This window comes from Streptomyces sp. I05A-00742, assembly GCF_013055795.1.
In the GTDB taxonomy this organism is placed as follows: domain Bacteria; phylum Actinomycetota; class Actinomycetes; order Streptomycetales; family Streptomycetaceae; genus Streptomyces.
Genome location: NZ_JABETO010000010.1, coordinates 1 through 56,219 on the forward strand (window position 1 = coordinate 1; position 56,219 = coordinate 56,219).

53 protein-coding genes, 1 tRNA gene and 1 pseudogene (1 of these 55 running past the window's edge) are annotated in these 56,219 nt (G+C 73.0%); 35 read left to right on the forward strand and 20 right to left on the reverse strand.

All coding sequences use genetic code 11. From position 1 onward, the window contains the following. The 3 genes from HN013_RS12185 to HN013_RS12195 all read left to right on the forward strand — a co-directional run. A partial coding sequence (locus tag HN013_RS12185) for a beta-N-acetylglucosaminidase domain-containing protein (protein WP_171166112.1) occupies nt 1-2,910 on the forward strand: 2,910 nt, incomplete at its 5' end. Nucleotides 2,911-3,017: 107 nt separating this feature from the next. Beyond that, complete coding sequence (locus tag HN013_RS12190; protein WP_171166113.1) at nt 3,018-3,233, forward strand: hypothetical protein; 216 nt, start codon at nt 3,018-3,020, stop codon at nt 3,231-3,233. Between the two features lie 12 nt (nt 3,234-3,245). Next, nucleotides 3,246-3,668: a PIN domain-containing protein gene (locus tag HN013_RS12195; RefSeq protein ID WP_171166114.1), complete on the forward strand. Its 423-nt coding sequence runs from the start codon at nt 3,246-3,248 to the stop codon at nt 3,666-3,668. A gap of 21 nt (nt 3,669-3,689) precedes the next feature. On the opposite strand, the gene HN013_RS12200 is transcribed toward HN013_RS12195, so the two are convergent. Continuing rightward, nucleotides 3,690-3,899 (reverse strand): hypothetical protein, encoded by a 210-nt coding sequence (locus tag HN013_RS12200; protein WP_171166115.1) that lies wholly within the window; start codon nt 3,897-3,899, stop codon nt 3,690-3,692. A gap of 118 nt (nt 3,900-4,017) precedes the next feature. Between HN013_RS12200 and HN013_RS12205 the strand changes: the two genes are divergently transcribed. Next, nucleotides 4,018-4,878, forward strand: coding sequence for a serine hydrolase domain-containing protein (locus HN013_RS12205; protein ID WP_171166116.1), 861 nt, complete (start codon nt 4,018-4,020; stop codon nt 4,876-4,878). A gap of 441 nt (nt 4,879-5,319) precedes the next feature. Here HN013_RS12205 and HN013_RS33650 read toward each other — a convergent pair whose 3' ends face one another. Beyond that, nucleotides 5,320-5,454 (reverse strand): hypothetical protein, encoded by a 135-nt coding sequence (locus tag HN013_RS33650; RefSeq protein WP_283247551.1) that lies wholly within the window; start codon nt 5,452-5,454, stop codon nt 5,320-5,322. Between the two features lie 196 nt (nt 5,455-5,650). Here HN013_RS33650 and HN013_RS12210 point away from each other — a divergent pair, with 196 nt between their 5' ends. From HN013_RS12210 to HN013_RS12225, 4 genes are all read left to right on the forward strand, one after another. Continuing rightward, nucleotides 5,651-6,457, forward strand: a complete 807-nt coding sequence (locus HN013_RS12210; protein ID WP_171166117.1) for a helix-turn-helix transcriptional regulator — start codon at nt 5,651-5,653, stop codon at nt 6,455-6,457. After that, a complete protein-coding gene (locus HN013_RS12215; RefSeq protein WP_171166118.1) occupies nt 6,454-6,642 on the forward strand; it encodes a DUF397 domain-containing protein in 189 nt (62 codons plus the stop codon). The genes HN013_RS12210 and HN013_RS12215 overlap by 4 nt, the downstream gene beginning before the upstream one ends. A 232-nt stretch (nt 6,643-6,874) precedes the next feature. Further along, nucleotides 6,875-7,888 (forward strand): hypothetical protein, encoded by a 1,014-nt coding sequence (locus tag HN013_RS12220; RefSeq protein ID WP_249374971.1) that lies wholly within the window; start codon nt 6,875-6,877, stop codon nt 7,886-7,888. Between the two features lie 105 nt (nt 7,889-7,993). Beyond that, nucleotides 7,994-8,473 carry a hypothetical protein gene (locus tag HN013_RS12225; protein ID WP_171166119.1) on the forward strand — a complete coding sequence of 160 codons (480 nt, stop codon included), beginning with the start codon at nt 7,994-7,996 and terminating at the stop codon, nt 8,471-8,473. Between the two features lie 195 nt (nt 8,474-8,668). Here the strand turns inward: HN013_RS12225 and HN013_RS12230 are convergent, their stop codons facing one another. After that, a complete protein-coding gene (locus HN013_RS12230) occupies nt 8,669-9,205 on the reverse strand; it encodes an HNH endonuclease (protein ID WP_004950088.1) in 537 nt (178 codons plus the stop codon). Between the two features lie 258 nt (nt 9,206-9,463). On the opposite strand from HN013_RS12230, the gene HN013_RS12235 reads away from it, so the two are divergent. Further along, complete coding sequence (locus tag HN013_RS12235; RefSeq protein WP_171166120.1) at nt 9,464-10,546, forward strand: mechanosensitive ion channel family protein; 1,083 nt, start codon at nt 9,464-9,466, stop codon at nt 10,544-10,546. A 108-nt stretch (nt 10,547-10,654) separates the two neighbouring features. On the opposite strand, the gene HN013_RS12240 is transcribed toward HN013_RS12235, so the two are convergent. The 3 genes from HN013_RS12240 to HN013_RS12250 are packed head-to-tail and all read right to left on the reverse strand — an operon-like array spanning nt 10,655 to nt 12,903. Beyond that, nucleotides 10,655-11,440 (reverse strand): glucose 1-dehydrogenase, encoded by a 786-nt coding sequence (locus HN013_RS12240; protein ID WP_171166121.1) that lies wholly within the window; start codon nt 11,438-11,440, stop codon nt 10,655-10,657. Nucleotides 11,441-11,464: 24 nt separating this feature from the next. Further along, nucleotides 11,465-12,343: a helix-turn-helix transcriptional regulator gene (locus HN013_RS12245; protein WP_171166122.1), complete on the reverse strand. Its 879-nt coding sequence runs from the start codon at nt 12,341-12,343 to the stop codon at nt 11,465-11,467. A gap of 50 nt (nt 12,344-12,393) precedes the next feature. Further along, complete coding sequence (locus HN013_RS12250) at nt 12,394-12,903, reverse strand: FBP domain-containing protein (protein WP_171166123.1); 510 nt, start codon at nt 12,901-12,903, stop codon at nt 12,394-12,396. Nucleotides 12,904-13,008: 105 nt separating this feature from the next. Between HN013_RS12250 and HN013_RS12255 the strand changes: the two genes are divergently transcribed. From HN013_RS12255 to HN013_RS12300, 10 genes are all read left to right on the forward strand, one after another. Further along, the gene (locus HN013_RS12255; RefSeq protein WP_171166124.1) at nt 13,009-14,307 is read left to right on the forward strand and encodes a 6-phospho-beta-glucosidase; all 1,299 of its coding nucleotides are present in this window, start codon (nt 13,009-13,011) and stop codon (nt 14,305-14,307) included. Continuing rightward, nucleotides 14,298-15,311, forward strand: coding sequence for an N-acetylglucosamine kinase (locus HN013_RS12260; protein ID WP_398979365.1), 1,014 nt, complete (start codon nt 14,298-14,300; stop codon nt 15,309-15,311). Before HN013_RS12255 ends, HN013_RS12260 begins: the two co-directional genes overlap by 10 nt. 367 nt (nt 15,312-15,678) lie before the next feature. Then, entirely contained in the window at nt 15,679-17,055 is a 1,377-nt protein-coding gene (locus tag HN013_RS12265) for a hypothetical protein (protein WP_312018584.1), read from the forward strand. Nucleotides 17,056-17,072: 17 nt separating this feature from the next. After that, nucleotides 17,073-18,044: a glutamate ABC transporter substrate-binding protein gene (locus HN013_RS12270; protein ID WP_249374972.1), complete on the forward strand. Its 972-nt coding sequence runs from the start codon at nt 17,073-17,075 to the stop codon at nt 18,042-18,044. Nucleotides 18,045-18,246: 202 nt separating this feature from the next. Then, entirely contained in the window at nt 18,247-19,575 is a 1,329-nt protein-coding gene (locus tag HN013_RS12275) for a hypothetical protein (RefSeq protein ID WP_171166125.1), read from the forward strand. Then, nucleotides 19,572-22,079, forward strand: a complete 2,508-nt coding sequence (locus tag HN013_RS12280; RefSeq protein ID WP_171166126.1) for a serine/threonine-protein kinase — start codon at nt 19,572-19,574, stop codon at nt 22,077-22,079. The genes HN013_RS12275 and HN013_RS12280 overlap by 4 nt, the downstream gene beginning before the upstream one ends. Before the next feature lie 3 nt (nt 22,080-22,082). Further along, nucleotides 22,083-23,267 carry a protein phosphatase 2C domain-containing protein gene (locus HN013_RS12285; protein WP_171166127.1) on the forward strand — a complete coding sequence of 395 codons (1,185 nt, stop codon included), beginning with the start codon at nt 22,083-22,085 and terminating at the stop codon, nt 23,265-23,267. Nucleotides 23,268-23,380: 113 nt separating this feature from the next. Then, nucleotides 23,381-24,706 (forward strand): VWA domain-containing protein, encoded by a 1,326-nt coding sequence (locus tag HN013_RS12290; RefSeq protein WP_171166128.1) that lies wholly within the window; start codon nt 23,381-23,383, stop codon nt 24,704-24,706. A 70-nt stretch (nt 24,707-24,776) separates the two neighbouring features. After that, the gene (locus HN013_RS12295; protein WP_171166129.1) at nt 24,777-25,691 is read left to right on the forward strand and encodes an FHA domain-containing protein; all 915 of its coding nucleotides are present in this window, start codon (nt 24,777-24,779) and stop codon (nt 25,689-25,691) included. A 75-nt stretch (nt 25,692-25,766) separates the two neighbouring features. Then, entirely contained in the window at nt 25,767-26,171 is a 405-nt protein-coding gene (locus HN013_RS12300) for a globin (RefSeq protein WP_171166130.1), read from the forward strand. Nucleotides 26,172-26,350: 179 nt separating this feature from the next. Here HN013_RS12300 and HN013_RS12305 read toward each other — a convergent pair whose 3' ends face one another. From HN013_RS12305 to HN013_RS12335, 7 genes are all read right to left on the reverse strand, one after another. Next, nucleotides 26,351-27,100 carry a hypothetical protein gene (locus tag HN013_RS12305; RefSeq protein WP_171166131.1) on the reverse strand — a complete coding sequence of 250 codons (750 nt, stop codon included), beginning with the start codon at nt 27,098-27,100 and terminating at the stop codon, nt 26,351-26,353. Further along, complete coding sequence (locus tag HN013_RS12310; protein WP_171166132.1) at nt 27,097-27,561, reverse strand: thioesterase family protein; 465 nt, start codon at nt 27,559-27,561, stop codon at nt 27,097-27,099. The genes HN013_RS12305 and HN013_RS12310 overlap by 4 nt, the downstream gene beginning before the upstream one ends. Before the next feature lie 2 nt (nt 27,562-27,563). Then, the gene (ettA, locus tag HN013_RS12315) at nt 27,564-29,228 is read right to left on the reverse strand and encodes an energy-dependent translational throttle protein EttA (protein WP_171166133.1); all 1,665 of its coding nucleotides are present in this window, start codon (nt 29,226-29,228) and stop codon (nt 27,564-27,566) included. Nucleotides 29,229-29,371: 143 nt separating this feature from the next. After that, nucleotides 29,372-30,874, reverse strand: coding sequence for a Cys-Gln thioester bond-forming surface protein (locus HN013_RS12320; protein WP_171166134.1), 1,503 nt, complete (start codon nt 30,872-30,874; stop codon nt 29,372-29,374). A 238-nt stretch (nt 30,875-31,112) separates the two neighbouring features. Then, nucleotides 31,113-31,748 (reverse strand): single-stranded DNA-binding protein, encoded by a 636-nt coding sequence (locus HN013_RS12325; RefSeq protein ID WP_171166135.1) that lies wholly within the window; start codon nt 31,746-31,748, stop codon nt 31,113-31,115. A gap of 246 nt (nt 31,749-31,994) precedes the next feature. Next, nucleotides 31,995-33,962: a GTPase gene (locus HN013_RS12330; RefSeq protein ID WP_171166136.1), complete on the reverse strand. Its 1,968-nt coding sequence runs from the start codon at nt 33,960-33,962 to the stop codon at nt 31,995-31,997. Next, entirely contained in the window at nt 33,959-35,581 is a 1,623-nt protein-coding gene (locus HN013_RS12335; protein ID WP_171166273.1) for a dynamin family protein, read from the reverse strand. The genes HN013_RS12330 and HN013_RS12335 overlap by 4 nt, the downstream gene beginning before the upstream one ends. A 305-nt stretch (nt 35,582-35,886) precedes the next feature. On the opposite strand from HN013_RS12335, the gene HN013_RS12340 reads away from it, so the two are divergent. Then, nucleotides 35,887-35,959: transfer RNA gene (locus HN013_RS12340), tRNA-Arg, on the forward strand. A 225-nt stretch (nt 35,960-36,184) separates the two neighbouring features. Here the strand turns inward: HN013_RS12340 and HN013_RS12345 are convergent. Then, a complete protein-coding gene (locus HN013_RS12345) occupies nt 36,185-36,661 on the reverse strand; it encodes a DUF5994 family protein (protein WP_171166137.1) in 477 nt (158 codons plus the stop codon). A gap of 260 nt (nt 36,662-36,921) precedes the next feature. On the opposite strand from HN013_RS12345, the gene HN013_RS12350 reads away from it, so the two are divergent. Genes HN013_RS12350 through HN013_RS12360 form a run of 3 tightly spaced genes read left to right on the forward strand, consistent with a single transcriptional unit; the run spans nt 36,922 to nt 38,079 of the window. Continuing rightward, complete coding sequence (locus HN013_RS12350; RefSeq protein ID WP_171166138.1) at nt 36,922-37,488, forward strand: DUF5994 family protein; 567 nt, start codon at nt 36,922-36,924, stop codon at nt 37,486-37,488. A gap of 2 nt (nt 37,489-37,490) precedes the next feature. Then, nucleotides 37,491-37,769 carry a hypothetical protein gene (locus HN013_RS12355; RefSeq protein ID WP_171166139.1) on the forward strand — a complete coding sequence of 93 codons (279 nt, stop codon included), beginning with the start codon at nt 37,491-37,493 and terminating at the stop codon, nt 37,767-37,769. Between the two features lie 28 nt (nt 37,770-37,797). Beyond that, nucleotides 37,798-38,079, forward strand: a complete 282-nt coding sequence (locus tag HN013_RS12360) for a hypothetical protein (RefSeq protein WP_171166140.1) — start codon at nt 37,798-37,800, stop codon at nt 38,077-38,079. A gap of 18 nt (nt 38,080-38,097) precedes the next feature. On the opposite strand, the gene HN013_RS12365 is transcribed toward HN013_RS12360, so the two are convergent. Together HN013_RS12365 and rfbB are read right to left on the reverse strand one after the other, a co-directional pair. Further along, nucleotides 38,098-39,009 (reverse strand): NADP-dependent oxidoreductase, encoded by a 912-nt coding sequence (locus HN013_RS12365; protein WP_171166141.1) that lies wholly within the window; start codon nt 39,007-39,009, stop codon nt 38,098-38,100. Between the two features lie 129 nt (nt 39,010-39,138). Then, nucleotides 39,139-40,200, reverse strand: coding sequence for a dTDP-glucose 4,6-dehydratase (rfbB, locus tag HN013_RS12370; RefSeq protein WP_171166142.1), 1,062 nt, complete (start codon nt 40,198-40,200; stop codon nt 39,139-39,141). Between the two features lie 563 nt (nt 40,201-40,763). On the opposite strand from rfbB, the gene HN013_RS12375 reads away from it, so the two are divergent. Further along, on the forward strand, nt 40,764-43,661 hold the full coding sequence (locus tag HN013_RS12375; protein ID WP_212764263.1) for a DEAD/DEAH box helicase: 2,898 nt from the start codon (nt 40,764-40,766) through the stop codon (nt 43,659-43,661). After that, nucleotides 43,658-44,446, forward strand: coding sequence for a hypothetical protein (locus HN013_RS12380; protein ID WP_171166143.1), 789 nt, complete (start codon nt 43,658-43,660; stop codon nt 44,444-44,446). Before HN013_RS12375 ends, HN013_RS12380 begins: the two co-directional genes overlap by 4 nt. Before the next feature lie 15 nt (nt 44,447-44,461). On the opposite strand, the gene HN013_RS12385 is transcribed toward HN013_RS12380, so the two are convergent. After that, nucleotides 44,462-46,252: a protein kinase domain-containing protein gene (locus HN013_RS12385; protein ID WP_171166144.1), complete on the reverse strand. Its 1,791-nt coding sequence runs from the start codon at nt 46,250-46,252 to the stop codon at nt 44,462-44,464. 274 nt (nt 46,253-46,526) lie between these two features. Here HN013_RS12385 and HN013_RS12390 point away from each other — a divergent pair, with 274 nt between their 5' ends. Both HN013_RS12390 and HN013_RS12395 read left to right on the forward strand, forming a co-directional pair. Then, nucleotides 46,527-47,387 carry a metallophosphoesterase gene (locus HN013_RS12390; RefSeq protein ID WP_312018585.1) on the forward strand — a complete coding sequence of 287 codons (861 nt, stop codon included), beginning with the start codon at nt 46,527-46,529 and terminating at the stop codon, nt 47,385-47,387. Beyond that, on the forward strand, nt 47,384-48,127 hold the full coding sequence (locus tag HN013_RS12395) for a 4'-phosphopantetheinyl transferase superfamily protein (RefSeq protein ID WP_171166145.1): 744 nt from the start codon (nt 47,384-47,386) through the stop codon (nt 48,125-48,127). Before HN013_RS12390 ends, HN013_RS12395 begins: the two co-directional genes overlap by 4 nt. 135 nt (nt 48,128-48,262) lie before the next feature. On the opposite strand, the gene HN013_RS12400 is transcribed toward HN013_RS12395, so the two are convergent. Continuing rightward, complete coding sequence (locus tag HN013_RS12400) at nt 48,263-48,502, reverse strand: chaplin (RefSeq protein ID WP_171166146.1); 240 nt, start codon at nt 48,500-48,502, stop codon at nt 48,263-48,265. Between the two features lie 278 nt (nt 48,503-48,780). On the opposite strand from HN013_RS12400, the gene HN013_RS12405 reads away from it, so the two are divergent. The 4 genes and pseudogenes from HN013_RS12405 to crcB all read left to right on the forward strand — a co-directional run bounded on the left by HN013_RS12405 (nt 48,781) and on the right by crcB (nt 51,035). Continuing rightward, complete coding sequence (locus HN013_RS12405; protein ID WP_171166147.1) at nt 48,781-50,040, forward strand: styrene monooxygenase/indole monooxygenase family protein; 1,260 nt, start codon at nt 48,781-48,783, stop codon at nt 50,038-50,040. Between the two features lie 46 nt (nt 50,041-50,086). Continuing rightward, entirely contained in the window at nt 50,087-50,524 is a 438-nt protein-coding gene (locus tag HN013_RS12410; protein WP_171166148.1) for a CrcB family protein, read from the forward strand. Then, nucleotides 50,521-50,640 (forward strand): annotated as a pseudogene (locus HN013_RS32940) (DUF190 domain-containing protein); the annotation flags it as partial. The gene HN013_RS12410 and the pseudogene HN013_RS32940, both read left to right, overlap by 4 nt. A 41-nt stretch (nt 50,641-50,681) precedes the next feature. Then, on the forward strand, nt 50,682-51,035 hold the full coding sequence (crcB, locus tag HN013_RS12420; RefSeq protein ID WP_171166149.1) for a fluoride efflux transporter CrcB: 354 nt from the start codon (nt 50,682-50,684) through the stop codon (nt 51,033-51,035). A gap of 42 nt (nt 51,036-51,077) precedes the next feature. On the opposite strand, the gene HN013_RS12425 is transcribed toward crcB, so the two are convergent. Then, entirely contained in the window at nt 51,078-51,968 is an 891-nt protein-coding gene (locus tag HN013_RS12425) for a LysR substrate-binding domain-containing protein (RefSeq protein WP_171166276.1), read from the reverse strand. A gap of 87 nt (nt 51,969-52,055) precedes the next feature. Between HN013_RS12425 and HN013_RS12430 the strand changes: the two genes are divergently transcribed. From HN013_RS12430 to HN013_RS12445, 4 genes are all read left to right on the forward strand, one after another. Then, the gene (locus tag HN013_RS12430) at nt 52,056-52,763 is read left to right on the forward strand and encodes a succinate dehydrogenase cytochrome b subunit (RefSeq protein WP_171166150.1); all 708 of its coding nucleotides are present in this window, start codon (nt 52,056-52,058) and stop codon (nt 52,761-52,763) included. A 1-nt stretch (nt 52,764) separates the two neighbouring features. Then, nucleotides 52,765-54,711 (forward strand): fumarate reductase/succinate dehydrogenase flavoprotein subunit, encoded by a 1,947-nt coding sequence (locus HN013_RS12435; RefSeq protein ID WP_171166151.1) that lies wholly within the window; start codon nt 52,765-52,767, stop codon nt 54,709-54,711. After that, complete coding sequence (locus HN013_RS12440) at nt 54,708-55,463, forward strand: succinate dehydrogenase/fumarate reductase iron-sulfur subunit (protein ID WP_171166152.1); 756 nt, start codon at nt 54,708-54,710, stop codon at nt 55,461-55,463. Before HN013_RS12435 ends, HN013_RS12440 begins: the two co-directional genes overlap by 4 nt. Nucleotides 55,464-55,531: 68 nt before the next feature. After that, nucleotides 55,532-56,134 (forward strand): DUF1707 domain-containing protein, encoded by a 603-nt coding sequence (locus tag HN013_RS12445; protein ID WP_171166153.1) that lies wholly within the window; start codon nt 55,532-55,534, stop codon nt 56,132-56,134. A 57-nt stretch (nt 56,135-56,191) separates the two neighbouring features. On the opposite strand, the gene HN013_RS12450 is transcribed toward HN013_RS12445, so the two are convergent. Beyond that, nucleotides 56,192-56,219: the end of a VOC family protein gene (locus tag HN013_RS12450; RefSeq protein ID WP_171166154.1), read on the reverse strand. 359 nt of this gene lie beyond the right edge of the window; only the last 28 of its 387 coding nucleotides appear in the window; its start codon lies beyond the right edge, outside the window; its stop codon occupies nt 56,192-56,194.

Sequence of the window (56,219 nt, forward strand, 5' to 3'; positions counted from 1 at the left end):
GACGGCCCCGCCGCCCCGGCGGCGGGCAGCCCGGGCACCGCCGAGCCGGACAGCGCCGGCGCGCTGCCCCGGGTCTGGCCGCGTCCCCAGGCGGCCCGCGCCCAGGGTGCGCCGGTCCCGGTGGGCACCGAGGTCACCCTGATGGCCGAACCGGGCACTGATCCTTACGCCCTGTCGGCGCTGCGGGAGGTCCTGCGCGCGGCCGGCGCCCGTACGGTCGTGGACGCCCAGCCCGGCGGCACCCCGCCGCCGCGCGGACTGATCGTGTACGCGGGCGGGCGGCCGGCCGAGGAGGCGCTGCGCGCGCTCGGCGCCCCGGCCGCCGGTGACCTGTCCGCGGGCGGCTACCGCCTGGCGTCCGGGCAGCGGGACGGCCGGCCCACGGTGGCGCTGGCGGGCGTCGGCGAGGACGGCCTGTTCCACGCGGCGCAGACGCTCCGTCAGCTGGTGGTGCGGCAGGACGGCGGCCGGGCCTTCGCCGGTGCCGTGATCCGCGACTGGCCGGTGACGGCCGTGCGCGGGGTCACCGAGGGGTTCTACGGACAGCCCTGGTCGATGCCGCAACGCCTCTCCCAGCTGGATTTCATGGGCCGGACGAAGCTGAACCGGTACCTGTACGCCCCGGGCGACGACCCGTACCGCCAGGCCAAGTGGCGCGACCCGTACCCCGCGGGGCAGCGCGACGAGTTCCGCACGCTGGCCGACCGCGCCCGCCGCAACCATGTGACGCTGGGCTGGGCGGTCGCGCCCGGGCAGGCGATGTGCTTCTCCTCCGCCGAGGACCTGCGGGCGCTGAAGCGCAAGGTGGACGCCATGTGGGCGCTGGGCGTCCGGGCGTTCCAGCTCCAGTTCCAGGACGTCAGCTACAGCGAGTGGCACTGCGGGGCCGACGAGGACGCCTTCGGCTCGGGGCCGCGGGCCGCGGCGGAGGCGCAGGCGAAGGTGGCGGGCGCGCTCGCCGAGCACCTGGCCGCGAAGGGCGACGGGGCGGCTCCCCTGTCGCTGCTGCCCACCGAGTACTACCAGGACGGCGGGACGGCCTTCCGGCGGGAGCTCGCCGACCGGCTCGACCCGCGCGTCGAGGTGGCCTGGACGGGCGTGGGCGTGGTGCCGCGGACCATCACCGGCGCCGAACTCGCCTCCGCGCGCTCGGCGTTGGGTCACCGGCTGGTCACCATGGACAACTATCCGGTGAACGACTTCGCGCAGGACCGTATCTTCCTCGGCCCGTACACCGGCCGCGAACCGGCCGTCGCCGTCGGCTCCGCCGCCCTGCTCGCCAACGCCTCCGCACAGGCCACCGCCTCCCGCATCCCCCTGTTCACCACCGCCGACTACGCCTGGAACCCGCGGGACTACCGCCCGGACGAGTCCTGGAGGGCCGCCGTCGACGACCTCGCGGGCGACGATCCGCGGGCCCGCGAGGCGCTGCGGGCGCTGGCCGGCAACGACGCCTCGTCCGTCCTCGGCGGCGAGGAATCGGCGTACCTGCGCCCCCTGATGGACGACTTCTGGACGGCGCTCTCCGGCACGGACGCCGATCGGCTGAAGGCGGCGGCGGGCAAGCTGCGCTCCGCCTTCCGCACCATGGCGGACGCCCCCGGCCGGCTGACGGACACCCTGGGCATGGAGGTCCGGCCCTGGGTCGAGCAGCTGGCCCGGCACGGCGAGGCGGGCGCGCGCGCCGTCGACATGCTCACGGCCCAGGCGCGCGGCGACGGCGCGGGCGCCTGGCGCGCGGAGCTCGACGTACTGCGGCTGCGCGACCGGATCTCCTCCGAACGGGTGACCGTGGGCGCCGGCGTCCTGACGCCTTTCCTCCAGCAGGCCGTCGCCCGCGCCAACGGCTGGCTCGGCGTCGACCGTCCGCTGCGCACGGCCGGGGACGCGACCGACGGCGCCCCGGCGACGTCCGTCCCCGCCCCGGCGGACGGCCCGCTGACCGTCAGGCTGCGCGAACCCCACCCCATGACCGCCGTCACCGTGCTCACCGCCGCCACTCCCGGCGCGCGCGGCACGGTCGAGGCCCACACCCCCGACAAGGGCTGGCAGCCCCTCGGCGCCCTGTCCGACAGCGGCTGGACCCAGCTGCCCGGCAAGGGCGTACGCGCCGACGCCCTGCGCCTGGTCTGGACGGGCTCCACCCGGCCCGCCACCGTCCACGAGATCACCCCCTGGTTCGCCGACACCCCCTCCTCCCACTTCGAGCTCGCCCACACCGAGGCCACGGCCGAGGCGGGCGGGGCCCCGGCGGTCGTCGAGGCCCGAGTGATCAACCAAAGCCCGGGCACGGTCAACGAGAAGCTCACCGTCCGCGCCCCCGAGGGCGTCACCGTCAAGGCCCCCGCACAGGTCACGACCGTCCGCGGCGGGGTGTCCACCACCCGCATCGAACTCTCCGTCCCCGCCGGCGCCGCCTCCCGCGTCTTCACCGTCCCCATCCGCCTCGGCGACCAGGAGCGCACGGTGACCGTCCACGCCCACCCGGCCTCCGGCGGCCCCGACCTCGCCCGCACCGGCACGGCCACCTCCTCCGGCGACGAGGCCTCCGACTTCCCGCCCTTCGCCGCCCTCGACGGCAACCCCCGGACCCGCTGGTCCTCCCGCCCCGCCGACGACGCCTGGTGGCAACTCCAACTCCCCCGCCCCACCCGCCTCGGCCGCCTCGTCCTCCACTGGCAGGCCGAACTCCACGCCACCCGCTACCGCGTCCAGACCTCCCCCGACGGCCGCACCTGGCGCGACGCGGCAACCGTCACGGACGGCAAGGGCGGCGTCGAGACCGTCCGCTTCGACGCCCCGGGCACGCGCTTCGTGCGCGTCCAGGGAGTGAAGCGGGCGACGGAGTCGGCGGGGTACTCGCTGGTGGACGTGGAGGCGTACGCGGTGCGGGAGGGGAAGAAGGGGTAGCCTCCCCACCGCTCGGCGCGCGCCGTGTCCGGCGTCGGCCGCGCATCGCAACGGTCGGTTGGTGGTTTGCAGCAGCCGAGCAGCGGGGCGCACCGTACGCTGGACTCATGACGACTCGGGACGAGCTGCACAGCCTGGTCGACCGGATCGGCGCGGACGAGCTCGGAACGGTCGCTGCCATACTGCGCGCGTACGCCAGGGGCGAGGACCGTCCGACCGCCGACCAACCACCGTATCCGCGCTCTGTGGGCATCCTCTCCGGGGCGCCCTCGGACCTCTCGGCCCGTGTGGACGATTACCTCTCCGACGGCTTCGGTCACTGACAGAATCGACACGTGATCGTCGTGGACACGGGCCCACTGGTGGCCCTCGCCAGCCCTGGGGACGCCGCGCACGGACGGTGCCGGGCCTGGCTCGACTCCCTGCCGACCCGGCGCGACCTGCTGATCCCGGCGACCGTGATCGCCGAGACCTGCTATTTGATCGAACGCTTCGGCGGCCCGCGGGCCGAGGCAGTGTTCCTGGACGATCTGGCGCTCGGCGCATACGGCACGGTCACCGGGCTGATGCCCGAGGACCTGGCCCGCATGGCCGAGCTCGTTCGCACCTACGCCGACCTCCCGCTGGGCGGCACGGACGCTTCTGTCGTGGCGGTCGCCGAGCGCGTCAAGACGCCGAAGATCGCCACGTTGGACCACCGGCACTTCACCGTCGTCCGCCCCGCGCACACCACGGCACTTCATCTGTATCCCCGCTGACGAAGCCCTGGGTGGCCGTCCTCAACCCACCCGAACGCTGCTCCGCTTCGCCTCTTCCCTGCTCGGCCGGCGGTAGCCGCAGTTGCAGAGCCAGTCGTCGTAGCGCGAGATGGTGCCGTCGTGCCCCATGTGGATCTCGCGCACCATGGTGCGGTCCATGCAGCGGGTGCAGCGCACTCCCTCGCACATCGTCCTGGGGAACCTCTCCTGCTGCCCGGCTTTCTGGTTCATGTCCGCGATGATGCGCCCAAGTTGGACCGATGGCACCGTCATGTGCGACATGCTCCCCCTAAGTGCGTACGCCCGAACTGCCTTGTCGGCAGGGACCATCGGTGATCATGATGGGTGGATGTCGACTTCCTCCGTACCCACCTGCGTCCTGTCCGGAACGGACGAGGGCGTTCCGTCCACCACTCCCGGACACGACCCCGACGCCTTCGTCGAGATCGGGTCACTCACCAAGGTCCTGACCGGCACGCTGATGACGCGGCTCGCTGCGGACGGCGTCCTCGACATGGACGACCCGGTGGAGAAGTGGCTCGGGGCGACCGGCGGGAACGGCGAGGGCACGGGCATCACCCTCCGGCACCTCGCGGAACACACGTCCGGCCTGCCCCGGCTGCCACCCGGCCTCACCTCCCGCACCGATCCGTACCGCGCGTTCACCGACGAGGCGCTGCGCGCCCTCCTCCCCCGGCTCGGCGACCTGGTCACCACCGCGCCGGGCGAGCAGGAGACGTACTCCAACTTCGGCTACGCGGTGCTCGGCGCCGCCCTCGTGGCGGCGGACGGACGCCCGTACGCCGACGCCCTCCGGGAACGGGTCCTCATACCGCTCGGCGTCGCGGACGACGTCACACCCCATCCCCCGGCGGGCCGCCGGAAGCTCATCCCGAAGGGGCTGTTCGGGCGCCCCTCCAAGCCCTGGACCATGGACGGCGCCATCCTCCCGGCCGGCGGCCTCTGGGCCACCCCACGCGCGGCGGCCCGCGTCCTCACCGGCCTCGTCCTCGACCGCACCCTCGGCGAACCGGCCCCGAGCTGGCAGCGCGCGGGCGAGCTGACCTGGCACAACGGCGCGACCCGGAAGGCGTCGGTGTTCGCCGGGGCGTTCCCGGACGGGCGGTGGGTGCTGGTGCACCGGCTGGGCGGGTCGCCGGAGGAGACGGACCGGATGGCGGTCGATCTGCTGCGGAGGACGGGGCGGTGAAGCGGGTCCCCACCCTTCCCCGGCGCCTGGATGGCGCCTCGGAGGGGCGGGGAGTCCGCCTTGAAATGGCCCGCCATCGGTTGCGTTTCACGGTAGAGGGTTGGCTCGGTGCGGAGGCTCGGTACGGAGAGATACACCCGGACAGGGGGAGCCGGGCACCGAGTCTCGAACAGCCTGGCGGTCCGTCGGCGGGGGTGATCGCTCAGGAGCGTGGCTTCCGGGCCGAGGTTGGCCTTGGGGCGGGCGCCGGGCGGCGGGGGCCGCTATCGTGGAGGTGCCTCGGCTGGCCGGGGCGGACTGAAGGTTTGATCGTCGGGGCCTAATGGGTTTAGGCCCCGCGGGTCAGACGCACGAGAAAAGCCCGCCACGGGGGACCAGCTCCCCGTGACGGGCAGGCTGACGGATTGATCGTCGGGGCCTACTGGGTATAGGCCCCGCCGATCAGCCCTTGCCGATCACGATCAGGATCAGCGTGGTCACGGCGACGATCAGTTCCACCCACGGTGTCACCGCCTTCGCCCCACGCTTCACCCGATCCCAGCCGATCGAGCTCCTCAGCCTTCGATGGTGTGCCATATGTGGCGCCCTTTCCTGGGTCGGCTCACGACTGGCACGTCATCGTGGATGAGCCTAGTGCCAACGGGTCGGCTTTCCGGATGAGTTGGACCTCTGGCCGCACATTCACCCTTCCGTGGCGAGTGCGAACATTCGCGCCCCACACGCCTCACTCCGGGCGTAGCCTCCGCCTGCACCGAGACAGCAGGAGGCGAAGATGGACGGGAACTCCCTGCCACCCGTGGGGTGGCGGTACTGCGGCAACCAGATCAAGCGGTGGCGCTTTCGGGCCGGGGTGAGCCGGGAGGAGCTGGCCAGTCGGGCCGGCTACAGCGTGGAGACCATCAAGGCGATGGAGCAAGGGCGGCGGAAGCCGACGCCGCGCGTACTGAGGGTCGCGGACGAACTGTGCGGCGCGCAGGGCTTGCTGCTGGCCGGGGAGGATTACCTGCAACCCGAGAAATACCCGGAGCGCAGTCAGGACTACATGCGGTGCGAAGCCGACGCCATCGCCATCAGCGCGTACCAGTGCCAGGTGATTCCCGGCCTCCTTCAGACCGAAGAGACCATGCGCGCCCTCTTCACCTCTTTCTGGCCTCCTGTTGACGACGAGACCGTCGAAACCAGAGTCGCCGCACGACTTGAGCGCCAGGCCCTGCTGGAGAATCAGGCCACCATCTTCAGCTACGTGATCGACGAGTGCGTACTCCGCCGCCCGATGAGCGACCCAGCCGCACACAAAAGGCAGTTGCTCCACTTGCTTGAGGCGGCAGAACGGCGCAATGTCACTGTCCAAGCACTACCGACCGGTGGCGCACACATCGGTCTGATGGGGCCGTTCATCGTGCTGGAGACAGCCGAGCACGAACTGCTCGCCTACACCGAAGGGCAGGGGACCAGCTCGTTGTACACCGATCCCGCAACGGTCAGCATCATGCGTCAGCGATGGGCCCTCCTCGCCGCCCAGGCGCTCAGCCCGGAGAAGTCCGCAGAGTTCATCAGAAGGATCGCAGAGGAGCTATGAACGAGCTGCACTGGTTCAAGTCCAGCCACAGCGACTCCGAAGGCGCCGAATGCCTGGAGATCGCCCACCACCCGCACACCACCCACGTCCGGGACTCGAAGCTCGGCTCCGGCCCGCAGGGTTCCCAACTCACCTTCCCCGCCCCCACCTGGGCGAACTTCATAGCCCACATACCCGAGGCTTGAGACCTGAGCTTCGGGACTCGGAACCCGAGCCCTCTTTCCAAGGAATGGTTGGTGTGGGTTCAATCCCACCCTCCCTCCCAACTCCCGCCCGCACACGTGCGCATGACGTTCCGCGACGAAGTCGCCACACAGCGCCGCGACCGTGTACCGTGCGGACAAAGAAAACGGCCCCCGCCGGTGCCGCAAACACCGAGCGAGGGCCTGACCATCAAGATCGCTTAGGACCGATCCCATGGCTGTCGCCAATCCTAGCGCCGACGCGCGCCCGTACACGCCACCCACGCCGCCCACCGCACCGCAGCCGCCCATGGCCAAGCCCGGCTACGGCAAGCGCCCGGCACCCGACCAAGCCCCGCGCACCGCACGGGACTTCACGCACCTCCCCGCCCGCGAGGCGTACATCGCGGGGCATGTCGACCGCCTGCCCGAGGGCGCGGCGATGGACCACAAGACGCTCGCCAAGGAGCTGCCGTTCGGGCAGCAGGCCGTCCGGACGGCGTTGCGCGTCCTCTCCGAGGCGGGTCACCTGCGGATCTGCCGGGAACTGGTCAGCGCGGAGCGGACGCAGTGGGTCACGCGGACGTACTTCTCCCGAACGGCGCGGGACGACGTCTGGTGGGCGGCGTTCCTGAAGGGCGACGCGCCGCCGACACAGACGCAGCCGCCGACAGAGACAGAGCCGCCGACACAGCCGGAGCCGCGAACTCAGCCGGAGCCGCGAACGCAGCAGGAAGCGGCACCTGCGGCACCCCCCGCCCGCCACCGCTCCCCCGCCTACGGCGTCCTCGCGTCGATCGGCCGCGCCGACCCCCGGATGGGGCTGTCGGCCCGCGAGTGCGCGGCGCTCGAACCGCTGGCGACGGAGTGGCTGGCCCGTGGGACGAGCCCGGCGGCGCTCACGCACGCGCTGGTCAGCGGGCTGCCGGAGTTCGTCGTCGTGCCGGGCGCGTTCGCCCGCAGGCGGCTGACGGACCGGATGCCGCCCGAGCAGGTCTCCTGCGGTCCGGCGGAGGACACCCCGCCCCGCCGGATCATGGAATGCACGGGCTGCCACGTCCCCGGCCCGCCGGAGGCCCTGCCGGGCGGCCTGTGCCGCACCTGCCACGGGGACACCCCGACCCCCACCGACCCCTCCCCCGAGTACGAGGCAGAGGTACGGCGGCGCGTCAACGAACTGCGAACCACCCTCCGCAACCGCCCGAGAACACCCGCACGCCCACCGAAGCCGCGCAAGGGCCGCCGGTGACGCTCGACCGGCCGTAGCGGAAGCGTCAGACTGGCAGAAACGACGGAAAGAAAACCACGCCTCATGAGCGCACAACCGGTCCATTACGGAGCGCCTCGTCCTCAGGTGCCGCGCACCATCCAAGGCATCGCCGAGGCGCTGGGCGCGGAGAAGCGGATGGAGTTCTACCGCTTGGTGCTCGCCGCCGAGGCAGGTCCGGACCTCGACCACGTGATTGCCACATATTGGGGCCACGCCATGCTGGACAGTGACCCGGAGCGCGAGCACATCGTCGCCGCCACGGAGGCCGGTACCTTGCCCGTCGTCAGCAGATCATCCGTCGCCGCAGGGCCGCGGGCGGAGAGACGCCTGGTGAGTGATCACGAAGAAGCGGATATCTGGCCGGTCGAGCCGTCGGCCGCGGCAGGCGAGACACTTGCGGACCTCCGTCTGCCGGCAGACCTGTTCGGAAAGATCGTCGCCCTGACCGTGGCCATCGCGGAAGACCCTTGGCTTGAGGGCAGCACGCCGGCCCCCCAGGGAAAGCACTGGCGAACCGCCCCATCCCCAACGGTGGGGGCATCGTCGAGTATTGGATCAACGTAGACGCCCATACCGTCGTCCTCACTCGGATCTTCCCGTTCTGACACCCGACCGAGCGCCGAGGTCGGCGGAAGAGTGCGATGTGCCCGCTCAGCCGACAGGGGGTGCCGCCACCCCGGCAGTCGGCCGTCTCCCGGCCCCGCCCCCGCCCCGACGAGAGACCGGGACCGGGCCGGGTATGAAGAAGGCCCGGTCCTCTCAGGCGGAAATGCCGTCGATCCGGGCCATCGCGTCCTCCGCGCCGTATGCCTCCAGGTAAGGCAGCCAGCGCGGGTCCCTATGCCCCGTGCCGATGATCCGCCAGGCGAGCCCGGACGGTGGAGCCGGTTGGTGCCGCAGCCGCCAGCCCAGCTCGGAGACGTGCCGGTCGGCCTTGACGTGGTTGCAGCGGCGGCAGGCGGCCACCACGTTCTCCCAGGCGTGCTGGCCGCCGCGGCTGCGCGGGACGACGTGGTCGACGCTGGTTGCGACGCCACCGCAATAGGCGCAGCGCCCGCCGTCGCGGGCGAAGAGGGCCCGGCGGGTGAGCGGGACGGGGCCCCGAAAGGGGACCCGCACGAAGCGTTTGAGCCTCACGACGCTGGGAGCGGGGATGGTGCAGCTGGCGCTGTGCAGGTAGGCGCCCGTGTCCTCAAGGCTGATGGCCTTCTCATTGAGGACGAGTATGAGCGCGCGGCGGAGCGGTACGACGCCGAGCGGCTCGTACGACGCATTGAGGACCAGGACATGCGGCACGGGTGCCTCCTTGTACGCCGGCGGCGCGTGGCTCGCGCCGGGACGATCTCATGCAAGTGTCCCCTGGCCCCTGGCCGAAGCGCCACCATCGGCGGGTAACGGGTCACAGGTGTTTTGGAACACACCTCGGTCAACCCCGCACAGGACCTGTCCCTTCTCGAACACAACAACGGAGGACCCGCCCTGCCCCGTTAGTGTGGTGGGTCTGTCCCTGCCGATGCTCGGCGCGGGGCATGTCCATTACGAAGGGTTCCCGCTGTGTCCTGGTCCGCTGCCTTCGCCGCCGCAGACTCGACGCCCCGTCCCTCGTCCCTCGACGAGGCACAGAAGACCGCCAACGACGCCGCAGGCTGGCTCGAGGAGAACTGGTCCGTCTGGGTCAGCAACGGCCTGCGCATCATTCTGATCGTCGCGATCGCGATCGTCCTGCGCACCTTGGTCCGCCGGGCGATCACCAAGCTCATAGCGCGGATGAACCGTACGGCCCAGGCCGTGGACAACGCCCTGGGCGGCATTCTCGTCAACGCCGAGCGCCGCCGCCAGCGCTCGGAGGCCATCGGATCGGTGCTGCGCAGTGTCGCCTCGTTCCTGATCATGGGCACGGCCGCGCTGACGGTGCTGTCCGTCCTGAAGATCAATCTGGCCCCGCTGCTCGCGAGCGCCGGTGTGGCGGGCGTGGCCATCGGTTTCGGCGCCCGCAACCTGGTCACGGACTTTCTCTCCGGTGTCTTCATGATCCTTGAGGACCAGTACGGCGTGGGGGACGAGATCGACGCCGGTGTCGCGACGGGCACGGTCGTCGAGGTCGGCCTGCGCGTGACCAAGCTCCGCGGGGCGAACGGCGCCATCTGGTACGTGCGCAACGGCGAGGTCAAGCGGATCGGGAACCTGAGCCAGGGCTGGGCCATGGCCGAGGTGGACGTCACGCTCCGCTACGACGAGGACCTGGACCGGGCCCGCGAGGTGATAGCGGCCGTGGGCGAGGAGATGTCGAAGAGCGCGCCCTGGGACGAGAAGCTGTGGGAGCCGGTCGAGGTCATGGGCCTGGACTCGGTCTCGCTGGACTCCGTCGTGGTCCGCGTCCAGGGGAAGGCGGCGCCGGGCGAGGCGGCCTCCGTCGAGCGCGAGCTGCGCTGGCGGATCAAGCGGGCGCTGGACGCGGCGGGCATCCGCATGGGTCCCCCGCCCGCCGCGGCCGAGGAGTCCCCGGAGCCCGCCGACCCCACGGCGGCCGTCGCCCCGCCGTCCGTCCTCGGCAACCCGACGTCGGCGCAGTCGCAGGCCACGACGCCGATAACGCCGCCGGTCCCGGTGCCGCCGGGGGCGACGCTCGGGAAGTGAGACGGGAATCGGTGGACCGGGGCGCTTTCCGCGTATGACGCGCCGGGTACGAGCGCCCCGATCCACCGAAATCCGGCCACCAGGGACCCGCCCGCCCCGCGCCTGCGGTCAGGCGGCCGGCGGGACCGCCGCCACCAGTCCCCCGTCGATGATCAGATCCTGCCCGTTGACGTAGGACGACTCGTCCGAGGCGAGGAAGGCGACCGCGTCGGCGACATCCTCGGCAGTGCCGACACGGCCCCCGACGATCTGGGCGACCACGGCCGCCTCCTCGTCGGGAGAGATCACGTCGTGGTACATCGCCGTGGCGATGTAACCGGGGCTCACCGAGTTCACCCGGATGCCCCGCGGACCGAGCTCCGCGGCGAGCGTCCGGGTCAGGCTGCCCACCGCCGCCTTCGTCGCCGCGTACAGGGAGGCGGTGGGCATGCCGCGGTGCTGCGTCCAGGAGGCGTTGATCACGACGGCGGCGCCGTCGGCCAGCAGCGGCAGGGTCCGCTGGAGCGTGAAGTACACGCCCTTGAGGTTGATCCCGACGACGCGGTCGAACTCAGCCTCGGTGATCTCGCCGAAGGGCCGCATCGAGGCGACGCCGGCGTTGGCGAAGACCACGTCGAGCCGTCCGTACCGCTCCCGGACCGCGGTGGCGAGGGCGTCCGCGTCGGCGACGCTCGACACGTCGCCGCGCACCGCGTGGACCCGGTCGCCGCCGTCCAGTTCCGCGACCGCGGCGTCCAGGCGGGCCCGGTCACGGCCGGTGATGATCACCTGGGCGCCCTCGGCCAGCAGCCGGCGGGCGGTGGCCAGGCCCATGCCGCGCCCGCCGCCGGTGATGAGCGCGATCTTGTTCTCGAAGCGTGTGGAGCTGTCGGTCCGTGTGGAGCTGTTCGTCATGGACCTCAGCCTGCGCTCCGGTGATCATCGCGAACAGTGCTCACTCAACCCGGGTCCGGCAACACCACCCTGGGAGCCCACCAGCCGTTCGAGACGGGCGGCCGTCCCGGTCCCGGGCCGGGGGTTCTGGAGCTCCACGTGGTGGCCGGGCAGGTCCGGGACGGACAGGGTCGTCGTGTCGAAGACCAGGTCACCCGCCTCCGGGTGCCGCACCGCCTTCACCGTCTGGACCACCCCGGCCACGTCGTGCCGTCCCCACAGCTCGGCGAACTCGGGGGCGGCGCCGCGGAGCTCGTCGGCGATCCGGTCGAACCCGGGGTCGCCCGGATGCCGGGCCGCGGCGGCGCGGAACGCGGCGACCACGCCGGGGGCGACGGCGGCCCAGTGCGTGTGCAGATTCCGGTAGCGGGAGTTGGTGAAGAAGGAGACCAGGCAGTTGCGGTCGGTGTCGTCGTAGCCGAACACCGCCCGCGCCGCGTCGTTGACGGCGACGAAGTTCCCGTACCGGTCCAGCAGGACGGCGGGCCGCGGTGCCCAGGCGTCGATCAGCCGCCGGAGTTCGGGGGTGGCCGCGGAGGGGGACGGGCCGGTCGGCGGCGGCGGGTTGAGCCCGGTCAGCAGGTACAGGTGCTCGCGCTCGGGCCCGTCCAGGCGCAGGGCCCGGCCGATCGCGTCGAGGACCTCGGCGGAGACGTTGATGGGCCGCCCCTGCTCCAGCCACGTGTACCAGGAGACGCCCACACCGGCCAGCAGGGCCACCTCCTCGCGCCGCAGCCCCGGCGTGCGGCGGCGCGGCGCCGGGGGCAGCCCCACGTCCTCGGGGGTGAGCCGCGCCCTGCGGGTGCGCAGGAAGTCGCGGAGCCGCTCGCGGCGACCGGGGGCGGAGGGGGTGTCGCTGGCCATACGGCCACGGTAACGGGAGGGCCCGTCCGTAATGCCCCGCCCTCTTATTACTACGCGCCCGGCGCGCCCACCTTCCGCAGGAACTCGTCCACGTTCCCCAGCATCCGCGCCACCTGCTCGTCCTGGCTCAGCGACTCCTTGTACCGGGGACCGCTGAACTCGGGCACCTTCTTCCCGCGCACGTACAGCGGGCACGCCAGGTCGGCGCACATGTAGGCGCCGACGGTGTTGCCGTCGCGTCCGGAGGCGCCCACCTTGCGGGCGGCGAGCAGCGAGACGCCCGAGCCGGGGTGGCCGGTCAGGCAGAACGAGCAGATGGTCGTCCTGGCGAGACTGCGCGGGCCGCCCTGGGGCACCCGCAGCGTGATCCCCTGCGGCTTGCCGCCCCGGACGACGACCAGGTAGCCGCGGTCGGGGGCGCCGGGGTCGCGCCAGCCCAGGAAGTCGAGATCGGCCCAGGGGAGTTCGGCGAGTCCTCTGGGCAGGCTGATCCTGCGGGCTTCGCCTTTCGAGCAATTGAGGAAAGAGGCTCGTATCTCGTTCTCGCCGAGTGGTTCCATGAGGCGGAAAGTTAACAGTGCGCCCGATGTGGCGTCATGCGAATTTCGTGCACCCTCCCAGCACCTTCCAGCACCCTCCCAGCGACGCGAAGAGGTCTGATTCCCGTGAAACTCGCAGTGGTCGGCGGAGGCTCGACCTACACCCCCGAACTCGTCGACGGCTTCGCCCGGTTGCGGTCGACCCTGCCCGTCACCGAGCTGGTACTGATCGATCCGGCGGTGGACCGGCTCGAACCGGTCGGCGGACTGGCCCGGCGGATCTTCGCCCGGCAGGGACATCCCGGCCGGGTCACCTGGACCACGGACCTGGACGAGGGCGTGGACGGCGCCGCCGCCGTCCTGCTGCAACTGCGCGTGGGCGGCCAGGCGGCCCGCGAGCAGGACGAGACGTGGCCGCTGGAGTGCGGCTGTGTCGGCCAGGAGACCACGGGCGCGGGCGGCCTGGCCAAGGCGCTGCGCACGGTCCCGGTCGTGCTGGACATCGCCGAACGGGTCCGGCGGCGCAGCCCGGACGCCTGGATCGTGGACTTCACCAATCCGGTCGGGATCGTCACCCGGGCCCTGCTCACGGCGGGCCACCGCGCGGTGGGCCTGTGCAACGTGGCCATCGGTTTCCAGCGCAAGTTCGCGGCGCTGCTCGGCGTCACGCCCCAGGAGGTCACCCTGGGTCACGTGGGCCTCAACCACCTCACCTGGGAACGGGAGGTGCGCGTCGGCGGCAGCGGTGGCAGCGGCGGCAGCGGCGGCAGCGGCGGCAGCGGCGGCATCGACGTGCTGCCGAAGCTGCTCGCCGAGCACGGTGACGCGATCGCGGCCGACCTGCGCCTCCCGCGCGGCCTGCTGGACCGGCTCGGGGTCGTCCCCTCCTACTACCTGCGCTACTTCTACCGGCACGACGAAGTCGTGGCCGAGCTGCGCACCAAGCCGTCGCGGGCCGCGGAAGTGGCCGCGATGGAACGTGAGTTGCTGGCCATGTACCGCGATCCCGCGCTCGACGAGAAGCCGGTCCTGCTGGCGAGGCGCGGGGGCGCCTACTACTCGGAGGCCGCCGTCGCGCTGACGTCGGCCCTGCTGGGGGACACCGGCGAGGTGCAGGTCGTCAACACGCTGAACAACGGCACCCTGCCGTTCCTGCCGGACGACGCGGTCGTCGAGGTCCCGGCGGCGGTGGACGCCCGTGGCGCCCACCCGCTGCCCGTCCGGCCGCTGGAGCCGCTCTTCTCCGGTCTGGTGGCGGGGGTCACGGCGTACGAGCACCTGGCCCTTCGGGCAGCCCTGGAGGGCGGCCGGGAACGGGTCTTCCAGGCGCTGCTGGCCCACCCGCTGATCGCCCAGGACGTCCCCGCGGAACGGCTGACGGACACGCTGATCGCCCACAACCGCGACCACCTGGAGTGGGCGTGAGCGGCGGGGAGCCGGTGGGGGTCCCCGGGCCGCCCCGTACGGCGCTGGCGATCGACGCCGGCAACAGCAAGACGGACGTCGCGCTGGTGGACGCCTCCGGCCGGGTCCTCGGGACCTCGCGCGGCGGCGGTTTCCGGCCACAGGCCGAGGGGGGCGCGGCCGCGGCGGTGGCCGGACTGGCGCGGCTGGTGTCCGAGGCAGCGGCGGGCGCGCTGCCCGTGGACCACGTCCACGCCTGCCTGGCCAACGCGGACCTGCCGGTGGAGGAGGAGCGGCTGACCGCGGAGATCGAGAAGTGCGGGTGGGGGCGCACCGTCACCGTCGTCAACGACACCTTCGCCCTGCTGCGGGCCGGGCTGCCCGACGGCTCCCCGCCGGAGGGCGTGGCCGTGGTGTGCGGGACGGGCATCAACTGCTGCGGCATGACGCCCGACGGCCGGACCGCCCGGTTCCATTCCTTCGGCCGCATTTCGGGCGACTGGGGCGGCGGCGCGCACCTCGCCGGCGAGGCGCTGTGGTGGGCCGCCCGCGCCTCCGACGGCCGCGGCGAACCCAGCGCACTGGCCCGGGCCCTGCCCGCCCACTTCGGCCTGTCCGGCATGCCCCAACTGATCGAGGCCCTGCACCTGGGCGACCTCGCCCCGGCCCGGCGGCACGAGCTGGTCCCCCTCCTCTTCGACGTCGCCGCTGCCGGGGACGCCGTGGCCCGGGCGATCGTCGCCCGGCAGGCCGAGGAGGTCGTCACGATGGCCCGCACCGCGCTGGCCCGGCTCGACCTGCTCGGCGTACGCGTTCCGGTGGTCCTGGGCGGCAGCGTGCTCGCTGCCCGGCACGCCGTTCTCCACGAGGACGTCCTGAAGGGGCTGGCCCGCTGCGCCCCGCTCGCGGAACCGGTGGTGGTCACTGCCCCGCCCGTGCTCGGGGCGGCCCTGCTGGCCCTGGACCGGCTGGGGGTGGGTCCGGCCGCGGCGGGGTGCGCGGGGTTGCGGAGGAGGTGGGCTTAGCCCCTGGCCCGCCCTTTCACCGTTTCTTGCGGGGGCAAGCCCCCGCACCCCCAGACGCGCGCTGCGCGCGCTGTCCTCAAACGCCGGACGGGCTGTCTCAGCCCGTCCGGCGTTTGAGGACGCGCGCCGCAGGCGCGCTCACCGGGGGCGCGGGGGCACACCCCCAGGGAACCGCCCGGCCCCCCAGCCGCGTGAACATCTGCGCAAGCCGGCCGCCCGCGGCGCCTGCCACAGATCCCGATCCGAACAAGATCACAACGGACCCCGGTGTCTTTGTCAGCCCCTGCGGCCATACTGCTGGTCAGGTGCTCGTCCCGCCCGGCGCCGGGCGACGACGGACGCCACCGGCGACCAAGGGGGGGGTCTCGTGTCACAACCGCGACAGAAAGCCGGGCCACCGGGCCCGCGCGCGGGGGGCTCGTGGCGGGAGTGGCTCGCCAGGGGACGGGCGGCCGCGACGAGAACGGAGCCGGGGCGGCTGCGGGTGCTGGGCGCGGTGCTGGCCGCGGCACTGGTCGTCTTCGGCGCGGTGACGGCGTGGCAGGTCACGGACCGGGCCCGGGCGGCGGACGCCGTCGTGGAGCGGAGCGAGCCGCTGAGCGCCGCCGCGGCGGACATCTACGGTTCGCTGGCGGACGCGGACACCACGGCCGCCACCGGTTTCCTGGCCGGCGGCCAGGAGACGCACGCGGTCCGGCAGCGGTACGAGAAGGACATCACGACGGCGTCGAAACTGCTGGTCGAGGCGGCGGCGAACGCCGGCGGCTCCCCTGCCGAGGGCGAGCAGATCGCCACGCTGAACAAGCAACTGCCCGTCTACACCGGCCTGGTCGAGCAGGCGCGGGCCAACAACCGCCAGGGGCTCCCGCTGGGCGGCGCCTACCTGCGCTACGCCAGCGACCGGATGCACAACGACCTGCTGCCGGCCGCGCGCAGGCTGTACGAGGCGGAGACGGACCGGCTGGACGCGGACTACGCGGACGCCGAGGCCCGGCCGTGGGTGGCGATCGCCGTGGGCATCCTGGCCCTCGGCGCGCTGGGCTGGGCCCAGCGGCGCACCTACCTGCGGACCAACCGTGTGTTCAACCACGGCCTGCTGGCCGCGACCGCGGCCACCGGCGTGGTGCTGGTGTGGCTGGCGGTGGGCCACGGCCTGGCCAGGGCGGAGCTGAGGGACTCGTACGACGACGGCGCCCGGTCCCTCCAGGTGCTCAACATGGCCCGGATCAGCTCCCTCCAGGCCCGCGGCGCCGAGAACCTGACGCTCGTGGCGCGCGGCGCCGTCCTCAAGGACGGCAAGGACGCCTACGAGGAGAGCTACGGGAAGAACATGCGGGACCTGGCCGAGAACCCCGAGGGTGAACGGCAGACGATGAGCCTGCTGACCAGGGCGCGGGGCCTGGCCGAGGACGAGGCCGGCTCGGCCCCGCTGCGGCAGGCGATCCTCGCGGTGGAGGAGTGGAAGCGGCGGCACGCCGACGCCCGGGCCACGGACGTCGCCGGCTACTACGACCGGGCGCTGCCGAAGGTGATCGGCGAACGGAACAGCACGGGCGAGTCGTTCGACCACGTGGACACCGCGCTGCGGAAGGCGCTGGCCCACGAGAAGGACGACTTCCGGCAGGCCGCCGACGACGGGCGCGGCGCCCTGACCGGGCTGGCGGCGGGGGCCGCCGTGCTCGCCGTGCTGGGCGCGGCCGCCGTGGTGGTCGGCATCGGCCGCAGACTGTCGGAGTACCGGTGAGCGGGGGAGGCGGGGGCATGCGGGGACGGACAACCGGGAGGGTGCTCCGGTTCATGACGGTGGGCGTGGTGTGCGCCCTGGCCGCGGTGGCGGCGCTGCTCGTCCCCCGGGGCACCGGGACGAGCAGGGACGACGGGCACCGAGTGGCGGCAGTGCGCCCGGCCGCCGCACAGGCCGCCGACTGCACCGACCCGGAGGCGAGCCTGCGCCCCTCCACCGCCGAAGGCCCTGCCGTGCGCCGGATCAAGGAGCGCGGCCGGCTGATCGCCGGTGTCGACCAGAACAGCTACCGCTGGGGCTTCCGCACGGCGGAGGGCAAGCTCGACGGCTTCGACATCGCCCTCGTCCGGGCCATCGCCAAGGCCATCCTGGGCGATCCCGACAAGGTGACGTTCCTGGCCATCCCCACCAATCAGCGCATTCCCGCCCTGAAGTCGGGCAAGGTGGATATCGTCGCCCGTACGATGAGCATCAGCTGTGACAGGATCAAGGAAGTCGCCTTCTCCACGGCCTACTTCCAGGCCGGCCTGCAACTGCTGGTGCCCAAGGGGTCGCCGGTCACCGGCTTCGACAACGGCACCCTGGGCGGCCGGAAGGTCTGCGCGGCCGACGGTTCCACGGCCGAGTCCCAGCTGACGGAGCTGGCGAAGCGGACCCCGGTGACCGTGACGACCGTTCCCAACCAACTCGACTGCCTGGTGCGGCTCCAGCTCGGCCAGGTCGACGCGATCCTCACCGACAACGCGCTGGGGGCCGGCCAGGCCGCGCAGGACCCGTCCGTGGTACTCGTCGGCAAACCGTTCACCACCGAGTACTACGGCGTGGCGATGAATCTGGGCGCGGACGACCTGGTACGCCGGGTCAACGCGGTGCTGGACGACTACCGCAGCGGCGGTGCGTCGAGCCCCTGGATGAAGGCCTACCGCGACTGGCTGGCCCGCGGCGACCTCGGCATCACGGCGCCCCCGGAGCCCAAGTACCGGGACTGACGGGCAGAGGCGCGGGCGACGGACAGCGAAGCGGGAAACGGGGGAAGGACACCGGAACGACAGGGAAAGGACACACGGGAGACTCGCGAAGGACACGCGGGGGAAGGGCGATAACGGGGAAGCCGCACCTGCGGGGCAACTGACAGACTCTCGGCACAGCACCGGTACGGAGCGGCGCGGGCCGCGGACAGAGAGGGGACCGATGGCGGTCGCGGGGCCCACCGGGCCGGTCTTGAGCCGCGAGGAGGCCGACCGCGTGCTCGCGCGGCTCGGCGCGGAGCACGAGGCCGTCGAATCATCCCTGCTCGCCCTCCAGGACCACGCCGGCCGGCGCCTGCTGGAGGGCGCCGAGCTGTCCGGTGTCACCAGATCCCGCTGGGCGGTCGCCGAGCAGCTGATCAACCGGCTGTGGGCGTACTTCGACGCCTACACCGACGCCCTCACCAGAGCCCGCGAGCTGCGCTCCCGCCGCCGCTGGCCCACCCAGGGCGAGCTGACCGAGCTGACCGACCTGCTGCGCGGCGCCCGCGTCACCCTGCCGGGCGGCGACCCGGCCACCGGGATCGCCACCCTGGGAGCGGCCGTCAAGCTCAGCGAGCAGCTGACCCTCCAGGAGCTCGTCGACCGGATGAACGGCTGGTACGCGCAGGCCCTGGACGTGGTCGTCGTCGCCGACGCCGTCTGGTCCGCGCTCCCCGCCCGCATCGACCTGCTGGCCGCCGAGCTGCGGCGCACCCGCTCCCTGGCCCACTCGGTAGGCGTCCGCCCCGGCGAGCACCCCTCCGGCGACGACCTGGAGGACATCACCCGGGAGCTGTCCGCCCTGCGGTCCGAGGTGATATCCGACCCGCTGGCCTTCTGGACCGGCGCCTCGCCGAGCTCCGCGCCGGGCGGCGGCCGCGCCGACACCACGCGCTACGACCGCGCCGCCCGCGCCCTGGAGGACGTCCGGCGCGAGATCGAGGCCGTCCTGACCGTGCGGCAGGACGCCGAGCAGCGGCTGATGCGGGTGCGCGACGTCCTCTCCCGCGCGGACCGCACCCTGGAGGAGGCCCGGCAGGCGCGCGTGGAGGTGCTGTCCAAGATCGCCGCCTCCGAGGTGCCGGCCGTCTCCGGCCCGCCGACCGCCCTCTACGAGCAGCTGTCCGCCGCCGCCGACCACCGCAGACGCGCCCGCTGGCACCGGCTCTCGCCGCTCCTGGAGAGCCTGGAACAGCGCGCCGAGGAGGAGCTGCTGCGGGCCCGCGCCTCGCTCACCGCGGTCACGGCGCCGCTGGCCGTCCGGGCCGAACTGCGCGGCCGGCTGGACGCGTACAAGGCGAAGGCCGCCCGGCTCGGCCTGGCGGAGGACCCGTTCCTCGGGGAGCGGTACGACGCCGCCCGCCGCATGCTGTGGAGCGCCCCCTGCGACCTGGTGGCCGCCGAACAGGCCGTCCTGCGCTACCAGCAGGCGGTGGCCGGGGCCCTGGCCCCGCCGTCGGGCAACGGAAGCGGGGACAGGAGCGTCCATGACCACAGGGGGGAAAGATGAGCGGGGACAACGGCACCAACTCCTGCCAGCGGCCGGGCTGCGACGGCGGCTACGAAGACGTGGGCGGCGGTGAGATGTACTGCGACACCTGCGGCCTCGCGCCGGTCGTCTCGCCCGCCGGCACGATCTCCTCGCCGCCCACCGGCATGGCCGCCGGCGCCGCGCCGCACAGTTCGCGCTCGTCGACGGGGTCCGCCCGGTCGTCGCGCTCGGCGCGCTCCGCGTCGTCCCGCCGGTCCGTCTCCGGCCGGCTCTCGCGCTCGACGCTCGGCGGACAGGGCACGCCCTCCCGCTCGGTGTCGGTACGCAGCTCGCGGTCGAACGCCTCCGCGTCCGCCCGCAACAAGCTCGGGGCCGGCCTGGTCAGCATGCCGGGCGTGCCGCGCCCCGACCCGCAGGCGGCGGTGCTGGACAACCCCGAGGTCCCCGAGCGCAAGCGGTTCTGCAGCAAGGGCGACTGCGGGGAGCCGGTGGGCCGTTCGCGCGGCGACCGCCCCGGGCGCACCGAGGGGTTCTGCACCAAGTGCGGCCACCCCTACTCGTTCGTCCCCAAGCTCCGGGCCGGTGACGTGGTGCACGGGCAGTACGAGGTGGCGGGTTGTCTGGCCCACGGCGGCCTCGGCTGGATCTACCTGGCGATGGACCGCGCGGTCTCCGACCGCTGGGTGGTCCTCAAGGGCCTGCTCGACACCGGTGACGAGGACGCGCTCGCGGTCGCCCTGGCCGAGCGGCGCTTCCTGGCCGAGATCGAGCACGCCAACATCGTCCGCATCTACAACTTCGTCGAACACCTCGACCAGCGGACCGGCAGCCTCGACGGCTACATCGTGATGGAGTACGTCGGCGGCAAGTCCCTCAAGGACATCGCCAACGAGCGGCGGCTGCCGGACGGCCGGCGCGACCCGCTGCCCGTGGAGCAGGCCTGCGCCTACGGCATCGAGGCCCTGGAGGCGCTGGGCCACCTGCACAGCCGCAACCTGCTGTACTGCGACTTCAAGGTGGACAACGCGATACAGCAGCAGGACCAGCTCAAGCTGATCGACATGGGCGCGGTCCGGCGGATGGACGACGACGAGAGCGCCATCTACGGCACCGTCGGCTACCAGGCCCCCGAGGTCGCGGAAGTCGGCCCGTCCGTCGCCTCCGACCTGTACACGGTGGCGCGCACGCTCGCCGTCCTCACCTTCGACTTCCAGGGCTACACCACCGTCTTCGCCGACAGCCTGCCCGACCCGGACAACATCGACGTCTTCAGCCGCTACGAGTCGTTCTACCGGGTGCTGGTACGGGCCACCGACCCCGACCCGGCACGCCGGTTCTCCTCCGCCGAGGAGATGGCCGAGCAGCTCACGGGCGTGCTGCGGGAGGTGGTGGCGCTCCAGACGGGCAAGCCCCGGCCCGCGCTGTCCACGCTGTTCGGGCCCGAACAACGGGTGGTGGACACCGTCCTGTTCGAGACGGAGACGGACGACCCGTCGGCGCTCGGCGCCCGCGCGTCCCGCGGAGCCCTGTCCCGGGCGCCCCGGAAGGCGCTGCCCGTCGCCACCGCGCCGCAGTCCGGTCCGCTGCCGGTCGCCGCGCTCGACGTACGGGCCGCCGCGTTCGCGCTGCCCGTCCCGATGGCCGACCCGTCCGACCCCAACGCCGGTTTCCTGGCCGGCCTGCTCTCCTCGCAGCCCGCCGAGATGTACACGGCGCTCCAGGCCGCTCCCGTCAACTCGCTGGAGCTGCGGCTGCGCCGCTTCCGCACCCAGCTGGAGCTCGGCGAACTCGTCCACGCCGCCAAGGCGATGGCCTCCCTGGAGGCCGAGTACCCCGACGACTGGCGGATCGTCTGGTACCGCGGGCTGCACGCGCTCGTCACCGGCGACAAGGAGACCGCCGCGCTCTCCTTCGACGCCGTCTACGACGCGTTCCCGGGCGAGCCGGCCCCCAAGCTGGCCCTCGGCGTCTGCGCGGAGGTGCTGGGCCAGCTCGACAACGCCGCCGAGTACTACCGCCTGGTCTGGAGCACCGACCCCAGCTATGTCAGCGCCGGCTTCGGGCTGGCCCGGGTCCGGCTCGCGGCCGGGGACCGGCCGGGAGCGGTCGGGACGCTGGAGTCCGTGCCGGAGTCCTCCATCCACTTCACGGCGGCCCGGGTCGCGGCGGTCCGCGCCCGGCTGCGGCGGCGCTCGCCCCATGAGCATCTGCTGGACGATCTGACGGCCGCCGCCGGGCAGGTGGAGCGGCTCTCGGAGGCCGGCCTGGACCCGGTGCGCCGTGAACGGCTGTCCACGGAAGTGCTGGGCACCGCCCTGGACTGGGTGCTGTCCGGCAGCGCGGGCGCCCCGGTGGCGTCCGGCCGGAGCGTCACCCTGCTCGGCGGCGGAACGGACGAGCGGAGCCTGCGCTTCGGGCTGGAACGCTCGTACCGTGTGCTCGCGCGCCTCGCCCAGCGCGGCGAGGAACGGATCGAACTGGTGGAGCGGGCCAACCGTTTCCGCCCCAGGACCTGGGTGTGATCGATGTCGCAACTGCCGCAATCCGCACAGCTGACGGCCTGTCCCGTCTGCCATGAGCCGCTGGACCCCGCAGACAACTTCTGCGGCGGGTGCGGGGCGGACCTCTCGGCGGCCCCTGCGGCGGCCGGTCCTGCCGGTCCGGGCGGCACGGCCGGGGAGTCCCGGCAGCGGGCCGCCCGCTACCGGGATCCGGACGACTACCGGCTGGCCCCGCCCGGGACGCCGGCCGTCCCGGTGCAGGGCGGCCACGACGCGACCGGCGCGGCAGGCCGCCGGCGCCCCTGCGGGGCCTGCGGGTCCGGCATGATCGACGACGACGGGTACTGCGAGCACTGCGGGCATGCACAGCCGCGCGAACGGGATCACATGGAGCACGAGACGACAGGCGTCGCGGCGGTCAGCGACCGCGGCCTGCGCCACCACCGCAACGAGGACGCCTACGCGGTGTCCACCACGGCCCTCCCGGACGGCAGCCCCGCCGTGCTCGCCGTCGTCTGCGACGGCGTGTCGTCCGCGGCCCGGTCCGACGAGGCGTCGGCCGCCGCCAGCAGCGGCGCCCTGGCCTCCCTGGAGGCCGCCGTCACAACGGGCACGTCCCCGAGGGAGGCCACCCACCGGGCGATCCTCGACGCCGCCGAGGCCGTCAACGCCCTGGCCGCCGCGGGCCACCGGCGGCCCCGCGAGCACCACCAGGAGAACGCCCCGGCCTGCACCATCGTCAGCGCGGTCATCACCGGCGAGCTGCTGACCGTCGGCTGGGTCGGCGACAGCCGCGCCTACTGGGTCCCCGACGACCGGTCCACCCAGCCCGCCCGGCTCACCGAGGACGACTCCTGGGCCGCCCAGATGGTGGCCGCCGGGCTGCTCTCCGAGGCCGAGGCGTACGCGGACGAGCGGGCCCACGCCATCACCGGCTGGCTCGGCGCGGACGCCTACGAGGTGGAGCCGCACACCGCGGCCTTCCACCCGGACCGGCCCGGTGTCGTCGTCGTCTGCACCGACGGCCTGTGGAACTACGCCGAGACCGCCGAGCAGATGGCGGCCGTCATCCCCTCCGACGCCCGCGAGCGCCCCCTGGAGACCGCGCGCCGTCTCGTCGGCTACGCCCTTGACGGCGGGGGCCACGACAACGTAACCGTTGCGGTACTGCCGTTCCCCGCCCGGCCGTCGGAGGGGGGAACGGCCTGACGCCCGAGCGTCACGGGGGGGGGATCCGCGCGCAGGTGCCGGGGGAGGCGCCGCGCGTGCCCGTCCGTCCGTCGGTCGCCATGTGACCAGGTGAGTACGAAGGAGCGGATCGGATGTCGAACTTGTCCAAGCCGGACGTGCCGCGGTTCGCGGTCGACGTGTACCAGAACGAGTTCCTGCCCGAGGGCGGGCGCGAGGTCAACGCGATCGTCACCGTCACGTCCACCGGGGGCGGCACGGGCGGCGGCGTGTCCGGCGCTTCCGCGCCCGACACGGCAGTCGTGATCATGGTGGACTGTTCCGGCTCGATGGACTACCCGCCGACCAAGATGCGCAATGCCCGCGAGGCCACTGCGGCGGCGATCGACGTCCTGCGCGACGGCGTCTCCTTCGCCGTGGTGGCCGGCACCCACCAGGCCAAGGAGGTCTACCCCGGCGTCGGCCGGCTCGCGGTCGCCGATGCCACCACCCGCGCCCAGGCGAAGGAGGCGCTGCGCAAGCTGAGCCCCGGCGGCGGCACCGCCATCGGCACCTGGCTGCGCCTCGCCGACCGGCTGCTGGCCTCCTCCGACGCCTCCATACGCCACGGCATCCTGCTCACCGACGGCCGCAACGAGCACGAGGAGCCGGACGCCCTGCGGGCCTCCCTGGACGCCTGTGCCGGACGGTTCACCTGTGACGCACGGGGCGTGGGGACTGACTGGGAGGTCAAGGAGGTCACCGGCATAGCCTCGGCCCTGCTGGGGAGCGCCGACATCGTCGCCGATCCGGCGGGGCTCGCCTCGGACTTCACCGGGATGATGGAGAACGTGATGGGCAAGGAGCTCGCCGACGTCTCCCTCCGGCTGTGGACCCCGCAGGGCGCCGAGGTGCAGTTCGTCAAGCAGGTCGCCCCGGTGGTGCGGGAGCTGACGGACCGCAGGACCGAGGCCGGTCCCCGCGCCGGTGACTACCCCACCGGCTCCTGGGGCGACGAGTCCCGCGACTACCACGTATGCGTCCGGGTGCCCGACGCCGGCGTCGGCCGGGAGATGCTGGCCGCCCGCGCCTCGCTCGTCCGGCCCTCCCGCGACGGCTCGGCGCCGGAGACGCTCGCCCAGGGCCTGGTCCGGGCCCTGTGGACGGACGACCTCGCCGCCTCCACCACCATCAACCCGCAGGTCGCCCACTACACCGGCCAGGCCGAACTGGCCCAGGTCATCCAACAGGGCCTGGAGCTCCGCAAGTCGGGGGACCTGGACGGCGCCACGGCGAAGCTCGGCCGGGCCGTCCAGCTCGCCAACCGCTCGGGCAACGAGGACACCGCGAAGCTGCTGGCCAAGGTGGTGGACGTGGTGGACGCGGTCAACGGTACTGTGCGGCTGAAGGCCAAGGTCTCGGCCGAGGCGGAGAAGACGCTGGAAACACGCTCGACCAAGACGGTCCGGGTGAAGAAGTAGCACGCCGGCCGGACGAGCACCGCAAGGTCATGGGAACACCGGAAACGGCGCAAGAGGGGGAACGACCGACATGCCGACCTGCCCGAACGGTCACCAGTCGGTGGCCGACGACTGGTGCGAGGTGTGCGGCCACCGGATGTCCGGGGTCTCCGCGCCCACGGGTTCCGTTCCCCCGCCTCCACCGCCGCCGCCGGCCTATCCCGGTGCCACCGCCGAGGCCACCATGCAGGCGGAGCTGTGCCCGCAGTGCCGCACGCCCCGCGAGGCGCAGGCGCCCTTCTGCGAGGAGTGCGCGTACAACTTCCTGACGCGGGCCGCCTCCCCGTACGTGGCACCGCCGCAGCCCCAGGGGTTCCAGTCCGCCCCTCCCCCGCCGCCGCAGCCCGCCCCGCCGCACACCTTCGACTACCACGGCTCCCGCCCGTCCCGGATCAACCGCCCGGCGGAACCGCTCGTACCGCAACAGCACACCTCACCGGGGCTCGACGGCGACGGCGACTGGATGCTGCCCCCGCCCGCCGCCCCCGACAACCCCTACGCCTACGACCAGGGACCGCAGTCCGCCGCACCGGCGCCCCCCACCGGCTGGGTCGCGGTCATAGCGCCCGACCGCGACTATTTCCGGTCGATGATGAACCGCAGCGGCCCCGAGGCCGCCGGCCTCAACCTGCCCGCCTACTCACCCGAGCAGCAGTGCCGGCTCACCGGCCCCCAGGTCACCATCGGCCGCCGCCGCCACAGCACCGGCGAGTCCCCCGACATCGACCTCTCCCGCCCGCCGGAGGACCCCGGCGTCTCCCACCAGCACGCCGTACTGGTCGAGCAGCCCGACGGCAGCTGGGCCGTGGTCGACCAGGACTCCACCAACGGCACGACGATCAACGGTTCCGAGGACCCGATCCAGCCCTACGTCCCCGTCCCCCTCCACGACGGCGACCGGGTCCACGTCGGCGCCTGGACGACGATCACCGTCCGGCGGGGGTGAGCGGCGGGCCGGCGGCGGCCGGAAGGGAGTCCTACGCCGGGAGTCCTCGGCCGGTGCGTCTGCGACCATGGAAGGGTGAATGAGATTCGGCGCGGCACGCTTCCGGAGCAGTCCTTCTACGAGCAGGTCGGCGGCGAGGAGACCTTCCGGCGCCTGTCCCACCGCTTCTACGAGGGCGTGGCCGAGGACCCGCTGCTGCGCCCGATGTACCCCGAGGACGACCTCGGCCCCGCCGAGGACCGCATGGCCCTCTTCCTCATGCAGTACTGGGGCGGCCCCCGCACCTACAGCGAAAACCGCGGCCACCCCAGGCTCCGCATGCGCCACGCCCCCTTCACCGTCGACCGCGCCGCCCACGACGCGTGGCTGCGGCACATGCGGGACGCGGTGGACTCGCTGGGGCTGTCGCGGGAGCATGAGGAGGAGCTGTGGCGGTATCTGACGTATGCGGCGGCGTCGATGATCAACACGGCCGACTGAGCCCGTAGGGCACACCCAGCCCGTCCGGCGCTTGAGGACGCGCGCCGCAGGCGCGCTCGGGGGTGCGGGGGGCTTTCAGCCCGTCCGGCGTTTGAGGACAAGCGGCGAAGCCGCTTTCACGGGGTCCGGGGCAGAGCCCCGGGAAACGGTGAAAGGGCGGGTCCGGGGCACCCTCCACGTCACGCAGGCGTGACCGTGAGCCCCGAAACGCCCCCCGTCCGCACAGCAACGGACCCATACGGCGTCCGCAACCGCAACCACCCGCCAACGGCGAAGAGCGCCAAAGCCTCGGGAGCCCGGAAGCCCTCCGCGGCCACAGCGGCAGGCACCCGCACAACCCGCAAAAACCCAAGCGCCTGAGCCGCATGCACCGCCCGAAGCGGCAACCCCGTCCCCCCGAGCGTCCGCGACCAGATCTCCCGCCCGATACGATCCCGCTCGGCCCGATTCCGCCTCTGCTCGGGCAGCGCCTCATCACGCGCCCGGAACTCCCCGACCGCCGCCACCACGGCGCGGCGCACCTCGTCCACCGACGGCAACCCGGCAACCCGCTGCCACCCACCGCGCGGCGGGAGCACCCCGGCCCAGGGCGGCCCGGTGACAGCCTCGGGGACGGCGACATCGAGCCCGCCACCCCCGACAACGGCACCCGCGTCGAGCGCATCGGCAAGCTGCCCCGCCGACACCGTCACATCGAGGGCACCCTCATCCGCCAGCCGCGCCGTACGGATAACGAGCACCTCGAACGAGGGCGGACGCCCGAAGACACCGAGCACTCCCCCGGCCGCCTGGAGCCGGACCGCCGCCGCCCGGTCGTAATGGATCAGCCGGGCCAGGAAGGCGGCCAGGTCGGCCGCCTCCCGGGCATCGGCGAACCGCAGCCACCGCCCGTGCGGAGGCTGCGAGGAGGGGGCCGGGGAGGCCGTCATACGGCGACGGCCCCCTCGACGGCCTCCCCCTCGACGGCCTCGACGGCCTCGACGGCGTCGTCCCGGAACGCCGCCAGCAGCTCCCGCTCGGCGTCGGTGATGCGCCGAGGCCGGCCCGTCTCCCGGTCTATCGGTACGACGACCGTCGACGCCCGTGCGTAGACCCGCTCCTCGTCCTTGACCTCGTACGCCATGGTCAGCGAGGCACGGGAGATATGGGTCACCCAGCTCTCGATGACCACCGGCTCGGGCCGGTGGACGAGCGGCCGCAGGTAGTCGATCTCGTGGCGGGCCACGACGGACCCGTCCGAGAAGGAGTGGTCCCCCTTCCCGAACTCCGAACCGAAGAGGAAGTCGATCCGGGCCTCCTCCAGGTAGCGCAGGAAGACCGCGTTGTTGACATGGCCGAAGGCGTCCATGTCGGACCAGCGCAGCGGGCAGGAGTAGGTACGGCGCGCCACGGTCAGCCCCGGGTCAGCTTCTTGTAGGAAGCGCGGTGCGGACGCGCCGCGTCCGGGCCGAGCCGCTCGATCTTGTTCTTCTCGTACGACTCGAAGTTGCCCTCGAACCAGAACCACTTGGAGTCGCCCTCGTACGCCAGGATGTGCGTGGCGACGCGGTCGAGGAACCAGCGGTCGTGGGAGACGACCACGGCCGCGCCGGGGAAGTCCAGCAGCGCGTTCTCCAGCGAGGACAGGGTCTCGACGTCGAGGTCGTTGGTCGGCTCGTCGAGGAGCAGCAGGTTGCCGCCCTGCTTGAGGGTCAGCGCCAGGTTGAGGCGGTTGCGCTCACCACCGGAGAGCACACCGGCCGGCTTCTGCTGGTCCGGGCCCTTGAAGCCGAAGGCCGAGACGTAGGCGCGCGACGGCATCTCGACCTGGCCGACGTTGATGTAGTCCAGCTCGTCGGAGACGACGGCCCACAGCGTCTTCTTGGGGTCGATGTTGGCGCGGCTCTGGTCGACGTAGGAGATCTTGACGGTCTCGCCGACCTTGATGGAGCCGGAGTCCGGCTTCTCCAGGCCCTGGATCATCTTGAACAGGGTCGTCTTGCCGGCGCCGTTCGGGCCGATGACGCCGACGATGCCGTTGCGCGGCAGCGTGAAGGACAGGTCGTCGATGAGGACCTTGTCGCCGAACGCCTTGGAGAGGTTCTCGACCTCGACGACGACGGAGCCCAGGCGCGGGCCCGGCGGGATCTGGATCTCCTCGAAGTCCAGCTTCCGCATCTTGTCGGCCTCGGCGGCCATCTCCTCGTAGCGGGCCAGACGCGCCTTGGACTTGGCCTGCCGGCCCTTGGCGTTGGAGCGGACCCACTCCAGCTCTTCCTTGAGCCGCTTCTGCCGCTTGGCGTCCTTCTGGCCCTCGACCTTCAGACGGGCGGCCTTGTTCTCCAGGTAGGTGGAGTAGTTGCCCTCGTAGGGGTGGGCGCGGCCGCGGTCGAGCTCCAGGATCCACTCGGCGACGTTGTCGAGGAAGTACCGGTCGTGGGTGATCGCCACGACGGTGCCCGCGTACTTGGCGAGGTGCTGCTCCAGCCAGTTGACGGACTCGGCGTCGAGGTGGTTGGTGGGCTCGTCGAGGAGCAGCAGGTCGGGGGCCTCCAGCAGCAGCTTGCAGAGGGCCACGCGGCGCTTCTCACCACCGGAGAGGTTGACGACCGGCCAGTCGCCGGGGGGGCAGCCCAGGGCGTCCATGGCCTGCTCCAGCTGGGCGTCCAGGTCCCAGGCGTTGGCGTGGTCCAGCTCCTCCTGGAGCTTGCCCATCTCCTCCAGCAGGGCGTCCGAGTAGTCGGTCGCCATCAGCTCGGCGATCTCGTTGAACCGGTCGAGCTTGCCCTTGGTCTCGGCGACGCCGTCCTGCACGTTCTCCAGGACCGTCTTGGACTCGTCGAGCTCGGGCTCCTGCATCAGGATGCCGACGCTGTAGCCGGGCGACAGGAAGGCGTCACCGTTGGAGGGCTGCTCCAGACCGGCCATGATCTTGAGGACGGTGGACTTACCGGCGCCGTTCGGGCCGACCACACCGATCTTCGCACCGGGCAGGAAGCTCAGCGTCACGTCATCGAGGATGACCTTGTCGCCGTGCGCCTTGCGCGTCTTGCGCATGGTGTAGATGTACTCAGCCAAGAGAAACCGTCCGGCAGATCGTGAAGGGCCAATGTGCGGCTCCGCCGCGTGAGGGCAGACACACCCATCTTGCCGTACCGGCGGCCCCTGACGAAAACGCGAATGACGCGCGAACGGCCGGGTCGGCGCACGGCACCGGGCGGTCACTGGTCGCCGGGGCTCGCCGTCCTCCTCCGTCGCAGCAGCAACACCGTGGCGCCTCCGACCACGACCAGGGCGCCCGCGACGCCCAGGGCCGTCGGCGTGGCGTCGCCGCTGCCCGTCTCCGCCAGGTCATGGCGGGCGGCCGCTCCCGCGACCGCTCCCGTGGATCCACCGCCGCCGTCCGACCGCGCCGTGCCCCCGGAGCCGCCCGTGGAACCCTTGCCCGCCGGGCCCGAGGGGGACGGTGACGCGCCCACGACCGTCGTACTGCGCGTGTCCAGTCCCCCGACGGCGGCGGAATCACCGGTCCGGCAGTCCAGGACCCCGGACAGGGTCCTGGCGAACCCGTCCGGCCCCGTGACGTCGATCCGGTACGCCCGGTCCTCGGCCACCTTGACCAGGACCGTCTCCGAGCCGCCCGGCCGGACCGTGTGCGGCTCGCCCGCTATCCGGAAGGCGTACGGCTTGTCGCCCTTGTTGCCGAGGGTGACGTCGATACCCCCCTTGGCACAGTTCTTCCTGGCGGACACCGCCGGCGCGGCCCCCTTCTCCACCCACGCGGCGGCGACGCCCGCCGTGGCGGTGCTCCGGCTGGAGCCGGCCAGGATCATCGTCTGCGTGCGGACGCGGTCGCCGGTGAACGCGCGGCCGACCGGCACCTGGGTGTTGGCCGTCGCCGTGAGCCCCGCGGCCCCGGCCGGTGTCCCGGCGGGGACGTCGAAGAAGAGCTGCCCGCCGTTGGCCGTGGTGGTGACGGGCTTGCCCGCCTTGTCGACGATCCGTATGTTCCGGGCGGCGGCCTCGCCGGAGGGCGTGACGGTGACGCTGTCCGCGTTGGTGCGGACGGTGACGGGTCCCATCCTCCCGCCGGACCGGCCCGAGACCGCGAGCTGGTCGAGCGCGAGGGAGGCCTTGGGCTCCCCCAGGTCCTCGGCGTTCTTGTAGAGGTAGTCGGCGAGTTTCTCCGCCGCGGGGTTGTCGGCCTCGACGGCCGCGCCGTCCGAGTAGCGCCAGATGGCGACCTGGGTGCCGGCCGCGGCCAGACCGGGGTCGAGAGTGCCGGACCCGGACTTCTCGGCGAGCGCGGCGAGGTCGTCGACCTGCGGGTAGGAGTTCTGGAGGATCCACCGGATCTTTCCCGCGTTCCGGTTGTGCTGGAGCGAGGACTCGCTCCAGCCCACCTCCTTGTACTTCGCCCCGTTGACGGTGGCGGTGTCGGCGTCGACGCAGTAGGTCTGCACCGTCCCGCCGCCGTCGACCTTCATCTCGAACAGCCCGGCCGTGACGGGGGTGGACGTCCGCCCCTTCTTGACGTGCGCCCCGGACTTGGCGGGCATCTCGCCGCCGAGCACCGCGCTGACACCGCCCGCGTGCTGCGGCACCTCGTCCGGCGCGGTGGTTCCCGTGTCGGCCGCGGCGGCCGTCGCACCGGCCACGGCCAGGGCCCACGCGAGAACGGCCGCGGCGGAGCGTACGGCGCCCCGCCTCCTTGCAGAGCTCATGGATTTCCTTTCGGGCGCGCGCGAGCCGTCGCGGGGCATCACGCGCGGGGCATCACGCGACACGCCGGGCAATTCAGCAGGCACCAGACCCCGTTGGTACGTGTGGGGGATCTTATGGAGCGGGCGCGACACGAAGGTCACGCAGGCCTTTCGGGCGACCGATCCGAATCGGAATCGTTATCGGAAGCAGGCGTTCAGTCCGGGTTTATCGACAAATCACCCGGACAAATCCCGCGCTTCACGCACCGGTTGCCACCGACGAGCCATCAACGGTACCCATGGCGCTCCCCCCGGAAACCCCGACAGACTCCCCCCGGGTGCTGCCCTCGGCGACCCGTGCGACACCAGCGACCTCTGCGGCCCCGACCTCCGCGGCCCCGACTCCCGCGGTCCCGACCAGACCCCCCGGAACCGCACCTCCCACGACCGCGCTCATCCGCGCCGCCTCCACGTCGGCGACCGCCCTCCCCGCCGCGCCCGCCATGCGGACCGGCTCCACCGGCAGCGGCCGGACCGGCGACACCCTGCGGAACGCCGAGGTGCCCCGCGCGAGATCGTGCCCGATCGACACCGCGTCGATGTCCGCGGACGTCCACCGTTTCCCGTCCCGCTCCTGGGTGGTGATTCTCAATTTCCCCTGCACGATGAGCGGTTCGCCGACCGAGACCGAGGCGACCACATTGCCGGCGAGGGCCCGCCACGCCCACACCGAGTAGAAGCTCGTGTACGCGTCCGCCCATTCCTCCCGCCCCCGGTCCCAGCGGCGCACCGTCGCCGCGAGCCGGAAGCGCGAGACGGCGGCCCCGTTCGCCGCTTCCCGGAAGTCGGGCTGCGTCGCCACATTGCCCACGACCGTCACCAGCGTCTCGTTCATCGCGTTCCCTCCCCCGTTCCCGACGAGGCCGCACCGCGGCCCCGCACGGGCGGCGGCACCGCCCGTGACCTCATGGTGCCCGGGCCGAAGCGACGCCGGGGAAGCCTGTGGACAACGCATCGCCATCCGGAACAAAGGCGTCACCCACAGGAGTCCACGCGTGCCCCCGCGACCTCACGAGTCACCCCAGCGCCCGTCACGCCTCACCGGCGACGCGAAAAGTGACGCGAGAAAGTACGGGACCGCTCACCCTTCCCCGGCGGCCACCACGTACTGGGCCCGCACCTCCCGGTAGCGGAGCAGTTCGGCGGCCACGGGTTCCAGCACCCGTTCCCGCCCGCAGGCCGCAGCGGCGCTCCGCAGCCGGCGTTCCGTTTCGAGCCCGTACCCCCGCGCGGGCCCCCGGGCCGCCATCCGGCAGCCCCAGGACAGCAGCGGCGCGCCCGCCGCGCATCCCACCGTGAGCCCGCCGGGCACCCACCACGCGGCGTCCGACCCTCCGCAGAGCACCGCCATGAGCCACACCACGCCGAACAGTTGCAGCAGGACCAGCGTCACCTGGGCGGCCGTGGCCAGGGCCCACCAACGGGGCCGGACCAGCCGCGGCGCGCCGCCCCCGCGCGTCCGCCCGACGCCCGTACGCCGCCCGCCCGTACGCCGTCCACCGGTGCGCCACCCGCCCGTACGCCGGTCACCTGCCCTCTCCGGGCCCTCGCCCGAACCCGCCTCCCCGGCACCGTCGGGGGCGGGCGGACGCCGCCGGGCCCCCGTGCGCCAGCCGCCGGGGCGCGCGGACGGGAGCGACACCGCCGCGCCGGCCTCGTCCAGGGCCTCGGGCAGTCCGTCCGCGCCGGCGGTCGCCGCCTCGCGGACTGCCAGGGACCACGGTTCGGGCAGTCCGGCGGAGGCCTCGTGGACGAGCGTGCGCACGGCCTGCTCGACCAGGGGACGGGACGCCGTCCGCCGTTGGCGCGGCGCCACCTCCGTCACACCGAACGCACCGGTCCCGCCGGACTGTCGGTCGCGGGCCCGCCGGTGGTGGCGCCAGGCCCGGCCCCACACCGTTCCGCAGGCCCGTTCGGCGCCCCGCAGCCAGGTCCGCTCGGCGCGCAGCCCGGAGGCACGGGCGCCGACCGCCTCCGCCAGCCGGTCCTCGAAGTCCCGCCGCGTCCCGTCCGTCAGCCCCGGCCGCCCCTCCGCCACATAGACGGGGCGCAGGCGCGCCGAGGCACCGTCCACATCGGCGGTGAGCCGCAGTTCGGCCGCGCTCCGGCGGGTGACGAACTGGCCCAGCACCTCCCGCAGTTCCCCGACCCCCTCCCCGGTCAGCGCCGACAGGGCCAGCACCGCCGCCCCGGGCTCGCCGTGCTCGCCGAGCGCCAGCCCGTCCTCGTCCAGCAGCCGGCGGAGGTCGTCCAGGACCTGGTCCGCCGCGTCCCCGGAGAGCCGGTCGAGCTGGTTGAGGACGACGAAGGTGACCTCCGCGTAGCCCGCCAGCGGCCGCAGGTACCGCTCGTGCAGCACCGCGTCCGCGTACTTCTCCGGGTCCACCACCCAGATCACCGCGTCGACCAGCTCCAGCAGCCGGTCCACCTGCTCCCGGTGTCCGGGCGCCGCCGAGTCGTGGTCCGGCAGGTCGAGCAGGACGAGCCCGCCGAACGCCGGGTCGGACGGGCGCGGCGGCTGCCGGCGCGACCTGGCCGGGATCCCGAGCCGGTCCAGCAGCCCGTCCGCCCGGTCCGTCCAGGCGCAGGCGACGGGGGCCGCGGTCGTCGGCCTGCGCACGCCGGCCTCGGAGAGCTGGGCCCGGGCAAGGGCGTTGAAGAGAGTGGACTTGCCGCTTCCGGTCGACCCGGCGATCGCCACGACCGTCAGGTCGAGCGAGTGCCGCTGCCGGGCGGCCGCCTCCTCCAGCACCCGGCCGGCCTCGGCGAGCGTACGGCCGTCGAGCCTCGCCCGGGACAGCCCGACCAGCTCGCGCAGGGCGTCGAGCCGGGAGACCAGCGTGCCGCCCAGCGCGGTCGCGGCGCTCGGCGCGGGGCGCGCGGCGACGGCCGCACGCTCCCGTTGTCCCTGCTGCGCCCTGTCCTCCCCGGTCCGCTCCGGACGCGCGCGGCGCGCGATCAGTCCGTCGTCCCAGGAACGGTCCACGGTGTCGGAGGCGGGCGGCTTCCCCGGCCCGCGACGGCTGTCGGCGGAGTGCACCGCGGTCACCTTTCCTTCTGCAGCACGGACAGGGCGGCGATGAGTTCGACCTGCTGGTCCGGGGTCACATCGAGGGCTTCCAGGGGGGCGGTCCTGCGGTCCCGCTCCGTGTCCAGCACACGTTCCATGCACGTGCCGAGCATCGCGCCGCCGCGCTCGCGCAGCCGCAGCGCGCTCTGCGCGCCGAGCGTCTCGGCGAGGGCCTCCCCGGCGGAGTGCGCCCGGCGGCCGCCCAGCAGCGCCGCGGCCAGCAGCGCGGCCACCCGGTCCGCGTCGGCGACGGAACCGCGTTCGAGGCTGCGCACCTCCCGTACCTCCTCCTCCGCCAGCTCCTCCAGACAGCGCCGCCAGTAGCGCACGGCCACCCCGGTCCGGGCGACGACGCCCTCCGCGTCGCGCGGTGCCAGCGCCGCCCCCGCGGCCGGGTCACCGGCGCAGGCGGTGGCGATCTCCTCGTCGGCGGCGTCCACGGCGCAGGTCAGAAGGGCGACGAAGGCGTTGGTGAGCGCGGTGAGCAGCTCGTCCGACGTACTGTCCCGCGGGTGACCCCGCCAGTGCGTGAGCGCGTCGCCCGCCAGCGCCTCCCCCGCCGCCGCGTCGCGCCGCACCCGGTCCGCGGCCCGCGCGTAGGCGTCCTCGACCCGCTGGAGCAGCCGCACCGCGGCGGAGTGCTGCCCCGCCGCCGCCCCGGCGAGCCCCGGCAGCCGCGAGCCGAGCGAGGCCAGCACCCCGTTGGCCGTACGGGCCCGGGCCACCGTGCGCGAGGCGGGGTCCTGGGCCCGCTGGATGAGCCAGGCCCGCAGCCCCGCGACGGCCGTGACCGGCAACAGCCCGCTCCCGCCGGCCACCGACTCGGGCAGCTCCGGAATGGTGAACCGCGGCACGTCCCCCAGCCCCGCCGCCTCCAGCAGCGCCCCGAACTGCCGCGCCACCTCGCCCGTGACCTGGTGCGGCACCCGGTCCACCACGGTCACGAGGGTGACGTCGTACTCCTTGGCCGCGCGCAGCAGATGCCAGGGGACGGCGTCCGCGTACCGGGTGGCCGTCGTGACCAGCACCCAGACGTCCGCCGCACAGATCAGCTGCGCCGCCAGCTCCCGGTTGCGCGCCACGAGCGAATCGATGTCGGGGGCATCCAGCAGGGCGAGCCCCCGGGGCAGCGCCCGGTCCGTCTCGATCCGCAGCCCCGGCCGCTCGTCATCCTCGTCCCCCGTTGGGGTCACATCGAGGGGGACGTCCTCCAGCAGTCCGTCCCGCGCCGGCACCCGCACCCTCCGCAGCGCGGGCAGCACCCGCGGCCCGGCGAACCAGTGATGATCCTCCGGATGGCAGACAAGCACCGGCACATGCGTCGTCGGCCGCAACACCCCCGCCTCCGTCACCCGCCGCCCCACCAGCGAGTTCACCAGCGTGGACTTACCCGCCCCCGTCGACCCCCCGACCACGGCCAGCAGCGGCGCCTCAGGGGCGCACAACCGCGGCACCAGGTAGTCGTCCAGCTGCGCCAAGAGCTCGGCCCGGTTGCGACGTGCGCGCACCGCGCCGGGAAGGGGGAGCGGAAACCGTGCGGCGTCGACACGGTCACGCAGTGCGGACAGCGCGTCGAGCAGCCGGGGCCGTACGTCCAAGGTCGCCACATGTGCAGAATGCCCAATTCTGATGTGTTTTTGAAGCGTATAGCCCCTACCGCGTGAGGCGTGGCGAATGGGGCCCCGGCATAACGAGTACACAACACCCGCCGCACGAGGCGTCAAAAACGGTGCATGATTCGCACCCGCCTGCGATTATCAGGACCGCTTCACCGAACCTCCACATCGTGTCACGGAGGTGAAGCAACCGGGACGAGGTACGCGGAGCCCTATCCTTGTCCCCGGCAAGGTCACGGCACCACCGAGCCCGGGGCTTCAGCCGTCCGCGACACCGCCACATACCGGCCCCCGTAGCTCAGTGGATAGAGCAGGCGCCTTCTAAGCGCTTGGCCGCAGGTTCGAGTCCTGCCGGGGGCGCATCGCTAGACCCTCCCGTTGGGAGGGTCTTTTTGTTGGCGCTTCCCGACCGTCCCCCGCGTGCGCGGGGACCATGTGGTGTTGGCGACGGCCACGCCGTCCCAAGCAGGACCACCCCCGCGTGCGCGGGGACCACGCTCCCTGACCTGCGCCTCCTGGCGCCCGAAGCAACGGCGTTGCCCGCCCGCGCAGCCAACCACCGCCCGCACCGAGCCTACGCGTCGGTCAGCTCTCCCGGGTGGTGCCCGTGTCGATGAGGATTTGCTGGGCCTCGGTCGTGTTGTCGGCCTGTACGGCTCTGGCCATTGCGGTGCGGGCCGCGTCGGGGGGTGTGTCGGGTGGGACGACGAGGAGGGAGAAGTGGTCGTTGTCCCCGCGGGTGATGAGGACGGTGTCGTCGCTGACGGGGAAGGAGTCGAGGTGGACCACTCGGTCGTCGACGGTCAAGCGGGTGGGGAGCTCTTCCCAGGCGCCGGCGTCGAGGCCGACGCGGGTGATGGGGCCGAGGTGCTCGGTCAGGGCGGTGATGAGGCCGGGGAGCTCGGTGGCGATGTCGTGGGAGCGGGGCCACCAGGCGCCGTCGAGGATTCCTCCGCGCTCTGGGGTGGTCTCCAGCCGCAGGAGGGCCGTGCCGGGTTTGACGGCGTGGTGCATCGCGTCCGGCAGGAGCTTGGGGAGGCGGGGGGTGTCGGGATCGGCCATGGTGTGCTCGCCTGTCTCCGAGGGTTCGGCCCGAGGATTCGGCGCGTTCGTTCACCGTCCGGGCCGGCTGTGTCGGCAGTCTTCGCGGTAGCCCCCTCCACCGTACTCCGCGGGCCCGGCGGCGCACGGTTTCGGGGCGGCCGGCCGGAGTAGAGTGGGAGGACCGGGAGCACTCCGTACACCGGCTTCCACGCAGGTGTCGTTCCCGGTGATTCGCGATGCCGGGACGTCGAAGACGGGCCCGGGGGCAGGTCGGCATCATGACCGTGACCATCGACCGTACGACCGCTGATGAGCGCGCCCCTTCACCGCCTGCCCGCCTCGCTCTCACGCCGGGGACGGCGCCGGGGCTTCTGGACGGTGCCTGGTGGCCTCGCTCACGTGACCTCTTCCGTGAGCTTCCCGCGCTGGCGGAGAGGCTGGATCACGCGTGGGGACGGGTCACCCGTGTCACGGTGAATCCGGCCTTCTGGCCGGTGATCCCCCGCAAGGTGCCCGTGGCCGGACATACGGTGCACGTGGGCTGGTTCGCCGGTGAGCAGGACCCGCACAAGCTGCTCCTGTTCTCCTACAGCGCGGACCGCCTGGACCTGTTGATCATCCCGCCGGAGACCGGCCCGGCCGCCGCCGCCCGGCTGATGTCCGCCGCGACCGTGTCCGGAGGCCTTCTCACCGCGAGCATGCTGATGGACGCCGAACGGGCGGCGGACGACGTGACCGGGTCACGGAGCGGCGAAGAGGAGTGGGAGACGGAGGGCGGGCCCTCCCGGTCCGCACGAGGGACACAAGAGACACGAGGGACCCGAGCGGCGGACCAGGAGTGGTGAACATGACGTCCGGACCAGCCGAGCCCGTGCCCCCGGCGGGAAGCGCCGACATCCGTATCGTCGCCGCGTCCCCCGAGACCGCCCGACGCGTCGCGGAAGTCCTCCGGCACTGCTTCGACTCCACCGAGCAGCGCAGCTACCCGGCAGGCCGCGAAGGCGGTACCCGGCTCCACCTCACCGTGGACACGGCGCACCCCGCCGAGCCCGCGCGGTCCTGGCTGGCGACCAGCAGGCCAACGGCCGCACGGACCGCCGGCCGCTCGAAGGATGACGGGGCCTGACGGGCCCGCGCAGGAGAGAGCAACAGCCATGGCAACGCTTCGCGAACGGAAGGCCTGCCGCGAGAAGGTCATGCAGGCCCTGTACGAGGCCGTCGAAGGCAACCGGCTCCTCGGTGTCACGGGGGCGAAGCTGCACGACGACCTCGGTGTGCCCGAGGACGACCTGGCCGCCGCCTGCATGTATCTGGTGGGCGAGGGCCTCATCACGGTCGACTGGACGGCGGGCAACACGCCCTCGATGGTCACGCTGACCCACCAGGGCATCCGGCTCATGGAGGCCGCGGAGGAAGAAGCGGAAGAGAACGGCTGACGCACCCGGCCGCTCAGCTCAGCTCACCACGAGGGCGATCTTGCCCCGCACATGGCGGGACTCCACCTCGCGGTGGGCGTCGGCCGCGCGTTCCAGGGGGAAGGTGCGGGAGATCTCGATGCGCAGTCGGCCTGCCGCGTAGAGGGCGGTCAGGGTGCTCAGGCGGTGGGCGGAGCGCTGGGATCTGATGGCCTGGACGCCCAGTTCGGGGGCGCGGGCGAAGTCGACGAGGGTGCCGATGCGCTCGCGGTCCGGCACCAGGTCGAGGGAGGCGTCGAGGGCGGCGCCGCCGAAGCAGTCGAGGGCGGCGGTGACGCCGGAGGGGGCCAGTTCGCGGACGCGGCCGGCGAGTCCGTCGCCGTACGTCACGGGGACGGCGCCGAGGGAGCGCAGGTAGGCGTGGTTGCGGGGGGCGGCGGTGCCGATGACGGTGGCGCCGTGGGCCCTGGCCACCTGGACGGCGACCGTGCCGACGCCGCCGGCCGCCGCGTGGATCAGGACGGTGTCTCCCGCGCCCACCTTGAGCAGTTCAAGGGCGGTGTGGGCGGTCTGGGCGGAGCCGGAGAAGGCGCCAGCCACCTCCCAGGGCATGGACGCGGGCTTGGGCACGATCTGGTCGACGGGCACCACGACGTACTCGGCGTGACAGGCCATCAGGGCCCACCCGAGGACCTCGCTGCCGACCGGGAAGCCGTCCGCGCCCTCGCCCGCCTGGTCGACCACGCCGGCGAAGTCGTTGCCGATCGTCTGCGGGAAGACCGGGCTCCCGCCCGAATGGAACAGTCCCTGCCTGACCAAGCAGTCCACGGGCTGGATCCCGGCCGCCCTGACGCGCACCCGTACCTGTCCGGGGCCGGCCTCGGGGGTCTCGACGTCGAGCAGTTCCACGGCCTCCGGGCCACCGAACGCGTTGACCGCCGCTGCCTTCATGGGCTGTTCCTTCCTCTTCTCCGTATGACCGGGCGCCTTCTCCGCGTTGCCGGGCGCCCTCCCCGTACTACCGGGCGCCGCCATCCTCCGACCTCGATCGCGGTTGAGGTCAACGCGACGGGTCCGGCGTCACTCGGGCCAGTCCCCGGGCGCGGGCGGCAGCAGGGCCGCGCGCCGCTTGAGCGGCTCCCACCAGGAGCGGTTGTCGCGGTACCAGGCGACGGTCTCGGCGAGCGCCTCCTTGAACGGACGGACCGGACGGTAGCCGAGCTCGTCGCGGATCTTGCTCCAGTCGAGGGAGTAGCGGCGGTCGTGACCCTTGCGGTCGCGGACGTGCCGGACGAGGGACGGGTCGGCGTCCAGCGTTTCCAGGAGCAGCCCGGCCAGCTCACGGTTGGTCAGTTCGGTGCCCCCGCCGATGTGGTAGATCTCGCCGGCCCGGCCCCGGGTGCGGACGAGTTCCAGGCCGCGGACGTGGTCGTCGATGTGCAGCCAGTCGCGCACGTTGCCGCCGTCCCCGTAGAGGGGGACCTCCAGCCCGTCGAGCAGGTTGGTGACGAACAGCGGTATCAGCTTCTCGGGAAAGTGGTGGTGGCCGTAGTTGTTGGAGCAGCGGGTGATCCGTACGTCGAGGCCGTGGGTGCGGTGGCAGGCCAGGGCGAAGAGGTCGCTGGACGCCTTGGCCGCGGCGTAGGGCGAGTTGGGGGCGAGCGGCGCGTCCTCGGTCCAGGAGCCGTGGTCGATCGAGCCGTAGACCTCGTCCGTCGACACATGTACGAAGACCTTCACGCCGTTGTGCCGCGCCGCGTCGAGGAGCGTCTGGGTGCCCATCACATTGGTGCGGACGAACGTTTCCGCGGCGTGCACGGAACGGTCCACGTGGGACTCGGCGGCGAAGTGCACGATCTGGTCGTGCTCCGCGGCCAGCTCTTCCACCAGGGCGACGTCACAGATGTCGCCCTGGATGAAGCGGAACCGGTCGGAACGGCGGACGGGGTCGAGGTTGGCCGGCACCCCCGCGTAGGTGAGCTTGTCGAGGACGGTGACGCGGGGGCGCCCGGGTCCGTCGGCGCTCAGCAGCGTGCGCACATAGTGCGAACCGATGAAGCCGGCGCCACCGGTGACGAGGATGCGCGGGGCGGGAGCGGGAGGCGTGTTCGCGTCGGTGTCCATGTCGGTGTCGGTGTCCATGGGGACAGCTCTACCGCGCTCTGATCGCCCGGTACCAGGCACCGGGAGCGAGTGTTTCCGGTGAGCCGCCCTCCGCATCCGTCCGTCGGCGGGTACGGGCCGCGCCGGCCGCCACGCGCGGGCCGGCGCCCTCGGACCCCTCGCAGGAATACTGATTCCCTTTACGGAACGGCTTGGAGCAGCGCATTTGACATCGCCGGAATTATCTATCCTCAATCCCTGGGGAGCAGAATTTGACATTCACGGAAAATTTCGCCCCCAGAGAGGCCCATGAAACAACCGGCCGAAAAGTGACAGGATGGCCGGATTGCGTGGCGCTCCGGCAACGACGCAGCCAGGACAGGCAGTACAGCCCTCGATCACCCATCACAGCCGACAGCGAATACGCCCTCCTCCCCACGTCCATGTGAATTCCCGCATTCCCTGGTTATGCTGTCCGCTCCCTCGATCCGCATTCCCGAAGAGACCCGAAGAGAAGGGACCTGTGTATGGGCACGCCGGTTATTCCCGGCCGCTTGCAGGCAACGTTCATTCCGGATCCCGATGTGCCAGGGGAAGGGCACATGGCCTTCTGGGGCACCCCCGAACCCGCGGCCGACGCCGCCGCCCTGGGCCTGGACCTGCACGCAGGCCTGCACGCAGGCCTGGACGCAGGCCTGGACGCGGCCACCGGGTCCGGGACCGGCGCCCGGCTCCCCACGCTCCTGCCGCACGACGGTTCGCTGGTCGGCGTGGACGTCCCGGCGCTGCTCGTCCCGGTCGGCGACGCCGTACGGGCCCTGACCGCCCTGACCTCCCCGACCGACAGCGAGGCGCCCGGCAGTAAAACGCCCGCCCAGCCCCCGGACAGGTCGGTCCACGCCTGGGCCGTCGCCGCCCGGCTCGCGCTGGAGCACGTCACCGCGGGCCACCTGGTCCCCGCGCTGCACCCAGACGGTGAGGGACGCCCGTACTGGCGGGCCGAGCTCGGCGGCGACCCCCGGCTGACGGCCCTCGCCGAAGCCCTGCCCGCCGCCGCCCACGCGCTGCGCACCCCCGCCGACCCCACGGACCCTGCCGCGGAGGAACGGATCAAGGTCTGGTCCCCGCTCGCCCTCCTCACCGCGTTCTGCGACGCCGTCGCCGACGCCTGCGCCCGCGCGGCATCGGCCGACCACCCCCTCACCTGGGACACCACCCCCGCCCAACTCGCCGACTGGGCCCGGGCAGGCGGCGGGGAACGCGCCGGTGCCCGGCTCTGTCTCCGCCTCGGGCTGCCCGCCGGGCCCGACGCGCTCTGGCCGCTCACCTTCCACCTGGAGCCGGTGGACGAACCGGGCACCCTGGTGTCCGCCCACCGGGTGTGGCAGTCGGAGCCGGGCGCGCTCAGCGTCGGCGGCCGCGTCCTCGACGGCCCGCGGGAAGCCCTCCTCCAGGGGCTCACCCGCGCGGCCCGCGTCTTCCGGCCCCTCGCCGCCTGCCTGGAGAAGAGCCCGGGGAAAAACCCCAAGGAGAGCCAACCCACCCGGATACTCCTGACCCCCTTCCGCGCCGCCGAACTCTTCGGCGACGCCGCGACCGCCCTCCGCACCGCGGGCATCGGCCTCGTCCTCCCGCGGGAACTGGACAACGGCGGCAACGTCCTCACCCCCCGGCTGCGCGTCGGCACCCGCCGAAGCGGCCCTCGCAAGAACGGCGCCCACAGCCGTACGGTCACCTACCGCTGGGAGGCCGTCGTCGGCGCCGAGGTGATGACCACCGACGAGGTCGCCCTCCTCGCCGCCCGCGGCGAACCCCTCGCCCGGTGGCGGGACACCTGGATCCGGCTCGACCACGAGCGGATCGACGAACTGGCCGCGCTCGTCAGCCGGGCCGGACGGCTCTCCACGGCCGAGGCGCTGTCGGTCGCGCTGTGCGGCCGCCACCGGACCGAGGAGTTCGGCGACGTGCCCGCGGTGGCCGACGGTTCGGTCGCCGACCTCGTCGCCCGGCTGCGCGAGGCGGGCGGACCCGGCGAGGAACCGGACCTCACCGGGGTGCGCGCCGAGCTCCGCGACTACCAGCGGCGCGGCGTCGCGTGGCTGCGGTCGCTCACCGGCCTCGGGTTCGGCGCCCTGCTCGCCGACGACATGGGGCTCGGCAAGACCCTCCAGACGATCGCCCTCCTCGCCGGACGCACCGGCGACCGGCCGCGGCTCGTCGTATGCCCGACGTCCGTCGTGAGCAACTGGGAGCGGGAGCTGGCCCGTTTCGCCCCAGGCCTCACCGTGCTCCGCCACCATGGTCCCCGACGGGCCACGGACGCCGCGGAGTTCACGCCCGGAGCGGTCGTGATCACCAGCTACGCCCTGCTGCGCCTGGACGCCGATCTGCTCACGTCCGTCGACTGGGACCTCGTCGTCCTCGACGAGGCGCAGCAGATCAAGAACCCCACGGCGCGGACCGCCCGCGCCGCCCTGCGCCTGCGGGCCGGGGCGCGCGTGGCGCTGACCGGTACGCCGGTCGAGAACCGGCTGTCGGAGCTGTGGTCCCTCGCGCACTTCACCAACCCCGGGCTGCTCGGCCCGCACGCCCGCTTCAAGGAGCGGTTCGCCGTCCCGATCGAGCGCGACGGCGACCAGGAGGCGGCCGAGCGGCTGCGCGCCATCGTCTCCCCCTTCCTCCTGCGGCGGCTGAAGAGCACGGTGGCGGGCGAACTGCCCGCCAAGATGGAGTCCACGGTCCCGTGCGACCTCACGGACGAGCAGGCGAGGCTCTACCGCGCCGCCGTGACGGAGGCGTTCGACGACGGCGACGGCGACGGGCTCGGCACCGGGATCCGGCGCCAGGGCAACGTGCTGCGGCTGCTCACACACCTCAAGCAGATCTGCAACCACCCCGCCCAGTTCCTGGGGGAGGACGAGGGCGGGACGGGCACCCTGGCGGGCCGGTCGGGGAAGCTCGCGCGGGCCACCGAGATGCTCGGCGAGGCCGTAGCCGCCGGTGACCGCGCGCTCGTGTTCACCCAGTACCGCGTCATGGGGCAGCTCCTGTCCCGGCACCTGGCCGCCGAACTCGGCCTGGACTCCGTCCCGTTCCTGCACGGCGGGACCCCGGCCGAGCAGCGCGACGCCATGGTGGACGCGTTCCAGCACGCCGACACGGCGTCCCCGCTGCTCGTCATCAGCCTCAAGGCGGGCGGTTTCGGCCTCAATCTCACCCGGGCGTCGCACGTCCTGCACTACGACCGCTGGTGGAACCCCGCCGTCGAGGACCAGGCCACCGACCGCGCCCACCGCATCGGCCAGACCCGGACGGTGCACGTGCACAAGCTGGTCACCGCCGACACCTTCGAGGAGCGCGTCGACGCGCTCCTGGAGAGCAAGCGCTCCCTCGCGGACGCCGTCGTCGGAACGGGCGAGACCTGGCTGGCCGAACTCGACGACGACGCCCTCCGCACCCTCGTCCGCCTCGCCGACGACGCAGAAGGAGAGACCGTATGAGCACCGCCACCGCGGCACGGTGGAGCAGGCGCTGGATCCGCACCCTGGAATCGCTCGGCGCCACCGCCCCCAACCCCCGCCTCCCGCGCGGCCGTACCCTGGCCCGCAAGGGCGCCGTCCAGGGGCTGACCGTGCGCCCCGGCGAGGTGACCGCCCGGGTCGCGCAGACCGGGCGCGGCCACGAGGTGACGCTCCACCTGCCGGTCCTGACCGACGAGGAGTGGGCGGCCGGCGTCGGGATGCTGGCCGGGCAGCTCCAGCACGCCGCGAGCCTGCTGGAGGGCCGTATGCCGGAGGACATCGACGAGACCTTCGGCAAGGCCGGCCTCGCCCTCTTCCCCCGCCGCGGCGAGACCTCGTCCCGGTGCGGCTGCCGGGACACCGGTGACCCCTGTGCCCATGGTGCCGCGGTGCACTACGCGTTCGCCGCCTCGCTGGAGGACAACCCCTTCCTCCTGCCCGCCCTGCGGGGCCGCACCGGGGAGGAGCTGCTGACCGCGCTGCGGGCGGCCCGCTCCGAAGGATGCACGGGCGCGGGCACCGGCCCGGAGGGCGTCGACGCCGGGTCGCTCCCCGTAGGGGACGCGTACTTCACCGGCGGGAACCTGTCCGCCGTGCCCCTGCACCCCCGGCCGCCCGCCGACCCGGCCCGCGGGCTGCGCCGGCTCGGCCCGCCGCCGGGCTGCGGACCGGACGGGGCCCAACTCCTCGCGGACGCGGTGGAACGCGCCGCCGAGCACGCGTGGCGGACCGTACGGGAGGCGGCGGACCCACGGCCCTCATAAAACCGGAAGGCCCCCTCACCCCTCCTTCAGCTTCAGGTACCGCAGCACTTCCTTGTACAGCTTGTCGCCCTCCGCCCGGGCCTTGCCCTTCTCCGGCATGGAGACTTCGAGAACCCAGGCGACGTCCTTCGTCTTGTTCACGATGACGCGCGAGCGGCGGAAGCTCCGGGGATCCTCGGCACTGTCACCGGACTTGCGGAAGACGGTGGCGATCTCGGCGGTGGCCCGGCCGCCGAAGGAGGAGGCGTCGGTGACGGTGGAGCGCGCGTCGTTGACCGACTCCACCAGCCCCTTCTCCAGCCGGGACTTCCGCTTGACGGCCTCGCCCTGGGCCGAGTCGACCAGCTTCTCCGGTTCGGCCGGGGCGGAGGAGCCGGAGGAGCCCTTCTCCTTCTCCGCCTTCAGGAGCAGGGAGATGGTGTAGACGCCGCCCGGGTCCCGGAAGGAGACGAAGCCGTCGTCCGGCTTGATGATCTTGACGTAGTCCTCGGGCACCGCCATCGACGCCCTGACGACCTCCGGTTCGTCGGCGACCTTCCAGTGCAGCGGGGTGGCGGGACCGTAGCCGAAGGGGTTGATGGCGAGGAGGGCGGCACCGCCGCCCACCAGGACGACGCCGATGGCGAGGCCCCACTGCGTCTTCCGCTTGTGGTGCAGGACCGGGGGTATCCAGCGGCTGCCCGTGGTCGCCGGCGCGGTGCGCTGCTGCGGTGCCGGGGCCGGGCGGGCCACCGCCTCCAGGGCCGCGCGGATGTCCGCCGGCGCCGGCCGGGCCGCCGGGTCCTTGTCCAGCAGGCGCATGACGACATCGGTGAAGGCGTCCGGGGCGCGGGTCGGGCGCGAGGGCTCCGCGGAGAGGATGGCCTGCATCGTCGCCTGGGTGTTGGAGCGGCGGAACGGCGACATGCCCTCGACCGCCGTGTACAGCACGACGCCCAGCGACCAGAGGTCGGAGGCGGGCCCGGGGCGCCGGCCCAGGGCGCGTTCCGGAGCCACGTACTCCGGCGAGCCGATGAAGCCGCCCGTCTCGGTGAGGCCCTGCTCGCCCTCGATCTGCGCGATGCCGAAGTCCGTGAGGACGACCCGGTCGTGCCGCCCGAGGAGGACGTTGTCCGGCTTGACGTCCCGGTGCAGGACGCCGGCCTGGTGCGCCGCCTCCAGCGCGCCGAGGACCGCGAGGCCGATGCGGGCCGCCTCGCGCGCGTCCAGCGTCCCGTCGGACAGCCGGTCGCCGAGGGACTGGCCGTCGACCAGCTCCATGACGATCCACGGCCGCCCCTCCTCCACGACCACGTCGTGGACCGCGACGACGGACGGGTGCGCGACGCGGGCCGCGGCGCGGGCCTCGCGCTGCATCCGCAGGTGGATGTTCTGCCGCATGGACTCGGGCAGGTGGTCGGGGACGCGCGGTTCCTTGACGGCGACCTCGCGGTCGACGACCTCGTCGTGCGCCCTCCAGACGGTGCCCATGCCGCCGTGGCCCAGCCGCGAGAGCAGCCGGTACCGGTTCCCCACCCGGCGCCCGGCGCCCGGATCCTGAACGACGCCCGGGTCCTGAACGACGCCCGGACCCTGAACGACGCCCGGCTCCTGGACTGCGCCCGGTCCCTGCGCCACGCCCGACTCCCGCAGCGCGGCCGGGTCGTGGACCGCCCCCGGGTCGGCGCCCGGCACGGGCCACACGGCCGACGGGTCCTGCGTCCCCGGCGCGCTCCCGCCCTGCGCGTACGGGTTGGGCCAGGCCGCGCCGGGCGGCTGGAGGTCGTAGCTGGTGGGCGGATGCGCCCTTCCCCCGTCGTTCGTCATGCCCCCATCATCGGCCAAGCCCACCAGGTGCCGGAATTCCCCTCCGTCACCCCTGCCCCGCGGAACAGGGGAGGCCGCCGGAAAAGGCAGGGGTTCCGCCGGGACGGACCGGCGTATTAGCGTGGGAAACCGGGCACGGCAGGCGGGCCTGAATTCGGCTCGGTCCGGTACGAGTTGGATTCCACGAACAGTCCCCGAACAGTCCCCGAACGGTGGCCGGGGCGGGGGCCGGCAGGACGAGCGGACCGGGCGGACAGCGAAAAGGACGACAACCGTGCCCCACCCCGACGCGAAGCTCCTCGCCGTCAGCGACCTCCACATCGCCTACGACGAGAACCGCGCCCTCACCGCGGGCCTGCGCCCCGGCTCCGACGACGACTGGCTGATCGTCGCGGGCGACGTCGCCGAGCGGTTCGCCGACGTCGAGTGGGCCCTGCGGCTGCTCGCCGGCCGGTTCGCCAAGGTGATCTGGTCGCCCGGCAACCACGAGCTGTGGACGCCGCCCAAGGACCCCTGCGACCTGCGCGGCGAGAAGCGCTACCTGCATCTGGTGGAGCTCTGCCGCGAACTCGGTATCGCCACGCCCGAGGACCCGTACCCGGTGTGGGAGGGGGCGGGCGGGCCGGTGGTGGTCGCGCCGCTGTTCGTCCTCTACGACTACTCGTTCCGGGTCCCCGGCGCCGACACCAAGGAGGAGTCACTGCGCCGCGCCCACGAGGCGGGCGTGGTCTGCACCGACGAGTACTTCCTCCACCCCGACCCCTACCCCGGCCGCGACGACTGGTGCCGCGCGCGGGTCGAGTACACCGAACGCCGGCTGTCCGCCGTCGACCCCGCCCTCCGCACCGTCCTCGTCAACCACTGGCCGCTGGTCCGCGAACCCACCCGCATCCTGCGCTACCCGGACTTCGCCCAGTGGTGCGGCACCGAGCTCACCGCCGACTGGCACGTCCGCTTCCGCGCCGCCGCCGCGGTCTACGGCCATCTGCACATCCCCCGGGTGACCTGGCACGACGGCGTGCGCTTCGAGGAGGTCTCGGTCGGCTACCCCCGCGAGTGGCGGCCCCGGCCACCGCGCGAGCCCCTGCGGCAGATCCTGCCGCAGCCGGTGGACGAGCGGGGGGCCGTCCGGTGATAGGCGACCTCCTGCCCGCGTCGGTCGTCACCGAACACGCCTACACCGACGCCCCGGACGACCCGGCGGCCCTCCTCTTCCCCGAGGAGGCCGCCCAGGTGGCCCGGGCCGTGCCCAAGCGGCAGCGCGAGTTCACCACCGTCCGGGTGTGCGCGCGGGCCGCGCTGGGGCGGCTCGGGTACGCGCCCGGGCCGCTGCTGCCCAACCGGCGCGGCGCGCCCCGGTGGCCGGACGGCGTCGTCGGCAGCATGACGCACTGCCAGGGCTACCGGGCGGCCGCCGTGGCGCGCGCCGCCGACGCCGCCTCGGTCGGGGTGGACGCCGAGCCGAACGGCCCGTTGCCGGACGGCGTCGTCGACATGGTCACCCTCCCGGACGAACGGGAACGGCTCGCCGCCCTGGCCGGCGGCCACCCCGGCGTGCACTGGGACCGGCTGCTGTTCAGCGCCAAGGAGAGCGTGTTCAAGGCCTGGTACCCGCTGACCGGGCTGGAACTGGACTTCGACGAGGCCGAGCTGACCGTCGACCCCGTCGCCGGGACGTTCTCGGCCCGGCTGCTGGTGCCCGGCCCGGTCGTCGGCGGCCGCCGGCTGGACGGATTCGACGGGCGCTGGGCCGTGGGCAACGGCCTGGTCGTCACCGCGATCGCCGTACCGGCGGCGGTGAGCGGGGGCGGGGCGCGAGGGGCCGGAGATCAGGAAGCGGCGGCGGACGAGTACGCGGCACCACCCTCCCCCTGACCCCCGTACACGGCTGTGGCGCCCGCCGACCGGTTCGGGTCGGGGGCGCCACATGAGGTGCGGCGGGCACCGCGGGCCGTCCGCGTGCGGAACGGCGGCCCTGCGCGGCCGCGCTCGCCGCCGCCTGGGGGTGTGTCAGTCGTTGACGCAGACGTTGCCGCTCGTCGGGTTGAGCAGGCCGACGATGTCGATCGTGTTGCCGCAGATGTTGATCGGGAGGTGGATCGGGATCTGGATGACGTTGCCCGAGATGACGCCCGGGGAGCCGACGGCCGCGCCCTTCGCGTTCGAGTCGGCGATGGCGGTGCCGGAGACGCCGGCAATCGCTGCGCCCACAGTGGCAGTGAGGACGGCTGCCTTGGCGATTCGTGACATGGGTGACACCTTTGTTCGGTCTGACAGGGTCGAACTCACGGCCAGTGACGGCCGGGAGCACGGATCAACGTCCGATCACCACGAAAGTTTCGTTCGTGCGGCGGACGGGTGACGGAGCACCGACAGAGGAGCCCGGCCCCACCACGCGCCCCTTACGTCCCCGTATGACCGATACGCCGTGCTCTCACCGCTCCTGACGCCCCATCCGCGGCCGTCTGTACAGTCCCGGGCCGCACCGCTACAAGGGACGGGAAGTCCGATCGGTGTGGGAGGCAGCGATGCGCAGGATCGCGATCGTCGGAGCGGGGCAGGCGGGGCTGCACCTGGCGCTGGGGCTCCAGGGGGCGCCTCCCGGGGACGCCGGAGGGTACGAGGTGCTGGTGGTGACCGACCGGACGCCCGAGCAGATCCGCGCCGGGCGGGTGCAGTCGACCCAGCTGATGTTCGGCCCGGCCCGGGCCCTGGAACGGGCGGCGGGACTGAACCTCTGGGACGGGGAGACCCCCTGGACCACGGGCAACCGGATCATCACGGCCGACCCGCCGGGCACGGCCGACCGGATGTTCGGTGCCCCGCTGGACGAGCCCGCCCAGTCCGTGGACCTGCGGGTGAAGACCGCGCGCTGGCTGGAGCTGTTCGAGGAGCGCGGCGGGCGCGTCGAGTACCGGCCGGTGTCGGCGGACGACCTGCCGGGGCTGGCCGCCGCCCACGACCTGACCCTGCTCGCCTCCGGCCGCGGCGGCCTCGGCGGCGTCCTGGGGCGCGACGGCCGGCACAGCCCCTACGACCGTCCGCAGCGCGCCCTCGCCGTCCTCTACCTGCACGGCGTCACCCCGCTCCCCGAGGTGCCGGGGTATCTGCGGATGACCACCACGCCCGGCACCGGCGAACTGCTCACCCTCCCGGGCCGCACCCTGTCGGGCCCCTGCACCATCGTCATGTGGCAGGGGGTACCCGGTGGCCCGTTCGACTGCTGGCAGGACAACCCCGCCCCGGACGCCGCCCTCGCCCGCACGCTGGAGCTGATGCGCGTCCACGCCCCGTGGGACTACGAGCGGTGCGCGGACGCCGAACCGACGGACGGCGGTGCCGCGCTGACCGGCAGCCTGACCCCGGTGGTGCGGCATCCCGTGGCCGACGTCGCGCCGGGGTCGTACGTCCTGGGCATGGCCGACGCCGTCGTCCTCAACGACCCGCTGGCCGGGCAGGGGTCCAACAACGCGGCGCACTGCGCCGACCGCTACCTCCGGGCGATCCTCGACCGGGGCACACTGCCGTTCGACCGGGCGTGGGCACAGGAGACCTTCGCGTCCTGGTGGGAGCACGCCCGGCACACGGTGATGTTCAGCAATCTGCTGGTCCGTCCGCTGCCGGACCACGTCCAGCGCGTCGTGGGCGCGGCGCCCGAGTACCCCGAGATCGCGCACCGCTACGTCAACGGCTTCGCCCACCCGGCCGACTACCGCGAGTGGCTGCTGGACGCCGACCGGGCGGACGCGTACCTGGCGGCGGTGACCGGGGGGCGGACCGCCACCTAGGGCCGCCCCGCGCGTGCCCGCGCGCACCCTGCGCTAGCGTGATCGGGTGAGCACACCACCGGCCGGCACGGCCGCCGCACGACGCCGTACGGGCCAGGGGCCCGTGGTGGCCGCGGTGTCCGTCGGCGGCGGGCTGGGCGGCGCGGCCCGCTACGGCGCCGAGCTGCTCTGGCCGACGCCCGACGGGGCCTTCCCCTGGACGACGTTCCTCGTCAACGCGACCGGCTGCGCGCTGATCGGCGTGCTCCTGGTGACGATCGCCGAACGGGGCTCGCCCCACCGGCTGCTGCGCCCCTTCCTCGGCACCGGGGTGCTGGGCGGCTACACGACGTTCTCGACCTACGCGGTGGACGTGCAGCGGCTCATGGCCGACGGCCGGACGGCGACCGGACTGCTGTACCTGGCCGCGACGCCGCTCGCCGCGCTGGCGGCGGTCTGGTGCGCGGCGGCCGTGACGCGACGGCTGGCCGGAGGCCGACGGTGATCCCGCGCGGTCCGGCCCCGCGGCTGACGGTGCACCTCGGCGAGTCCGACGCCGAGCACGGCAGGCCCCTCTTCTCCGAACTCGTCCACCGCGCCCACCGGGCCGGGCTCGCGGGCGGCGGCCCGGTCACCCTGGACGAGGTCGAGGGCCACCGCGGGTGAACTGGCTGCTCGTCATCGCCGGCGCCATGGTCGGCGCCCCGCTGCGCTATCTCACCGACCGGGCCGTCCAGGCGCGGCACGACTCGGTGTTCCCGTGGGGGACGTTCACGGTCAACGTCGTGGGCTGCTTCCTGCTCGGCGTACTGACCGCCGTGGCGCCGGAGGACGTCCGGCTGGCGCTGGGCACCGGGCTGTGCGGGGCGCTGACCACGTACTCGACGTTCTCGTACGAGACCCTGCGACTGGCGGAGGAGGGGGCGCGGGGGCCTGCGGTCCTGAACGTGGTGGCGAGCGTGGCGGCCGGGGTGGGGGCGGCGTTCGCGGGGGTGTGGCTCGGCGGGGCGTTCTAGCGCGACCCTCCCCCTGGTCCTCACTCAGCCCTCATCCATCCCTCAGCCCTCCTCCCCCAAGTGCTCCAGCAGCACCCCCCACAACTCCCGTGCCGCCCGCGGCGGAGGCGCGTCCTTGCGGTGGGCGACCGCCACCGTCCGCCGCATGCGGTCGCCCTCGAACCGCGTCACGCGCAGCCCGGAGCGGGCCGCGACCATGCCCGGGACCACGGCGACGCCCAGCCCGGCGCGGACGAAGCCGAGCACCGCGTCCATCTCGCCGCCCTCCACCGTGAACGACGGCTCGAAGCCGGCCGTCCGGCAGGCCGAGATCGTCATCTCCCGCAGGTCGTAGCCGCGCCGGAACATCGCCATCGGCAGCCCGCGCAGGTCCTCGACCCGTATCCGGCCGCGGCGGGACGGCGTGGGGGCGGACGGGGACGAGACGACGACCAGGTCCTCGCGCAGCAGCTCCGTCGTGGTCAGGGCAGGGGCGCCGACGCCGAGCGGGGTGATGATCAGGGCCAGGTCGAGGTCGCCGGCGGCCAGGCTGCGGACCAGGTCCTGGGAGCCGCCCTCGTCGATGAACAGCTCGATTCCCGGGTACCGCGCGTGGTAGGCGCGCAGCACGTCGGGCACCAGGCTCGCGCAGAGGCTCGGCGGTGCGCCGAGCCGGACCCGGCCGCGCCGCAGCTGGGCGACCTCCTGGACCTCGCGCCGGGCGGTGTCGGTGTCGGCGAGGATGCGCCGGGCCAGGGGCAGCAGCGCCTCCCCGGCGTCGGTCAGCGTGATGTTGCCGCGCGCCCGGTGGAAGAGGTCGGCGCCCAGTTCCCGTTCCAGGGCCCGGATCTGCTGCGAGAGCGACGGCTGCGCGACGTGCAGCACCTCGGCGGCACGGGTGAAGTGACGGACTTCGGCCACCGTCGCGAAGTAGCGGAGCTGTTGGAGTTGCACCATGACCAGGATAGATAGGCAACCCCTATGGAATCCAGGCCCACCATGTCTTGGACGCATAAAAGTTACCGACCTACTGTCGGCGGCATGGCACTGGCGACCCGGACGGAACGCTCCCCGTCCCTCATCGGCACCCTGTGGCGCTCCACCGTCGGCAAGAAGGCGGTCATGGCGGCCACCGGTCTCATCCTGCTGGCGTACCTGGTCGCCCATATGCTGGGCAATCTGAAGGTCTTCTTCGGGGCCGGGGAGTTCAACCACTACGGGCACTGGATCCGCACCATCGGCGAGCCGTTCCTGCACCACATGTGGTTCCTGTGGATCGCCCGGGTGGTGCTGGGGGCGTCCGTGGTGCTGCACGGCGTGGCCGCGTACCAGCTGAGCCGCCGCGACCTGGCGGCGCGGCCGACGAAGTACGAGGGGAAGAAGCGGCAGCGCACGAGCTACGCGACGCGCACCATGCGGTGGGGCGGCGTGATCCTCGCGCTGTTCATCGTCTGGCACATCCTCGACCTGACGACCCTGACGGTGAACCCCAACGCCGAGGAGGGCCGCCCGTACGAGAACCTGGTCGCCTCCTTCGACCGCTGGTACGTGGCCGCCTTCTACATCCTGGCGATGCTCGCCCTCTGTATGCACATCCGCCACGGCTTCTGGAGCGCGGCGCAGACGCTGGGCGCCAACTCCCCGCGTCGCGACCGGACGTTCAAGGTCCTCGCCAACGGCCTCGCCGCCCTGCTGACCGCCGGCTTCCTCGCCGTGCCGGTCGGCGTCCTGACAGGAATCGTGAGCTGACATGTCCGACTACGTCCACTGGACCACCGGCGACCCGGTCGCCGACACCAAGGCCCCCGACGGCCCGATCGCCGAGCGCTGGGACCGCCGCCGCTTCGACGCGAAGCTCGTCAACCCCGCCAACCGCCGCAAGCACACCGTCATCGTGGTGGGCACCGGCCTGGCGGGCGGGGCGGCCGGGGCGACCCTCGCCGAACAGGGCTACCACGTCGTCCAGTTCTGCTACCAGGACTCGCCGCGCCGGGCGCACTCCATCGCGGCGCAGGGCGGCATCAACGCCGCCAAGAACTACCGGAACGACGGCGACTCGATCCACCGCCTCTTCTACGACACGGTCAAGGGCGGCGACTTCCGGGCCCGCGAGTCCAACGTGCACCGCCTGGCCCAGGTCTCCGTCGAGATCATCGACCAGTGCGTGGCGCAGGGCGTGCCGTTCGCCCGCGAGTACGGCGGCCTGCTCGACACCCGCTCGTTCGGCGGCGTCCAGGTCTCGCGCACCTTCTACGCCCGCGGCCAGACGGGCCAGCAGCTGCTGCTCGGCGCCTACCAGGCGCTCTCCCGGCAGATAGCCGCCGGCACGGTCGAGATGCACCCGCGCACGGAGATGCTGGACCTGATCGTCATCGACGGCCGGGCGCGCGGCATCGTGGCCCGCGACCTCATCACGGGCGTCGTCAGCACCTACTTCGCGGACGCGGTCGTCCTCGCCTCCGGCGGCTACGGCAACGTCTTCTACCTCTCCACCAACGCGAAGAACTCCAACGCCACCGCCGTCTGGCGGGCCCACCGGCGCGGCGCGTACTTCGCCAACCCCTGCTTCACCCAGATCCACCCCACCTGCATCCCGCGCTCCGGCGACCACCAGTCCAAGCTGACGCTGATGAGCGAGTCGCTGCGCAACGACGGGCGCATCTGGGTGCCGAAGGCCAAGGGCGACACCCGGCCGGCCGCCGAGATCCCCGAGGACGAGCGCGACTACTACCTGGAGCGGATCTACCCGTCGTTCGGCAACCTCGTCCCCCGCGACATCGCCTCCCGCGCCGCCAAGAACGTCTGCGACGAGGGCCGGGGCGTGGGCCCCGGCGGGCAGGGCGTCTACCTGGACTTCGCGGACGCGATCCGGCGGATGGGCCGGAAGGCCGTCGAGGCCAAGTACGGCAACCTCTTCGAGATGTACGAGCGGATCACCGCCGAGGACCCGTACGAGGTGCCGATGCGCATCTACCCGGCGATCCACTACACGATGGGCGGCCTGTGGGTCGACTACGACCTCCAGACGACCGTCCCCGGCCTCTTCGCCGTCGGCGAGGCCAACTTCTCCGACCACGGCGCCAACCGGCTCGGTGCCTCCGCGCTGATGCAGGGCCTGGCGGACGGCTACTTCGTCCTGCCGTCCACCATCAACGACTACCTCGCCCGGCACCCGCACGACCCCGTCCCCGAGGACCACCCCGCGGTGACGGAAGCCGTCGGCGAGGTGACCGCCCGGCTGGCGAGGCTGCTCGCCAACGACGGCGACCGGACCCCCGACTCGTTCCACCGCGAGCTCGGCGAACTCCTCTGGGACGAGTGCGGCATGGCCCGCACGGACAGCGGGCTGCGCAAGGCGCTGGACCGCATCCCCGCCCTGCGCGAGGAGTTCTGGCGCCGCATCAAGGTGCCCGGCACCGGCGAGGAGCTCAACCAGTCGCTGGAGAAGGCCAACCGGATCGTCGACTACCTCGAACTCGCCGAGTTGATGTGCCTCGACGCGCTCCACCGCACCGAGTCCTGCGGCGGCCACTTCCGCGAGGAGAGCCAGACGCCGGACGGCGAGGCCGCGCGCAAGGACGACGAGTTCGCCTACGCGGCGGCCTGGGAGTTCACCGGGACGGGCACGGCCCCGGTGCTCCACAAGGAAGACCTGACCTTCGAGTACGTCCACCCCACCCAGCGGAGCTATGCGTGAACCTCACCCTGCGCATCTGGCGCCAGCGCAACCCCGAGGACGCGGGTGCCATGACCACCTACGAGGTCAGGGGCATCAGCGAGGACATGTCCTTCCTCGAAATGCTCGACCACCTCAATGAGGAGCTGATCCTCGCCGGTGACGAGCCCGTCGCCTTCGACCACGACTGCCGCGAGGGCATCTGCGGCGCCTGCGGCATGGTCATCAACGGCGCGGCGCACGGCCCCGAACGGACCACCACCTGCCAGCTCCACATGCGCCACTTCGCCGACGGCGACACCATCGACGTGGAGCCGTGGCGCGCCGCCGCCTTCCCGGTCGTGAAGGACCTGGTCGTGGACCGCTCGGCGTTCGACCGCATCATCGGCGCGGGCGGCTACGTCTCCGTCCCCACCGGCGCCGCCCCCGAGGCCCACGCCACCCCGGTGCCCAAGCCGGACGCCGACCTCGCCTTCGAGCACGCCGAGTGCATCGGCTGCGGCGCCTGCGTGGCCGCCTGCCCCAACGGTTCCGCCATGCTCTTCACCTCGGCGAAGGTCGTCCACCTGAACGTCCTGCCGCAGGGCGCGCCCGAACGGGAGTCCCGCGTCCTGGACATGGTCGGCGCCATGGACGACCAGGGCTTCGGCGGCTGCACCAACACCGGCGAGTGCGCCACCGCCTGCCCCAAGGGGATCCCGCTGACGGCGATCGGCCGGATGAACCGGGAGTTCCTGCGGGCGACGGTGAAGGGCGGGCGGTCGAAGGGCTGAGGGGCGTCCGTGCGGGGGCGGGCCGGCGTCGTAGCCGCCCCCGGGATGCTCTTCGTATCATGTGCCCCATGACCGCCGAGGACCTGCCGAGCCCTGTCGCGCAGGGGAACCTGCGCGCTTCCCACCTCGAACGCGAAGCGGTGGTGGAGCGGTTGCAGGACGCCGCCGCCGAGGGCCGCCTCGACTTCGCCGAGCTGGACGCCCGGGTGGAACAGGCGCTCAACGCCAAGACCCACGCCGAGCTGGCCGCCCTCACCGCGGACCTGCCGCACCCGGCGGGCGCGGACGCGGACAGGACCCTGACGCTCAGGGCCGGAATGCACGGCGTGAAGCGCACCGGCCCGTGGCAGGTGCCCGCCCGCATCCTCGTCGACGCCGGCATGGGCGGCGCCGTGCTCGACTTCACCGCGGCCGAGTGCCGGCTCTCCGAGGTCCGGGTGGAGGCGCACGGCCAGATGGGCGGCGTCGTCCTCGTCGTCCCCAAGGGCTGGGCCGTGAACACGGACGAGATGGACGGCGGCGTGAAGGACAAGCTCATCCCCGGCCGGCTCCCCGGCGCACCCCTGATCCGCCTCACGGGAACCGCGGGCATGGCGGGCGTGGTCGTCCGCCACCCCAAGCGGCGGGAACTGCGGCGGAGCAGGCAGGGGAAGGAGCTTGCGCAGGGCTGAGGCGCGCTGACCGACGGCGCGGCGCTCGGGGGCGGCTTCCGGCAGCCGTCCGGCGCCCTACTCGCCGTGCATGATCTGGATCAGG

Excerpts from the sequence above, each read along its gene's own strand:
- HN013_RS12205 (WP_171166116.1), top strand. The coding sequence starts at position 4,018 with ATGTCGACTTCCTCCGTACCCACCTGCGTCCTGTCCGGAACGGACGAG.
- HN013_RS12290 (WP_171166128.1), top strand. The coding sequence starts at position 23,381 with ATGTCGAACTTGTCCAAGCCGGACGTGCCGCGGTTCGCGGTCGACGTG.
- HN013_RS12400 (WP_171166146.1), bottom strand. The coding sequence starts at position 48,502 with ATGTCACGAATCGCCAAGGCAGCCGTCCTCACTGCCACTGTGGGCGCA.
- HN013_RS12245 (WP_171166122.1), bottom strand. The coding sequence starts at position 12,343 with ATGGCCAGCGACACCCCCTCCGCCCCCGGTCGCCGCGAGCGGCTCCGC.
- HN013_RS12270 (WP_249374972.1), top strand. The coding sequence starts at position 17,073 with ATGCGGGGACGGACAACCGGGAGGGTGCTCCGGTTCATGACGGTGGGC.
- HN013_RS12355 (WP_171166139.1), top strand. The coding sequence starts at position 37,491 with ATGACGTCCGGACCAGCCGAGCCCGTGCCCCCGGCGGGAAGCGCCGAC.
- HN013_RS12350 (WP_171166138.1), top strand. The coding sequence starts at position 36,922 with ATGACCGTGACCATCGACCGTACGACCGCTGATGAGCGCGCCCCTTCA.
- HN013_RS12305 (WP_171166131.1), bottom strand. The coding sequence starts at position 27,100 with ATGACGGCCTCCCCGGCCCCCTCCTCGCAGCCTCCGCACGGGCGGTGG.
- HN013_RS12365 (WP_171166141.1), bottom strand. The coding sequence starts at position 39,009 with ATGAAGGCAGCGGCGGTCAACGCGTTCGGTGGCCCGGAGGCCGTGGAA.
- rfbB (WP_171166142.1), bottom strand. The coding sequence starts at position 40,200 with ATGGACACCGACACCGACATGGACACCGACGCGAACACGCCTCCCGCT.
- HN013_RS12360 (WP_171166140.1), top strand. The coding sequence starts at position 37,798 with ATGGCAACGCTTCGCGAACGGAAGGCCTGCCGCGAGAAGGTCATGCAG.
- HN013_RS12280 (WP_171166126.1), top strand. The coding sequence starts at position 19,572 with ATGAGCGGGGACAACGGCACCAACTCCTGCCAGCGGCCGGGCTGCGAC.
- HN013_RS12380 (WP_171166143.1), top strand. The coding sequence starts at position 43,658 with ATGAGCACCGCCACCGCGGCACGGTGGAGCAGGCGCTGGATCCGCACC.
- HN013_RS12190 (WP_171166113.1), top strand. The coding sequence starts at position 3,018 with ATGACGACTCGGGACGAGCTGCACAGCCTGGTCGACCGGATCGGCGCG.
- HN013_RS12240 (WP_171166121.1), bottom strand. The coding sequence starts at position 11,440 with ATGACGAACAGCTCCACACGGACCGACAGCTCCACACGCTTCGAGAAC.
- HN013_RS12295 (WP_171166129.1), top strand. The coding sequence starts at position 24,777 with ATGCCGACCTGCCCGAACGGTCACCAGTCGGTGGCCGACGACTGGTGC.
- HN013_RS12320 (WP_171166134.1), bottom strand. The coding sequence starts at position 30,874 with ATGAGCTCTGCAAGGAGGCGGGGCGCCGTACGCTCCGCCGCGGCCGTT.
- HN013_RS12215 (WP_171166118.1), top strand. The coding sequence starts at position 6,454 with ATGAACGAGCTGCACTGGTTCAAGTCCAGCCACAGCGACTCCGAAGGC.
- HN013_RS12325 (WP_171166135.1), bottom strand. The coding sequence starts at position 31,748 with ATGAACGAGACGCTGGTGACGGTCGTGGGCAATGTGGCGACGCAGCCC.
- HN013_RS12435 (WP_171166151.1), top strand. The coding sequence starts at position 52,765 with ATGTCCGACTACGTCCACTGGACCACCGGCGACCCGGTCGCCGACACC.
- HN013_RS12345 (WP_171166137.1), bottom strand. The coding sequence starts at position 36,661 with ATGGCCGATCCCGACACCCCCCGCCTCCCCAAGCTCCTGCCGGACGCG.
- HN013_RS12445 (WP_171166153.1), top strand. The coding sequence starts at position 55,532 with ATGACCGCCGAGGACCTGCCGAGCCCTGTCGCGCAGGGGAACCTGCGC.
- HN013_RS12430 (WP_171166150.1), top strand. The coding sequence starts at position 52,056 with ATGGCACTGGCGACCCGGACGGAACGCTCCCCGTCCCTCATCGGCACC.
- HN013_RS12210 (WP_171166117.1), top strand. The coding sequence starts at position 5,651 with ATGGACGGGAACTCCCTGCCACCCGTGGGGTGGCGGTACTGCGGCAAC.
- HN013_RS12375 (WP_212764263.1), top strand. The coding sequence starts at position 40,764 with ATGGCCTTCTGGGGCACCCCCGAACCCGCGGCCGACGCCGCCGCCCTG.
- HN013_RS12285 (WP_171166127.1), top strand. The coding sequence starts at position 22,083 with ATGTCGCAACTGCCGCAATCCGCACAGCTGACGGCCTGTCCCGTCTGC.
- HN013_RS12200 (WP_171166115.1), bottom strand. The coding sequence starts at position 3,899 with ATGAACCAGAAAGCCGGGCAGCAGGAGAGGTTCCCCAGGACGATGTGC.
- HN013_RS12275 (WP_171166125.1), top strand. The coding sequence starts at position 18,247 with ATGGCGGTCGCGGGGCCCACCGGGCCGGTCTTGAGCCGCGAGGAGGCC.
- HN013_RS12385 (WP_171166144.1), bottom strand. The coding sequence starts at position 46,252 with ATGACGAACGACGGGGGAAGGGCGCATCCGCCCACCAGCTACGACCTC.
- HN013_RS12220 (WP_249374971.1), top strand. The coding sequence starts at position 6,875 with ATGGCTGTCGCCAATCCTAGCGCCGACGCGCGCCCGTACACGCCACCC.
- HN013_RS12250 (WP_171166123.1), bottom strand. The coding sequence starts at position 12,903 with ATGGAACCACTCGGCGAGAACGAGATACGAGCCTCTTTCCTCAATTGC.
- HN013_RS12405 (WP_171166147.1), top strand. The coding sequence starts at position 48,781 with ATGCGCAGGATCGCGATCGTCGGAGCGGGGCAGGCGGGGCTGCACCTG.
- HN013_RS33650 (WP_283247551.1), bottom strand. The coding sequence starts at position 5,454 with ATGGCACACCATCGAAGGCTGAGGAGCTCGATCGGCTGGGATCGGGTG.